Below are 57,671 nucleotides of genomic sequence, written 5' to 3' on the forward strand. Positions count from 1 at the left end.
GAAGTCGTGGTTTATGCAAAACTGCCTCGTGGTTTTCTGATACCGACGCCTGTTGGCGACTACAACCCTGATTGGGCTATTTCTTTCAAAGAAGGAAGTGTTAAACACATTTACTTTATTGCTGAGACTAAAGGAACGATGTCTTCGCTTGAATTGCGTGGCATAGAAGATCGCAAGATTGAATGTGCTAGGAAATTCTTTGAAAAAATTAATGCAGAGATAACGAGTGAAAATGTCAAATATGATGTTGTAACGAGTTACTCGAAATTGATGGAAGTCGTAAGCGGCTAGTTGTTTTCGTTTTTATATCGGGCTGTCAGTTCATCTGGCTGACAGCTCACTTTTAGTTTCATAACAATAATTGGAAGATTCAGCCAGCAGATTGAGTCTAAATGTCGCTCACTCATGCGGTTAAATTTTAAGTATGGCTGTTTACGTGACGGAGAAATAGCATGAATCCTGAAAAATACAATAGAAGCATAAGCTTGCTTTGCCCGACTTGTGGTTGTTCGGACTTTTCCTACGAAGACGGTCGCGATGAAACAATACAAGTAATGACTTGTGCATCTTGTGGCCGAGAGTTCAATAAAGATGAGCTTATTCAAGAGAATAGCGAAAATATTGATGAGCACCTTTCTGAAATCAAGGAAGAAGTTTTAAAAGACGCTCAAGACGAACTACGTAAATCTTTGAAAAAGGCTTTTTCTGGTAGTAAGAATATAAGGATTAGGTAATGCCAGTAACTATTGATGCAGGTGATGTGATAGCTGGATTAGCTTTCCTTTTATCTGGCTACGCAACATGGCAAACGGTCAGCTTTAATAAGAGGCAGAAGTCACTTGTCGAAAGCCAAGAAAAGCTAAACACCATTCTCTTGGAAAAAGAAAATGAAGATGCTCTGAAAGGAAAGCAAGCTGACCTTGGTGCATCAATTATAAAACTTGGCAGCAGTAAGTATCGGCTTAAGGTTTGGAATAAAGGTGCTGCTACTGCAAGAAACGTCAGAATTGAGTTCCCCGAAGGTAACGATTTAGTTATTGAATCAGAAGTGACTGACAAATTTCCGATGGAAAGCCTCGAAAAGTATCAAGCCGTTGAGCTAATAGCCGCTGTTCATATGCAAACGAAACGAAAGCATGTTGTTCGGCTAGTTTGGGAGGATGATGCCCAGTCTTACAATGAAAAGCTGTCTTACCCCACACTGTAATGTAACTGTCGGTTTTCTCACTAGAACGAAAACAACTACAGATAAATGCATATTTCTTTCGGCTATCTAACATCTTCAGTTGCTAAAGAACCTTCACACTATCGTGTCGGAGGTTCACTATGTTCAAAAACCTATTTTTTCAAACCAAAGCACTACCAGAGCTGTCATCGCAACTGGATACAGACATTCCACGCTATCCGCCATTTCTGAAGGGGTTGCCAGCTGCGTCACCTGAAGATTTGCAGTCCACACAAGACGAGCTAATAGCCAAACTGCATCAGGTACTTGGCTTCAACCAGCGTGATTTTCAAAGGCTAATTCAACCCTGCATTGATCATCTGGCGTCCTATGTTCACTTGTTGCCAGCTTCTGAGCATCATCATCACAGTGGTGCTGGTGGTTTATTACGTCATTCGTTGGAAGTTGCTTTCTGGGCGGCACAAGCAGCTGAAGGGATCATCTTTGTTGCCAGTGGCACACCGGTTGAGAAAAAAGAGCTAGAGCCAAGGTGGCGTGTTGCGGCGGCATTAGGCGGTTTGTTCCATGATATTGGTAAGCCTGTTTCAGACTTGTCCATTACAGACGAAGATGGACGCTATCAGTGGAACCCTTTTTTAGAAACATTATCTCAGTGGACCAGTAACAACAGCATTGAACGTTATTTTATTCGCTGGCGCGACGGACGGTGCAAGCGGCACGAGCAATTCTCAATTCTGGTGTTAAACCGGGTGATGACACCTGAGTTGCTCGCCTGGTTAACCCAGCCGGGCCCTGAGATTTTGCAAGCAATGCTAGAAGCAATTGGCAATACCGATCCCGAGCATGTCCTTTCTAAATTGGTCATTGAAGCTGACCAAACCAGTGTACAGCGAGACCTGAAAGCTCAACGAATTTCCGTTGACGACAATGCCCTTGGTGTCCCAGTCGAACGCTATCTACTTGATTCAATGAGGCGATTACTTGCAAGTTCGCAATGGCTGGTTAATCAGCGAGATGCCAGAGTCTGGGTACGAAAATCGAATCAATCAACCAATCTTTACCTGGTCTGGAAAAGTGCAGCTAAGGACATCATTGAGCTGTTGGCCAAAGACAAGATACCTGGCATACCAAGAGATCCCGATACTTTAGCGGACATCCTCATTGAGCGAGGATTGGCCACTAAATCCGCCTCGAATGAGCGATATGAAAGCCTTGCCCCTGAAGTGCTGATCAAAGACGACAAGCCCATCTGGTTACCCATGCTGCATATATCTGAGGCCGATTTATTGTTCAGCTCGAATGTACCAAGTAGTGTGAGACTGTTTAGCAAATCTGAGTGGGAAGCAACACAGCAAACACAAGCAGAGCCACAGAGTCGCTCCAGTGAGCATTTAGACTTGCCTGAAGCGTCATCATCAATTGAACACAGCAATTCGTCTGAGTCGCCATCGACAAAATCGTCCGAACAAGATGATGAACTCAGTCGTGCAAGCGACGTTAATAGCCCCCAGGCAACTGAAAATGATCCGGGTGATGGATGTGAAAAGCCTAACGATTCAAACAACGCCGCTATCTCAAATAACGTAAACCAGCACGATGCAGACGCATTTAATCTCCCTGGACCTTTGGCGTGGCTCCCAGAGGCCAGCAGTGCGTTGGTTATGGTTGGTGAACAGATACTGATCCGCTATCCCGATGGAGTAAGACCCTGGTGTGCCCCCCGAAAACTGCTTGCTGAACTCAGTCGATTAGATTGGCTTGAACTAGATCCGGCAAACCCGACGCGTAAAGCCAGAACTGTGACTACAAATGATGGAGTTCAGGAGCAAGGGTTACTGCTGAAAGTATCGATTTCTAAAGAGCTTACTGCACTGATTGACCTTCCCAAACAAGACGCAGAACCGGCGGCAGCAATTCAGAACAAAGAGGCTTCACAGCGTCCGAGTCGAACTGAGACAACCAGTGCCCAAGCAAAAGAGCTCGCCACAAGAGCTGAGCGTAAGCAAACGCCGATTGCGCCCAATGCGAACTCAAGTACAGACCCCAAATACGCACAGCGGCAACAGATGGTTAATTTTGTGAAAGATTTGCCCATCTTACTGACCGATGGCGATTACCCAGACGTGGATCATAGTGCCGATGGTATTCGCGTCACGATTCAAACCTTACGCCAAGTCGCCAAGGAGCATGGCATTCCAGCCGGACAGCTGCTTCGGGGGATCTCGGCCAGTGACCAATGCCAGTTTGATGAGGGGGAAACGGTTCTGTTTACCGCTCACGCTAAACGTTAATCCATTTGAAATGAATCGGATTGCAAACGGTTATTTGCGGAGCATGAATGAAAGAAAACGCATATGAGATGCCTTGGCGCACGAACTATGAAGCCATGGCAGCAGCAGGCTGGCTGGTTGGGGCCACTGGGGCAATAGCCGCAGAAATGCTGACTGAGCTACCACCTGAGCCATTTTGGTGGATGACAGGGATTTCCTCGGGCATGGCGTTGTATCGCCTGCCTGAGGCTTACCGTCTTCATAAGTTACAGAAGGGATTAAAAGGCAAACCTTTGGCTTTTATGGCGCTGTCGCATTTGCAAAAAGTGATGGCAAAACATCCTGATGAATTGTGGTTAGGGTATGGCTTTGAGTGGGACCAACGTCATGCTCAACGCGCTTATGAAATCTTAAAGCGGGATAAGCAAACCTTGCTTAACCAAGGTCACGGCAAACAAATGGGTTCAACCTGGATTCATGGTGTTGAGCCCAAAGAAGAAGATGTGTACCAGCCAGTTGGTCACACAGAAGGCCATACCTTAATTGTCGGCACAACCGGTGCCGGAAAAACCCGATGCTTTGATGCGATGATCACTCAGGCCATTTTGCGTAATGAAGCCGTGATTATTATTGATCCTAAGGGAGACAAGGAACTTAAGGATAATGCGCAGCGAGCCTGTATTGCCGCCGGTAGTCCTGAGCGCTTTGTGTATTTTCATCCGGGTTTTCCAGAGCATTCAGTACGTCTTAATCCCCTGAGAAACTTTAACCGAGGCACTGAAATTGCCAGCCGTATTGCGGCACTAATCCCATCCGAAACCGGTGCTGATCCATTTAAAGCCTTTGGCCAAATGGCACTGAATAACATAGTGCAAGGTTTGTTGCTTACGTCACAACGTCCTGATCTGAAAGCACTGAGACGATTCTTGGAAGGTGGCCCAGAAGGCTTGGTAGTAAAAGCCGTCACAGCCTGGGGGGCGCAGGTGTATCCGAACTTTAGTGTGGAGATTAAACGCTTTACTGAAAAGGCCAATACCTTGGCAAAACAAGCCATGGCGATGCTGCTTTTTTACTACGAACGCATTCAGCCCATTGCCGCCAATACCGATTTGGAAGGCCTTTTGAGCATGTTTGAACATGACAGAACCCACTATTCCAAGATGGTGGCCTCACTGATGCCGGTGCTGAATATGCTCACATCAAGTGAGCTAGGCCCATTGCTATCACCGATTGCAAATGATGTGGCTGACAGCCGGTTAATTACGGATTCTGGCCGTATTATCAACAATGCCCAAGTGGCCTATATCGGCTTGGATTCATTAACCGACGCCATGGTTGGCAGCGCCATTGGTTCGTTGCTTTTATCCGATCTCACCGCCGTGGCCGGTGACCGCTATAACTATGGTGTTGAAAATCGTCCCGTAAATATCTTCATCGATGAGGCGGCTGAAGTCGTCAACGATCCCTTCATTCAACTGCTCAACAAAGGCCGTGGCGCAAAAATGCGTTGTGTGATTGCTACTCAGACCTTTGCTGACTTTGCCGCTCGTACAGGCAGCGAAGCTAAGGCACGCCAGGTGTTAGGTAACATCAACAACCTGATAGCCCTTCGGGTGATGGATGCCGAAACGCAGCAGTACATTACTGACAATCTGCCTAAGACTCGGTTGCAGTACATCATGCAAACTCAAGGTATGTCGTCCAACTCGGACAGCCCCGCGTTGTTTACCGGCAATCATGGCGAACGCTTGATGGAGGAAGAAGGCGATATGTTTCCACCGCAGTTATTAGGCCAGCTCCCCAACCTGGAGTACATCGCCAAGCTTTCAGGTGGCCGCGTGATCAAAGGCCGCATTCCTATTTTAACCAGCTCTACACAGGCAGCATAAGGAGTCTGTATGCATCATTCAGTCTGTCTGAAAATGACAATACTTACCAGTAAAGAAATGCTCGCTCAGTGGCAGCAACATAACCCCCAGTTCAAGGAAACCTTAAGACTGCTTGAAACCGACTGGCCTCATGCTTTGGCCTCGGTGTATTGCTTGGCGGACTACTTAACGGATGCGTTCACGTTAGATGGCCATTCCATCTTTGATTTGTGTCTGTGCAATGGCTTGGGTAGTTATGAAGAAGTCAGTTGTGATGATGACAGTGTACGCCTTTGGCATTTCATTGAGGCACTGACCTGGACTGCCGCCAGTGCTTTAACGGGGATTCGGCTGCGTGATCCTGACCATTTCGAGTGGGCTGCCGTAGATGGTGTGTATTTCTACTCCTGGATTCGTAATCGTCCAAATCGGATGGCGTATTTGGCTGAAGGACGCATCGATGTGCGTTATGTCAGTGGTCATACGACGACAAAGCGGCTTCAACAAGTGATTAAAGCCCGGATTATGACGCCAACCGTTGCAGCCATGCTGGCGCGAGTAGAAGAGGATGTTTGGCATGAGCAAGCATAAGTCGGTTTGGCTGCTGTGTCTGGCACTGATGCTGGAGATTATTGCCATTGGCGTGTTAGTGCCCGGTGATTGGACTGGCCGGGTCATTAGTAAAGAGAAGCAGATGATCCAAAATCAGTTGGGCGCTCAAACAAGCTATTGGATTGGTCAAACTAGCCATGGCTGGTATCAATCATGGGTTGTGGATACGCAGATGGAGCAATCGGTGCGTGATTTTCTAATCCCCACTGAAGAACAGCGACTGCGCTCTAAAGGGATGGAGAGCATGGGAGGCTTTTGGTTTGTCTGGGTAGAAGACCGTATTCAGGCATTTTTTGATGTGTTGTACCAAGTGTTCACGCGATTTGCTTTGCTGATGGTCTGGTTGCCCTTTGCGCTTATTCTCATGTTACCGGCGTTGTGGGACGGCTTGATGACCTGGAAGATTAAGAAGACAACCTTTGATTTTTCGAGCCCTATCATTCACCGCTACAGCATGATTATCCTGGGCTCAGGCGTCATTTTGCTGTTTATGGGATTGTTTGCCCCGCTGGCTATTCCACCGGTGGTACTACCGTCGATGATCATCGGTTTGGCATTGATGGCGGGGTTGGCGTTAAGTCACTTGCAGAAGAAGATTTGAGGCCTCGGTTAATGGCCACCAAGACAGGATGATATGAATATCTGGCTTATTCCTATCATCATTTGATTCGATTGTGGGTTTGATTCGAATCATGCTATGATTTGAATAGACTGTTATTTAAATCAAAAAGGCGACAAGATGTGGATCTGGCAACAAGCTGATTGGCCAAACTTTATCTGGGATGAAAAAGTCATTGAACCCAAGTTACGCGACATTCGCTTTCACCAAGGAATGTTGTTGGGCAAGATGTCGAGCCAACCTAAAGACCAAAAGCAAAGTATGTTAGACACGCTATTGGCGAACATTATTCATTCGAGTGCCATTGAAGGTGAGAAGCTCAATGCTTTTTCTGTTCGTTCGTCCTTGGCTAATAAGCTCGGTCTTTCTGAAGAAAAACCATTTCCAACCACTGAACGCACTGATGGCTTAGCAGAAATAATGTTAGATGCGGTGGAGAATTTAGTCTCGCCTCTCTCACTTGAAAGAATATTACAGTGGCATAAACGACTATTTCCTGAGGGTTATACCATGTTTAATTCTGTGATAGGAGGGCAGTTACGTGGGGATGAGCCTATGCAGGTTGTATCGGGCAGAATAGATAAACCCACGGTGCATTTTGAAGCGCCAAGCCGAGATGTGCTTGAGTCTGAACTGGACGTGTTTATCCGCTGGTTTAATGACTCTCGTAAGGACCCCGCTCTAGACCCATTGCTTAGAGCTGCGATAACACATCTTTGGTTTGTGACGCTCCATCCTTTGGATGACGGCAATGGCAGGATCACCCGCTTACTTACTGATTTGGCACTGGCGCAAGCTGAGCGTCAATCAGTCCGTTTCTATGCAATGTCAGTGGCGATTTTAGCCAACCGTAAAAGCTACTACGAAATATTAGAGCAATCCCAGAAAGGTGAACTTGATATTACCGCTTGGCTTATGTGGTTTTTAAACACCTTAGGTGAAACATTTACCAATGTGCTTGAAGAAATCGACCAAACGGTTTTTAAAACAAACTTCTGGCGAAATGTCGATCAAACGCAACTGTCCTCAGAGCAAGTAAAAGTGCTCAATCGAATGCTTGATGGAGATTTTGACCAAGGCATTAATACGTCGCAATACCATAAAGTGGCGAAAGTGAGTAAGCCAACCGCTTCTCGTCATTTAGCGGCTTTGGTCGAGCTTGGTTGCTTGGTAAAAAGTGAAGCCGGGGGGCGGAGCACTCGGTATAAACTGGCGCACGTGAGTTAAAAATACGAACATTGAGAGAATACGCCAATATAACTAGCGACAGTTTTCAGCTAGTTTAAGGTTTGCGTGTTCGAGCGATTTTGCGTGTAAGTTTCCGTTCGATGAGAGCAAATTCGCGACTTAGTTTATGATATTCACGAGCAACACTAGGATTTTTAAGTGCTTTTTCTTTCAATGTTTTTAGAGGCATCAATTTTACCCCTACGCTAGTTCATAAGGCTGGACGTGTAACGAGGCCTTTTGATTTTTGAGTACTGACAAGTCATAAGCGCTTTGCAGGCGCAACCAGTGGTCAGCAGTGGGCTTAGCAAAAGCCAGTTCCAAGCGTACGGCCATTTCCGGAGTGATTGCACCTCGTCCGTTCAATGCCTTGGATAGGGTTTTACGGCTTACATTTAAGTGCTCTGCAACATCGGTAATCGTCAACTCCAGCGGCTCGATGACCAACTCTTTTAATATCTCACCAGGGTGAGCAGGGTTATGTATAGTCATAGTGATAATCCTCGCAGTTAACAATTTCCGCATCACGTCTGTTAAATCTGAATGTAACGTGCCAATTATCGTGCACTAATTGTAACCCTTAAGGTTGCGATATCAATCTGATTGTAAGTACAGAATCACTAAGCCACCTCAAAACCTTCAAGAATTCGGCATCTAGCTGACCACTGAACCTGCCAATCCCAAGGCATTCTTCACTTCTCAATTCAAACAACGAGGAGTGACTATGGAACCTGTGACTATTCCGTCCTATATCGATGAACCGCCGCACTTCCTGCTTTGGAGTGCCGATGAAATGGCTCCCATTCTGTTGGGGCTAGTGATCGGCATTTTTACCGGTAATGCCTTGGTTTTATGCCTGTTGGGGTTGGTGACAACCAAGCTCTATCGGCGTTTTCGTGATGGTCGCCCAGATGGTTTTATTCTTCACGCCATCTACTGGGCTGGGCTGTTGCCAACCAAAGCCAAGACGATCCCTAACCCATTTATCAGGAGCTATCTGCCGTGAAGTTCGACGTGTTTTTAAAATCATGGCAAGGCACGCAATTAGAGAACCGATGGCAGCGGTTCCTGATTGCGGTGCTGGTGCTATCTAATTTGCTGCTTGCGATAGCGGCATTTTCTCGCAATACCGTGGTAGCCATTCAACCACCAAACTTGTCTGAAACGGCTGAAGTGTCACGAAACCAAGCCACTCAACCTTACCTTGAATCCTGGGGGCTCTACCTGGCTGAGCTTATGGGCAACGTGACGCCGGGTAATGTGTCCTTTATCCGGGTTGCCATTGAGCCGCTACTTTATCCAGCGGTGTACCAGCAAGTGGTCGATGCACTGGAAATTCAGGCAAGGCAAATCCGCGAAGACCGAGTCACGCTCAAATTCCAACCCAGACAAGTGGAGTATGAGTATGAAACCGGCCATGTCTTTGTGACCGGTTATTCCTTGGTTTCTGGGCCATCTGGAGATGAACAGCGCCAAACTCGCACCTATGAGTTTGATATCGATATTGAGCAATACCGTCCAAAGCTCAGTTGGATGGATACGTATGAGGGGCAAGCTAGAACGAAGCGCGTTCGTGAAAAGTTGACCCAAGAGCAAAACCGGAGGGTGAATGATGCGAACCAAAATTAGTCGATGGATGACACCAAGCTTAATCGCAATGAGCTTGAGTGGCGTCCTGTTATCTCAAGCGTCGTATGCAGACGTGGAATTGCCGATTGTGCCAGCCAGTGTAATGAAGCAGTCTGCTACTGCAAATCCACCGACTCAAACCAATACGGCTTCAACGGATGTGCCAACAACGCTGCTGATGACGCCGGGGATTAATGAACTGATCCCTGTAGCACTTGGCCATCTGAATCGAATTGTGACGCCGTTTGAATCGCCGCAGGTGAGAACAACCAGTGATGCTCAGACGCAAATCAAGGGGAATGTTGTATATGTGGCCATGGACAAAGAATCACCGGTTTCACTTTACATCACTCCGCCTGGTCAGGAAGCGCCCGCATTATCTGTCACCTTAGTACCTCGTCGTATTCCACCGCGTGAAATCACCTTAGCTATTGATGGTCAGCAGTGGCCTATTAAGGGCGTCGTGAACCGAAAAGCCGCCACTTGGGAAACGGCTCAGCCATACGTCGATAGCTTACGTGATTTACTCAGACGCCTTGCACTAAATGAGTTACCACAAGGCTATGACATCCGTTTAGCTGGCCAAACTGACACAAGCCCGAAATGTTTTCAGCCGGGCTTAAAGTTTGGTTTTAAACAGGGGCAAATTGTGACGGGGCATTACTTCACCGTCTATGTAGGGCTGGTTGAAAGCTTTGCCGATGAGCCGATAGAAGCCAGTGAAATAGCCTGTCATGCACCAGATATAGTGGCAAGCGCCTACTGGCCTCGCAATATCTTGTTGCCGGGTGAAAAGACTGAGTTGTATGTGGTTGTTCGCAATCATCGTGAAGAAGCGGTGGAAAGTCAGCGACCTTCGCTTCTTGTGGGAGGTGAATAACGATGAAAGCACAATGGGAACAAATGAGCCCGAACATGAAGCGGGGCCTATCGGTTGCCGGTATTGCTGGTGGTCTCATCTTTATGGTGATGGTGTTTTCACCTACTCCTGAGGATGGCTCAAGCAGTCGGAACCGACAGGAAACGATCCGGCACATTCTTACGGATACCAATACTCGTGATGTTGGGGTCGATAGTTTGGCTGCGAACGTAAAACTACTCAGTGAGCGCAATGAACAGTTACGTCGTGAAGTTGAGCGCTTGCGTCGTGACGTCGATTCAGGACGGCTAAGCCCAGGTTCGCCTTCTATTCCAAGTGAGGTCAATGCGGAGTTGGCCCGCCTTAGAGCGGAACTTGATGATGTTCGCGCTGGAGGTGATGCAGCAGTTGAAGGCACAAATAGTCGTTTTGAAGTGCCTTTATCTGCCATGGAATTACCTAAAGACGAAAAGCCGCTGCCATCTAACCCAGACGATTATTTTGCCAATGCGCCGCTGCCTGATCCGCTCTATCAGCAGCCAGCCAATGGCCAAGGCACACGAGCACGAGATGTTCCATTGCCGCCAATCACGATTCGTATGATTGAGCCTGAAGTGGTTGCTGAACCAGACGTTGTTGTGCAAGAAGCGCCGCCTTTGTATCTACCGGCGGGCAGCATCATCTCAGGTACTTTGATCACAGGTTTGGATGCCCCTACTCACGAGTCCGCAAGACGCGAACCTTTTCCTGCATTGCTGAGGATTCAAAAGGAAGCCATTTTACCCAACCGATTTAGAGCGGATATCAAAGAGTGTTTCTTGATCGCCGCAGGTTACGGTGATTTGAGCTCAGAGCGTGCCTATTTGCGAGGCGAGACCATTTCATGTGTAAGAGAAGATGGTGGCGTCATTGAAACGCGACTGGATTCTTATGCCGTGGGTGAAGACGGCAAAGCCGGTATTCGTGGCCGATTGGTGTCGAAACAAGGCCAACTGGTGGCCAAATCAATGATGGCCGGATTCCTACAGGGCTTGGCAGGCGCATTTGATGTAAATCCTGTTCCGACGATTCAGACGGGTAATGCTGGTGATACTCAGCTGTACCAGCAAGTCATGAACCAAGAAGCATTACAAGGTGCTGCGATTAAAGGCACCGGTAAAGCATTGGATCGCGTGGCCAAGTTCTATTTGGACATGGCTGAAAATATGTTCCCAGTCATAGAGGTAGACGCTGCAAGGAAAATTGAAGTCATAGTCACTCGTGGGGCCTCGTTGTCGTTGGCCACTTCGCAAGGGGGAGGTGCAAGAAGATGAAAAAATCCTGCATGTTGCTAACCGATCGAAGTCCATTTCAGACAATAAGATGTGTATCCAGAGGAGAGTTAACCATGACGACATCAATGCAGAACAACCCAAAGCTCCAGTCAAAACAGTGGTCTAAAGCTGGATTACTTTTATTGGCAGTCGGCTCAACCTTATTGTCTGGCTGTAGTTCATTGGGTCTTGGGAGTAGTGAATATGGATGCCCAGGTATGCCTGACGGTGTGCGCTGTTTATCCGCTCGTGAAGTCTATGAGCTGACCACTAATGGCGCTGCACCCAAGACGATTGATGCTGTGGCGACTCGAATTGGTTCTCCCTCTGGGTATTCACAATCTGATTTAGAGACAGGACTGCTGAGCCATCCTGCATTACCTGAGACGCAGCAATCTGCACCTCTTCGCATTCCTTCAAGGGTGATGCGGATTTGGATTGCGCCTTGGGAGGATGACCGTGGAGATCTGAATTTATCCAGCTACGTGTTTACCGAAATTGAACCGCGCCGGTGGGATATTGGGGTGTCAGCACCTCGAACGGTTTCGCCAGTGCTACGTCCACTTCAGACTCAAAGCGATTCAGCCTCAGCGGGAGCTGATGGTAAGCGCGATAACTTGAGTATCTACGGAGAAACTAACGAATGACAAATGCAGTTCGCACCATTCAAACTCAGCGCCTAATGACTATTGGTGCGCTTGGTTTAATGGCGTTAATGATTTCGGAGCCCTCATTTGCGGGCACCGGTGGTGATGCTTTCACCGATGTGTGGGATACCCTAAAAGACTGGACCCAAGGTACTTTGGGACGGATCGTAGCGGGAGCCATGGTACTGGTGGGTATTGTGGGCGGTATCGCTCGCCAAAGCTTGATGGCTTTTGCCTTGGGCATTGGTGGCGGTATGGGTCTCTACAATACGCCAACAGTCGTTGAAAGTGTCATGTCTGCAACTTTACCTGTTGTTGCCAGCACTCAAGAAGTCATTGGCACAGCAGTTCCAGCGATCAGCGCCGTTTTACTGGGCACCTGATAATATTGACGGCTTCTCTTGTGAAAGGGGAGCCGTCATCTCAGTCTATCGACAATGATTTTTCGATATCGCAGATCCTTGCCATGAGTACTAAAGGATCAAACGTCGATTCTTTGAAGCCAAATTTCTTGTAGAACGTTTGCGCACTACCATCAATAGCATGGACTAAGATTCCTGCTCCACCGACAGCGTTCATTGCTTGTACTGAGCGAATGATACAATCTTTTAAAAGACCTGCCGCAATGCCTTGACCTTGATAGGCGTTATCTACTCCAAGCCTGGCTAGAATCACCATGGGAATGGGATCTGGACTATTTCTTCTTAATGAACTGAAAGCTTGCTCTCTGGAAACTGATCCCATGGCAATGGCATAGTACCCGACCACTTGATGGGCGTCAGTGTCATTGACCACATACACCCTCGCGGTTCCCCGCTTTTGACTCTTTAACGCCTGTTTTCTTAACCAAGTATCGAGCTCTTCAATGCCACATTGAAAGGCATTAAGCTGGTGCTCATCAGTGAGGAGGGTTGGTGCACTTATTCCCAAGGCGCTTTCCTCTTAAACAGATCTTTCATACCTTCAAGAGTCTGTGGCTCTGCACGAAGTTCGTTATCAAACGCTTCAAAAGCCTTTGCTTCTAGAACAAAATCCCGCTGTTCTGCCAGTATACTATGCGCTTCATTGAGCGCTGCTTGCTGAATGAATACGGTTCTATCAACTTTTTTTAAACTTGCTGCGGCATCGATGATGTCTCTTACCGATGGCAGTACTCGCATGTTGATTGGGGCTGTCTTTGTAGCCATGACACCATCCTCTGTATATCTATTTAATACACAGTTTAAATGACTTTTCCGTGTAGTCAATGGATATACGAATTGTTGGGCATGAAACTTTGAAAGTAGGTCAGTTTGATTTCGAGGGTGTGTAACTCTTTTTGGTTTAAAACATTGCAAAAATTAACACCTAGGGTTTGACTGCTCCCCTCCCTAAAGGAAGGGGATTCTTGTTTCAAGGCGTTATGCCCGAAGTTCATTAGAACAATCGGGACTTACTTACGCTCCACAAGCTAACACCGCTTGCCCAGCGGCTTTGATATTAATAGCGGCATTGGTATCACGGTCTAAGCCCGCTTCACACGCTGGACAAGTCCAATGCCTTATATGTAACGGTAGAGAATCAACTACGTGACCACAGCAATTACAACGCTTACTAGACGGATACCACTTGTCAATCTGGACAAGTGTTCTGCCGCGCCATTCTGCTTTGTACTCAAGCTGCCTAACCATTTCGCCCCAATTGGCGTCACCAATGGCCTTAGCAAGTCGCGGATTCTTGACCATGTTTTTAACGCTCAAACTCTCACAGCTAATCACTTGGTTTTCGTTTATCAACGTAGTGGTGAGTTTGTGGGTAAAGTCGCGGCGGCAGTCGGCAATCTTCGCCTGAATGCGAGCAACTTTGATTCTGGCTTTGTGGAAGTTGGCAGTTCCTTTCTTCTTCTTGGAAAGGCGGCGTTGCGCCTGAGCCAATTTCTTCTCGTACTTTGCAGTATGGCGGGGATTGCCAGATTTAAACCCGTCAGCGGTAATCACAAGGTCGGTCAAACCCAAATCAATACCCGTTGTCTTTTTGGTAACAGGCAGTGGTTTAGGCTCGAAGCGGCACAGCATAGACACGAAGTAGCGGCCTGCACTGTCTTTCGAGATAGTGACGGTAGTTGGTTCGCTAGGAAGTTCACGCGACCAGCGAATATCAAGCGGCTGTTTGGACTTGGCAATGTAGATATTGCCATCTTTGAACTTAAACGCCGACTTCGTGAATTCTGCGCTTTGCTTGCTGCGCTTCTTCTTAAAGGCTGGATACTTCGCCCTTCCTTCAAAGAAGTTCTTAAACGCAGTTTGTTGATGGCGCAAAGATTGTTGGAGCGGTACACACGACACGCTGTTAAGCCATTCAAACTCAGTTTGCTTCTTGAGTTCGGTCAGCTTAGAGCTTGCCGTGTTGTAGTTAACCTTTTTGCTTTCGTTGTAGAAAGCGTCGGTACGCCATTTAAGGATCGCGTTGTAAACGAAACGCACACAGCCGAAAGTCTGCGCAAGCAATTGAGCCTGTTCAGTCGTTGGGTAAAAGCGTTGTTTAATAGCGATTTCTTTCATGGATCACAAGAATACAGTTGTTTTTGTGAAAGTAAATATTAACATTAACCAATCGGGTAGTTTTTGCTTCTTCGGAGCAACCGCTATCCCTCCTCGCCCTAGAAGGACGGGGTTTCTCGCGGGATTTAGATGAAAGCTATACCTTTACAAATAGTGCGTAACAACAAGTGGCACCCTAGCAAGGCATCCAATTCTTCAATCTATCTAACCGAGTCCACATAGGACAACTGCATAGACTGGAGCCTCGATTTACATTAACGAGGACTCCTCATGCGAAAACTATCTCCAATTATTCTGGCGCTTGCACTGTCTCCATTGGTTCAAGCTGAACCTGTGTCTGAAGTGTCGCCCGTTGGCAAAATTGACGGCATGGTTTCTTTACCTGTCACGGGTATGAAAGCGGTCGAAAGCAATGGCCGTATTGTTTTCATGTCAGACAGTGGCCGGTTCGTCATTGATGGCACGCTCTATGATGCCTGGTCGAAAAAGCCGCTTACCAGCCTTGAAGAAATTCGTGAAGCGGGGAACACGCTGGACTTAAGTCGTCTTGGCTTAAAAATGGATGATTTGAACCCACTGACGCTGGGCGAAGGCAAAAAGAAAGTGGTGGTCTTTGTTGACCCACGATGCCCGCACTGCCATGAGCTTTTGAAACAAGCTTTACCGCTAACCAAAGAATACACCTTCCAAATACTCCCTGTGCCAGTGCTTGGTCCTGATTCAGAGCGTCAGGTTCGCCAGCTTGGCTGTGCGCGTGACAAGAAAGCGGCCACCGATGCATTGCTGAATGGCCGGATTGGTAACCTAGAGCAGGATGATGCCTGCAACTTAGAACCAATGCAGCGTGCCTTGGTGACGGCTCAAATCCTAGGCATTCAAGGTGTGCCTTTCGTTGTCGCCAATGATGGTCGCATCAGCCGAGGCCGTCCTTATGACCTTTCTGCTTGGTTGGAGGGGATTTAGATGAAAGCCTCTCTGTATTCAGGGCAACGCGCTTCAGAGCTCTTGCCAGTATTGGCCTATTCAGACGATGAGCAACTGTTTTTCATGGAAGACCAGAGTGTTGGCTTTGGTTTTCTATGTGACCCATTGCCGGGTGGTGATGAGTCTGTTGCAGACAGGGTTAATGTTCTACTCAACAACGACTGGCCAACAGACACTTTGCTGCAATTTGGCCTGTACGCCTCGCCCGATATTCAAACCGACCTTCAGCGCATGATGGGCTTACGGCATCGTCAATCCGATCCATTGCTCAGGGCGTCGATTCGCAAACGTGCGGATTTCCTCGATGGGGGCACGGTTCAACCGATAGAAGAATCGACCCAGACTCAGGTACGCAACTTTCAACTGATCGTCACCTGCAAATTGCCTTTGGAAAGTCCTATACCGACGGAGCGTGAGTTGAGTCGAGCATCCGCGCTTCGGGCTTCTTTCTCGCAAGCGCTGGCAACGGTTGGTTTTCGCGTCACGGAGATGACTGACCGAAACTGGCTCGCGGCATTAAGTGCGCAGCTTAACTGGGGAAAAGATGCTTCCTGGCGTAATCCATCACCAATCCGCAGTGAGGCAGATAAACCACTTCGAGAGCAAGTGTTGGATTATGACCGAGCTATCAAGGTGGATAGCCAAGGTCTGATGCTGGGCGATTACCGAGTTAAAACCTTATCGTTTAAGCGCTTGCCTGAGCGGATCTGGTTTGGTCATGCCGCAAGTTTTGCGGGCGATATGATGACGGGTAGTCGCGGTTTACGCGGAAGCTTTTTGCTGAATGTCACCATTCACTTTCCCTCAGCCGAGGCGATGCGATCTCGTCTAGAGACGAAGCGTCAATGGGCGGTCAATCAGGCCTATGGCCCGATGCTCAAGTTTGTGCCGGTGCTTGCAGCCAAGAAAAAGGGATTTGATGTTCTTTTTGAAGCCTTGCAAGAAGGTGATCGTCCTATTCGGGCAAATATGACCTTAACGCTGTTCTCACCAACGGAAGAGGCGTCCATCAGCTCTGTTTCAAATGCTCGAACCTATTTCAAAGAGCTCGGATTTGAGCTGATGGAAGACAAGTACTTCTGTTTGCCCATTTTCCTGAATGCCTTGCCATTTGGTGCTGACCGCCAAGCGATGAACGACTTGTTTCGATTCAAGACCATGGCGACACGGCATGTCATCCCTCTGTTGCCTTTGTTTGCGGATTGGAAAGGTACTGGCACGCCGGTGATTAATTTTGTTTCCCGTAATGGCCAGATCATGAGTGTATCCCTTTATGACTCGGGCAGTAATTACAACTGTTGCATCGCGGCGCAATCGGGGTCGGGCAAGTCTTTCCTAGTGAACGAAATCATCTCCTCCTACTTATCTGAAGGCGGGCAATGCTGGGTGATTGATGTTGGCCGCTCTTATGAAAAGCTGTGTGAAGTTTATGACGGAGAGTTCTTACAGTTCGGGCGGGACAGTGGTATTTGCTTAAATCCGTTTGAAATCGTTGAGGACTATGACGAAGAAGCGGATGTACTGGTTGGGTTATTGGCCGCAATGGCCGCACCAACGCAGTCATTAACCGATTTTCAGATGGCCAACCTAAAGCGTCAGACCCGTGAACTGTGGGAGAAAAAAGGTCGTGCCATGTTGGTTGATGATGTGGCAGCGGCTTTAAAAAATCATGAAGACCGACGTGTGCAAGACGTGGGTGAGCAGCTCTATCCGTTTACGACACAGGGCGAATATGGCCGTTTCTTTAATGGTCACAACAATATTCGCTTCAAAAACCGTTTCACTGTTTTGGAGTTAGAAGAGCTCAAGGGGCGCAAGCACCTACAACAAGTGGTGTTGCTTCAGCTTATCTACCAAATCCAACAAGAGATGTACTTAGGTGAGCGGGATCGTCGCAAGATTGTGTTCATTGACGAAGCTTGGGATCTGCTGACTCAAGGTGATGTCGGTAAGTTCATCGAAACGGGTTACCGTCGATTTCGAAAATATGGCGGCAGTGCTGTAACGGTAACGCAGTCGGTCAACGATTTGTATGACAGCCCAACAGGTAAAGCCATCGCTGAAAACTCGGCCAATATGTACCTGCTTGGCCAAAAAGCTGAAACCATCAACGCGCTCAAAAAAGAAGGCCGCTTGCCACTAGGTGAAGGCGGCTATGAATACCTGAAAACGGTTCATACCGTCACGGGTGTCTATTCCGAAATTTTCTTTATTACCGAGATGGGCACCGGGATTGGCCGCCTCATCGTCGATCCGTTTCACAAGCTGTTGTACTCGTCCCGTGCAGAAGATGTAAACGCGATTAAACAGTTAACGCGCAAAGGCCTTTCTGTTGCTGATGCCATCTCTCAGTTGTTGAAGGAGCGAGGCTTTGATGAATAAGACCACGCTTTGGCCATTTATGGCCTCTATTACTTTGTCTATTGCTGGTAGCGGTTTAATGACCAGCTGGCTCTTAATGAAAACACTCGAACCCATCCACAGCCAGTTGGCGTTAAGTACGCCCATTGCAGTCGTGGATTTTGGGGAGGCGGTGTTGTCACTGGGCCCCAATGCCAGCGAACAAGACATCGAGTCCAGGTTGCTTCAGACCAATCAGCAAATTGAAAAGTTAAAAAAAGCCGGTTTTATCGTGCTGGATGCCCAAGCGGTGGTGGGTGCTGATGATTCCGTATTTGTGCCAGTAGGCTCAAAGGAGGTGTCTCATGCAGATACTCCGTAAAAGAATGCCTTGGCGGCCATACCTCATCCGGTTGACTGTTCTTGCGTTAATCATGGCCTTGGTAGGCACCTACGCCATGATGCGCTACCGAATAGGTATTGATACCCAGCAAGAGCGCTGCCTGCCTGATACCACGGTGTATCTGATTGACCTATGGAATAAAGAGCCCGTTAAGGATGGTTTGTATGCCTTCCACTCAAAAGGACTCGCTCCGTTATATAACGACGGTACTCGGATGCTGAAACGCCTAACAGGGATGCCAGGGGATGAAGTCAATGTGACGCCTGATCATGTGCTGGTGAACGGTGCTGAAGTCTCTACCGGCATGGCATTAGCCCAGCGTCTTGGTGTGGCCGAATCACAATTTAGCCGCTCATTGACGCTGCAAGAAAACGAATATTGGTTTTCCGGCGAGGCTGCAACGAGTTTCGACTCCCGCTATTGGAATGCCGTTAAGCGCGAGCAGATTGTCGGTCGCGCTTGGCCGCTTTGGTAGGAGGTAGATGATGCAAAGACTATGTCTCTTATTTTTGTTGGTTGCTCCATTGTCTTGGGTTCAAGTGTCCTGGGCACAAGAGCCTTTTCTGTTGTCTGACGAAGACAAAAAGATCGTCGAAATGAGCCGCAGCATTTTACAAAGTGCTGTGCATGGCTCATCTGAATTTATTGAGCCTTTTGCACCGGTTGAACAACCTGTGTCGCTCAAACACAGCGATGAATGGTTGATATTTGCGTCGTCCTCACTGGGGGATTCCTCACTGAAGCAGCTATTTAAAGAGGCCAGTGCTACCGGCGCTATTGTGTTGTTTCGGGGAATTCCTGAAGGAAAGACCTTGGGGGCGGCTATCCGTGATTGGCATACGCTGATGACGGGGCTTGGTCCTGTTCCTCATGTTCGAATCGATCCGAAAGCCTTTGTGCACTGGCGGGTGACTAGCGTGCCTGCCATTTTCCGAATAGAAGATGACAAGGTGACTGCAAGTGCACTAGGGGTTTACAGCAAGGACTGGTTGCAGCGTCAAATTGAAAAAGGCAATACCGGTTCATTGGGTCAACGTGGTCCTATTCATTCCATTTTAGAACCGGATTTGATGCAAGTGGCGATGCAGCGTTTACAGTCGCTTGACCTGGGCGCATTAAAGAAAAAAGCCATTGAGCGTTTCTGGTCTCGCCAAACATTTACTGAATTACCCAAAGCCACGCAGTATCGGATAAGAATGGTTGATCCAACCATCGTCATACAGCGGCCACTATTGGATGCCAATGGCCGAACATTGATCCCAGCAGGAACGCGTATTAACCCGCTAAAAGCCTTGCCGTTTACTCAGCAGCTTGTGGTGTTTAATGCGTCGAACGCTGAAGAAGTGGACGCAGTAGCGCATTGGCTTGAGACGCAAGATAGGACACTGCGCCGCATTACGCTTATCACCACGCAGCTCGACCGTACTCAAGGTTGGAATAGCCTCAATGCGATAGAAAAGACATTGGACAGTCCGGTTTATCTTCTCAATGCCTCGCTAAAGCAGCGCTTTGATTTGCAAGTCACCCCATCGTTTGTTCAAGCAAAGGGGCTCGCGTTTGAAATAGAAGAAATTCCAGCAAAGGAGCTTGTTCATGAAAAAGCTCAATAATACGTATCGTCTGATGCGGACTCTCGTTGTCATGCTTGTCCTGGGCGCATCTATTCCTGCAAAAGCCGAATTGACTTGCCCAGACGCGGGGTTATTGTCCGGCAAGTTGCTGACGGATGTTTGCTGGTCATGCATTTTTCCTATCCGGGTTGCCGGTCTTCCTCTTGGCTCTGGCAATGTCCCAAGCGGCGCATCAAACAAGTCATTTTGCTTATGTGAAGACAACTTAGGCGTGCCAAGGCCAGGTATTGTTACCAGCATGTGGGAGCCAGCGCGTCTGATTGAACTGGTCAGAACGCCGGGTTGCTCGCCTTCCCTGGGAGGGATTCGTTTACCGTTAGGTGATAGGCGATTGCAAGGTGGTCATGGCGAGGGTGAATACGATACCGGTGATCTCGCTTTCTACCATTATCATTATTACGCCTTTCCGCTTTTGGTCATGCTCGATTTGTTCATGGATGGCAATTGCAATGCCGATGGTTACATGGACTTTGACTTGATGTATTTGTCGGAATTTGACCCAACATGGCTGAACGATGAACTGGCCTTTTTTACTCAGCCTGAAGCGGCTGCCGTTGCCAATCCATTGGCTATATCTGCTTGTACCGCTGACGCTGCCTCATCGACACTTGGTAAACCCATCGACCAGTTGTTTTGGTGTGCTGGCAGTTGGGGCCATCTCTACCCGTTATCTGGTCACACCTTAGCTTTTGGCTCATTAGCAGAAAACACCAGCCATTTAGCGGCGCGAGCAATCGCAGCTCAACACAGGCGTGGTCTTGCAAGGCGAACAATGGGGAACAGTGCGCTATGCCGACCTGTTATCGAACCCATGCTGCCGAAATCCCAATACAAGATGAGTATGTTCTTCCCTGTACCAGAAACTGAAAGTGCGCATGTCATCGGTGAAAGCACCATGAAATGGGGAGAGTGGCGAACGATCCCCGGTGCCGGAGAAGATGCGCTCTACATTTTGTGGCGCTGGCAAGACTGCTGTAACTCGGGAGGTTAACCATGAAACCAAAACCTTTTACCCGAGTTTTAGCGGGTGTTTTATCAATCACTATGGCGTGCTTGCCCTTACATGGTGTGGCCGCTGATGTGCAGCGCCAATCCGGCTTAAGCGGACAACAAGAAGGTAAGCAATTGCTGCAAAACTGGACGATGCCCGCACTCAATGGCAATACATTGTCGGTGCCGAATGGCAGTGGTAATGAGACGATTAACTTGCAAGAGCTTTTCCCTGGTATGGATCAGGGCTCATTGGATGTCTTAACGGGCGTTTATGGCTCTGATGCCAGTATGAATCAATTGGGGACGCAGCGCCAAGAGAGCATGGCATCCGAAAGTGGCGCTACGGGTGAAGCATTTCGCTCGCTACAGCAAATCAAAGACAGGTCTCGGCCAGATATGGTCAATGATCCGCTTTGGGCATTAACTGACGCGGTTCAAACTGACCCCAATCTATTAACCCAAAGCTTCCCCGGCTGTGAGTCTCAAGGTGAAGGCAGCCCAAATTACCAGCAATGTGACAGGCTCAATACAGCGGTTAACAGCTGCACGATTACTCACGATTACACGGCAGGCATTATTGAGCATGTTTCAGGGCCGATGAACCTTCGCTCTTGTGGTGAGGGTTGTCTTGAGGTTTGGATAGGGCGAATTGGTGACAACTACTGGAGTGGCCGTTGTAAAGTATTTGAACAGGCCATCACACTCAAAGTCGTGAATCCCGATGCGATTACCTCTGCCGTTCTTGAGTACGCCAAATGGGATGACTACATGCAAGTGTGGCTTGGCGATCAGAAAGTCTGGTCTGGGCCGAACAATAACTTTCCACCAGAAACGGCAGGTCGCTGCGAGCTCAGTACCAGTTGGGAGCGCAATCCAAATACCGATCTCACTGCCAAGCTAAAAGCGGTAGAACCAGGTTTAGAAGTGCCGGTAAAAATTCGCGTATCGGTTACGGGTAGTGGTGAGGGGTATGCTCGCATCAAGGTGCGCTTTGATCCAACCAAGGTGGTGATGAATGATGGTTGGTCACCGCAATCCTGTATCGAACAAGCAGCGGATATACCGGCGAAGTTTTCAGATTATAGTATTCAATGCACGGATCAGCCTTCTTCAACCAACGGATGTACGGTGGTCAATGGTGTTTCAGTTTGTGAATCCTATTTTGCCCCAAGCCCTGTGGCTGGCATATCGCCTTTGTGTCGGCGTGTACAAGTGAGTGTGGATGACGAAAGCTATAAGGGAATTGAAAATCAGGCCTGCCAAGTGCTTGAAGCGAACCCTTCCTGTGGCTTCATGTCGTCAGAATGTGCCGAGACCAATGATAGAGGTGAATGCATTCGTTTTACCGATACTTATGACTGTGGATTACAAACCAGCGATCCAAAGTGCGTAGTATCCAATCTTATGCCGAGTAGTTTTGAGGCCTGTGAGCCTACTCAGACGATTACGCCATTTACTGAAACCAAGCATGTACCGGATTACCAGGTGTGCGAGAAGATCAGCACGCTTACTCAGTGTCAGTTAGAGCGACGTGTATCCGCTGAAACCCATCAACAAAGCTGGTCCATTGAGCGTGGTTGCTTTAGCTCCGAAACGCTCAGCTTTGTTCCACAGCACAACAGTACTATGCAAACTGGAAACGCGACGCTGAGGATTTTTGATAATCAAAATACTGAGATAAAAATCACCGAGTCGCCATCCAAGGCAAATGGTTGGAAAACGACACTCTCACTGACGGGCAATAAGGAAACGGTGACTGAGACGAAACCGTCCATTAAGTACCCTGAAATGACCTGTCCAAAAGGAACCTTGGTTGGCTCATTGTGCAAGGTCGTTAATGGGTCGATTATTTCGTGGCATGAACCGCAGGAAGTCACGCGTTCCAGATGTGAGTCCGGCTGGAACAAAGTCGATTTCGATACTTGCAGCCGAGAAGTTCAGAAGTGTTTGGCTCCTGCGAAACTGAGCGCTTCATTGGCCTTCTCTGGAAAGTACTTAGAGCAGGAGGTTGTTCATCAATCAAGTGATCCGGTCATAGACCAATGCTTGATGCAAACGGATCAGTTTACTGCGGTGCAGTGGCAGTGTTTGGATACGGGCACAAAACGAATCGACGGGTTAACGGTTGGTAGTGGCGAGTTGGCCAATCTTGGAAGTCTTTATCCGGCGGTTGTTTCGTCTCCTGCTCATTTAACCAGTCGTGGCAGCTCTGATGGACTGGGGTTCTCATGCTGGAGGGCAAGAGCGACCTACAATGCTTCGACTGCTCACCCAGAGTTCAACATGGGCAGCTCAGATAGCTGGGTAGATGCCAATGGTAATATACAAACCATCGTCAATAACGGACAAAACACGACCACCAATACGTGTGCCGCGCTAGAGCAAAACCCGGCCTGCCAGTACGTCAGAACCGAATGCACTGAAGGCGGGGCTGGTCATGAAGGCTTCTGCTATATCCAAAGTTTGGTGTATGACTGCGGACAAAGCGTTGAAGTGCAAAACGCACGAATGGAAACTCAATTCAACTGTGAGGGGCCAGTTCGCTGCATGGGCACTGATTGTTTAGAGCCAGAGCCAATCAAGCAGGCTAACTTTGCAGAAGCCGCTGCGATGCTTAATGCGGCGCAGTTTATGACCAATGATATGTCATGTACGGGAGCTGATGGCCAAGACAACGTCGAGTGTACGGTCTTTAAAGGTAATGCTGGCCAGTGCAAAAAAGCCGTCGGAGGTATAGTGGATTGCTGTGAAAAGCCAAGTGGCATTTCGCTATCGGACTACATCACGATGATAGTGGCGGTTAACAAGCTTGATACGGCAGTCATGGCCATGAATCCGTCGTCGGCAATCTATGGTTCCTGGAATACGCTCAGGGAGCCAATCACGAGCACTTGGAGTGCGGTCAAAGAGCCTTTTGTGTCTGCATGGGACTCTCTCATGGGGGCTGGGCCATCAACGGCTGCTGGCGCGGGAGCGGAGCAAGCTGCGACTGGCTTCATGCAGGTGTTGACCAACAAAACGGCTGAATGGGTAGGAACTACCTTTGGTTCGGGGGCGCAATCGGCACTGTTTAGTAACGTTGGTGGCGCGGTTGGAGCCGATGGTGTTGTTTCGGGTGGTAACTTCGCGCTGGGTGGCGCTGCGGGCGCGGTTCTGAGTACGGTTATGACGGCCTACATGATTTATTCAGTCACCATGATCCTCATTCAGCTTATCTGGAAATGTGAGCAGAGTGAGTTTGAGATGAACGCCAAGCGAGTATTGAAGAGTTGCCACTATGTAGGTTCTTACTGCAAGTCTAAGTTCTTAGGTGCCTGTGTTGAGAAACGGCAATCATATTGCTGCTTTACTTCGCCGCTTTCACGGATCATTCAGGAACAAGTACGTCCGCAATTGGGCCTTGGCTGGGGCAGTGCCAAGTCACCAAACTGTGAAGGTTTGACCGCTAGTCAGTTAAACCAGGTGGATTGGAGCCAAGTCAATCTGGATGAATGGATAGGTATCTTATCGATCACGGGCAACCTACCCGAAGTACCGTCACTGGATCTGGAACGGCTCACAGGCTCAGGAAGTACGCTAAACGTGGATGGAAGCCGTCAAAGTGCCGCAGACCGAGCTATTGAAAGGCTAAACGGAATGGATGCTCAGAAACTGCGTCAGGAGGCGACGGAAGAAATTTCGGGGAATAATTGAGCACGTCCTTCTAAAATAGCTGCGCCAATAATGTTCCATTTTGGTTACTTTAATGAGCGTAATTTGCCTTAAGGTAACCAATTTGGCACTTTGTGTCTTTTATACTATCTGTTCAGCGTGTACGCAACCTACTCTGAGTTTTTACTATTTTCAGACTTAGGAGGCTGCTGCAAAAAGGAAAAGCTGATAGTCTGGCATATATCAAATTTATGATAAAAGGAAAATTAATAGTGCCTAATTTCGATCAAAATTTTGAAGCTACTCGCTTGGCTATGCTTTCAAAACAACACCCTGACATTGTGAAGGTGTCGGGTGAGGTAGTGTTTCGTGCGGAAGATGACGAAGACCGCCTAAGCGGAACATCTTGGACTCTTGAAGATGACATTTTTGATCAGGTCACCGAGTCAGGCTTCAAACTACACTTGCTTGAACTTCTGGATAATTTCATAGAATACCGAGGTCAATGTAACGTGCTTCCGAAAAAGGAAGGGATTGTACGTTTCGGTGGTGGCACTTTAAATATTGAATGGCTACCTAATGGAACTACTCATCTATCCAAATGATGTTTTATAAGAACCAGCCTGAGTTTTCCTATGGATGATAAATATGTTTCAGAAATAGACTGTCTTGATAAGTTAATGGTTGCATGGTCAGAGGCATTCCCGAAGGATTGGTATTTCAACTACGATGGAGTGATTTCAACTGAGGACTGGGATAGTTGTGGTAAAAAAGTTTTGTTTGTTTTAAAGGAAACAAATGAAGCAAAGCAAAATATTGTCAACGCTATTAATAGAGCTATTGAGGTGAAGGCAAGTGGATGGTGGCGAGGAAAGGTTCTTCGTCGGGTGGGGCGTTGGGCTTACGGACTTCAAAAATATGATGGGGCTGTGCCGTCACTGAGAGATGCTAAATTAAATGAAAAAAATGCAGTTAAGAATATTGCATACATAAATATAAGGAAAACATCTGGAAGTGCGCGAACCGACCAAAAATCATTTGACGCCCATGCCAAAGAATTTGCCCCTTTTGTTCGAAGGCAAATTGAGTTGATTAACCCTGACATTGTTGTGCTTTGCGGCACATATAATCAAGTTAAACGTTACGTATTCCCTGAGCTTAAAAAAGTTAGCGAACGAGTGCATGTTAATGACGGGGTTGTCTTCATCAATGCCTTCCATCCTGCCGCAAGAAAAAAGTCGGCAATGCTTTATCATCAGGTACTTGATAACTACCACGCTTACAAAAATCATATATACCGAATCAACTTGAAGATGCTGGCTTGAGAACCTGAAAATTATCATTAATTCGAGATGTCAAGGAGCCTGCGATCTCTGGAAGAGTCACTGCAAAAAATTGGTCTATTGCCGCCTTGAAGTCCCGTTTTCTTTTGAAGTAAACGTTGTTCCTCGACTTCTCATTCATTAGTTTCCATAGCCGCTCGATTGGGTTGAGGTTTGGACTGTAAGGTGGAAGATAATGCAGTTCAATATTCAGGACAAACGCCGCATCTTTGACTAAGTCCGTCATTCCGCAGCCAATTTCAGAATTAAAACAATGTGATCCAGTGATCGTTTACAAATGTTAGTGCGACAGACCTCTTGACCGCGATCCCCAGTTTTGATCTATTACTGTTATTTAACGGTCACTTTATTATGTCTGCTGCTCAACCTGTCATTAAACGCCTAGATCACTTAGGGCTGATCGCTGCTTTCTGCCATGAAATCGGCTTACCTGGTATTATTGATCGCGTCATTCCCAAGTACTCGGATCATAACGTTTCACATGGCGATGCGGTCTTGGCGATGATTCTCAATGGTCTTGGCTTTCACAGCAGAACGCTGCATATGTTTTCTGACTTCTTCGAGACGAAGCCTGTTGCCAAGTTGCTTGCTAAAGATATTGAAGCTCACCATTTAACGGACGATGTACTCGGACGCACGTTAGATGCTTTATATGAAGCAGATGTCTCCGCACTTTATCAAGCGATTGCAGAGCATGTCGTTGATAAGCTAGGACTTAAAACGTAATCGTTCACCAAGGTAACTTGACTCGATATTAACGGGGGGAACAGCCTATAGATCAAAGATGTTGGGGTACGGTCTCTTCGCCACAACAGCCGTGATGATCTCACTCAACACTGACATTGCCGACAAGCCACGTTTTTTGCAGGTTTCGATGAGGGTATGTATCCTACTGCGGAATTTATCGCCTGCATCCGAGGTCGTTCCGAAGCTGATTTTCCTTTGGATTACAAAACCTCTAATACATCGCTCAGCTTCATTATTGGTTAAGGGGATTGACACTTTCTTGAGGAAAACCCACAAGCTCTCTCTATGTTTGAGCAGTAACTTGCATCGCCCCCGATATCGCTTGACCATGACATCAGTCCCTTTGCTCAACCAATGATCGAACGATTTCTGCAACCTACGCATTCTTCGTAAGTATAGCGCATAATTTAACTCATCTTGTTCATAACGATGCCGAGTATGGAAAATGGCGTTCGTCAGCAAACAAAGATGTCTGCCAATATAAGCGGTGTGGCCACCGCCACTATAATCCGCCATTTGCTGAAGGTTACGCTTCACATGTGCCCAACATAACTGATGACGGTCTGCGGCTATCCAGTTATAGCTAGGGCACTGGTCGCTGACCACAATGCCTGCATAGTCTTCATCAATGACCTTTTTCGCTGATGAGGTCGAGCGCGAATAAAGTATTTGCTCATAGACAAGGTCATCACTTGCCACTAACCAACACCAGCGAAGGCTTTGTTCATCATTTCTGTGATGAGAGGTCTCGTCAGCATGAATCAAAGGTGATCTGAACCAGGTCACCGTTGCTACTGGAAAGGTTAGCGATCGTATCGCGCAGAGAAATAATCGGACGATAAAAAAGTTGATCAAGAAAATGCGATAACCACGCAAACTATCGTGGCAACAACCGTCGCAAGGATCGCATTGTTTCTGGTCCATCGAACTGAGCAAAGGCAATCGAACGGTCTAAGCCAATTGCCTAGTACCATTTTTGTCCCCAACATTAATAACATGTGAGAACAAGATTTTGGGTTACCCGTTAAGAGTGTAGTCAAACACAGAGCTCTGTTTACCAACAGCATTCAGCACGGCTTCTTAAGCCTAGGATAATCCGTAACTTTGTCGCCACTTTTAGTAACAGACGACGATGAAGGCAGCAATGTCGTGTTGTCACTCATGATCACAGCCACCGCACTCGAGATAGTCGTTTTGACCATGTCGTTCAAAAACGATAAGGTCAAATCCGCGGATACGGTACCGCCCTGCATTTTTTCGATACAGGAAGCGCGCTGCGCTCTCCAGATTGAGCGCGTTAGCCAGAGACTTGGTCTGGTTAATCAGTTCATCGGCAGAGCCTGTCATCGGCTGGTTTTTATACTGTTGGGCAATTTTGCTCACACCGCCGGCTTTCTCATCGATGTAGGAGCTGATCATTTCCGCTTGCTCCAATACAAAACTGTTACTTTGAGCCATAATACTCTTAGTCAAAGAGGTTTTTGCTCGTAGTAAGAGGCGAAATTGGCCAATGCAACGGAGGTTGCAACCAGTAAGATAACGGACAATAATAAGGTCCTTTTAATGCCATGTTTTTCATTATTTTTTCCATCTCAGATGGTGATTTATGGCAGTACTAACTGGGTATTTTTTTATATTAGGAGAGTTTTATATCCAATGGAAATGACCTAAATCATTTTCTTGGAAAAAGAGAAGCACTCACATTATCTGAGTGCTTAGCTTCTCACGACATCTAGTGAATTTTTATAACCAACAATGGAGAGAAAATGAGTAGCGATAACGGTGGTGTTCCCCACCCTAGTGGCAAAGCAAACCCAATCGATACGGATTATACCGTTGGTCAGGACAACGTCGTTCTTTCCGTCGGTCCGTTTGGCCTGGACATTCATAACCGGGTTTTCGCCGTCTCAGGCTTAGCGATTGTCATCTTTGTATTTGCAACCCTAATCTTTCGCGAACAAGTCGAACCCCTGTTTCTTCACTTAAGATCTTGGCTCACCTCAAGTCTTGATTGGTTCTTCTTGTTATCAGGTAACATTTTTGTTGTCGTCTGTCTCGGACTGGCCATATCACCGTTAGGCCGGGTCAGAATCGGCGGTACCGATGCCACTCCGGATTATTCCTATTCAGGATGGCTGGCGATGTTATTTGCGGCCGGCATGGGGATTGGCCTGGTCTTCTTTGGCGTTTCTGAACCCATGACCCATTTCACTACCGCGCTGGGCGGCACCACACTGGAAAATGGTGTGCGTACCGACTGGGCACCACTGGGTGGTGCGATGGGTGATACCGAAGCCGCACGTTCGCTCGGTATGGCAGCGACGATTTACCATTGGGCACTTCACCCTTGGGCAATATACGCATTGCTGGCTCTGGGACTGGCTATTTTCTCGTTCAACAAAGGGTTACCACTGACTATGCGTTCAGTGTTCTATCCGCTGTTTGGCGAACGAGTCTGGGGCTTGACTGGTCATATCATCGATATTCTGGCAATTGTGGCGACGGTCTTCGGTCTGGCGACATCTCTGGGCTACGGCGCGTCTCAGGCTGCGACCGGGTTAAACTTCCTGTTTGATATCCCATTGACTGACACCACGCAAATTATTCTGATCATTGTGATCACTGCATTTGCACTGCTGTCTGTACTGGCTGGCCTTGATGGCGGCGTAAAACGCCTGTCAGAAATGAACATGCTGCTGGCTGCACTGCTGCTGTTTTTCGTGGTAGTCATCGGTCCGACAGCCGCGATTCTGCTCGGATTTTTCGATAATATCGGTGCTTATCTGACCAACTTCCCTGCACTGTCGATGCCATTTGGCCGTGAAGATGTGAACTATTCTCAAGGCTGGACATCGTTCTACTGGGCGTGGTGGATTTCATGGTCACCATTCGTCGGTATGTTCATTGCTCGTGTATCACGTGGCCGAACCGTACGCGAGTTTATCGTCTGTGTGCTGATTGTTCCGTCAACCGTGTGTGTGTTCTGGATGACGGCGTTCGGTGGTACCGCGATCAGTCAATACGTCAACGATGGTTATAAAGCCGTGATGGACGCAGACCTGCCATTGAAACTGTTCGAAATGCTTGAAGTTATGCCTCTGCATGAAATTACATCATTCATCGGTATCGTACTGGTCGTTGTGTTCTTTATCACATCATCGGATTCAGGTTCGCTGGTTATCGATACCATTGCTGCCGGCGGTAAAGTGGATGCACCGACACCACAGCGCGTGTTCTGGTGTACCTTCGAAGGCTTAGTAGCGATAGCATTGCTGCTGGGTGGTGGTTTGGCTGCGGCGCAGGCGATGGCGGTAACAACCGGCTTCCCGTTCACTATCGTCTTGTTGATAGCGACAATATCGCTGATTAAAGGCCTGATGAGTGAACCGCGGGTTAAGAAAGCCAAATAACGGTTTACTTTAAAAGACAATGGGCAGGCTCCGTGTCCGAGTTTGTGTAACGGAGCCACTCATTGACAAAGTGACTATTCAGTCTCTCGTCATCAATATGTAAACACATTTCAGGACGAGACACTGATACGAAAAAGCCTCGCAGTGATAACTGCGAGGCTTTTTTATGTAGCATTAAACGCTAATGGCTGAGCATCAGGCCTTGTTCTGACCCAGCAATTCCTGCGCTTGAGGCTGAGTCATCGTAATGTGCAGATCACGTTGCGGGAACGGAATGGTCATACCCGCTTCCTCAATCTTACCTTTCACCTGACGCTGAATGCTCCAGTAGGTTTCCCAGTATTTATCCGTGGTACACCAGGCGCGTAGTTGCAGATTCACTGAGCTGTCCGCCAGCATCTGAACCATCACCTGCGGTTTCGGATCCAGCATGACTGCTTCATGGCTGAGCGCTAAATCCTGAAGCACTTTCAGGCCGGTTTCAATTGAATCCTCGTAAGAGATACCTACCACGATTTCCATACGACGACGGCCGTTACGGCTGAAGTTACGAATGGTTGCGTTCCAGACGGTGCGATTCGGGCTGGAAATATACAGGCCGTCACCGGTTTCAAATACTGAGGTGAACAAACCAATATCTTTTACCGTACCGCTGTAACCGGCAAACTCAACGAATTCACCTTTTTTTATCGGTTTCAGGAACAAAATCATAATCCCCGCAGCAATATTGCTCAGGGTATCTTTTAATGCCAGGCCAATCGCCAAACCGGCCGCACCGACTAAGGCAACCAAACTGGTGGTATTGACACCAAACAGGTCGAGAATAATGACCAGAGCGAGAATGTAGACAATATAACCACCGACTTTAGACATCAGAGACGCGACAATCTCATCACCATTGCTCACTTTCATAATGGCTTTCTGAATACCGGCACGCATCAGTTTTGATGCGATAGAAGCAATCACTAAAATAAGCAGGGTTAAAATTGAGTTCTGGATGATATCCAGAATCAACGCCTGATGTGTCTCGTAAAAGCTGACGAGTAACTCCATTTTTATCTCCGTAACGGGTTATTGATGTTGTAAAACGGTACCCGGATATCTCAACCAGGCACCAGCATTAAGCAGCGCTAACCAACACTGCCTTGAATCAAGTAAATGTTATAACTTAAATAACACAGAACGAACACTCCCCCTTCCAGGCGGGAAATAGTTTTTGCTTTACCAATTTTTACCGCAGTGAAGAGCAGCAAGGCCGTACAGAACAGGACCGATGACCAGTCACGCCAGAAAATTTCCGCTCCAACATCGGAAATCGGCTCAATGGCACCGGCAATACCGACCACGGCCAGCGAATTAAACATGTTTGAGCCTACCACGTTACCGACAGCCAAGTCATGCTCACCTTTACGCGCTGCCGCAAGCGATGCCGCCAGTTCCGGCAATGAAGTCCCCAGAGCGACAATCGTCAGACCAATCGTCAGTTCACTGACACCCAGTTCCTGAGCAATATTGACCGCTCCCCACACTAAAATGCGAGAGCTCGCGACCAGCAACACCAAACCGGTAACGAGCCAGAAAATAGCGCGGGATAAGGTCATAGATTGCGGCATCACCTGTTGTTCTACTTCAGGCGGTAGCTGGCTTTTCCGTGGCATTCGTTCACTGGATGAGCAACAACAGAAGTTTATTACGCGTGTTCCAATGACCATTAAATCAGCCAAAGAGGCCTTAATGAACCTTGAGCCAGAGCAGCTGAGCCATATCGGCAATGGCTACTCGGGTTGTTGGGTTGACGCTGATTATGGCTCGGTATCTCAGAAGTGGCTGTTGATTCATAGTGAACAAGCAACCAAGCGAGAACAGGTAACGTTTTATAAGAACTTAGACAAAAATATCACCAAAGAGCTGAAAGCGCTGGGACAACTAAAGAAAAAGCAGTTTGCTTGCGCAGTGGATGCCGAGCAAGCAATGAGCGACTTCGCCAACCAGTGTCATTTGCTTGGCTTCGCGCAATCAACCATCGTTAAAGAGCCAATTTATTCAGGTCGTGGTCGGCCGAAGAAAGATGAAAAGCCGACGGGATACCGCTATTTGATAGATGCTACGCCTTATACCGATCTAGAAAAGGTGAAACTGGCCAAGCTTAAAGTAGGTATGTTTATTCTCGCCACCAACGATACTGACAACACCGACCTAACAATGGTTGCATTGCTTGAACATTACAAGTCTCAGCAAAAGGTCGAGCGCGGCTTTCGCTTTTTGAAAAGCCCTGAGTTCTTAACATCATCAATTTTCCTGAAGAAACCTCAGCGAATCGAGGCACTACTGATGATCATGACGCTGAGCCTACTCGTCTACGCAAGCTTAGAGCACAAAATCCGAGAGAGTCTCACTAAGACCGAGGAATTCTTTCCTAGCATGGTAAAGAACAAGACGACAACTAAACCGACGGCACGTTGGGTATTCTTAAAATTCGAAGGTATCGACACACTCGAATTTGGCGGCCAAAGCTTCATAACGGGTGTTCAAGAGCATCAGACTCGGCTGCTTAAGCTTCTTGGTGTTCTGTATGAAGCAGTTTATTCCTAAATTGGCTGCGGAATCTCGGGAGCGCCACGAGGTGCTCAACACTGCTCTGGGCAAGAGACGCAGCCAAGCGATTAAATGGCATAATAAGCCCAGAACGTTAACCTAAACAATGGGTTAAGTCCAGTAGGGTGCAAAGTCCCTACCTAGGAAATTGCTAGTTCACCTAGAAGTCTGACTGGCATACATGATGGCAACAGCATGATATGAAGCCCAGTGACAAAGACGAGAAATCGTTGAGACGCAATGTAGGCCGTAGCATTAAGCGAACTTGGTTAAGCATCGTCACGCAAGTGGAAATGGGGAGTCGCTCCGAGTATACGAACCCTGCCACATACAGTGAAGCAACTAGCGAAGGCAACTGTGTGGTTTCCCGGTGTAATACAAGATGGCATGCATTGAAGGATGTTGAGTAAACGTGGGAGAGCCTATTGCTGTGAGAGTCGCGCACCAGCGCAGAGATATAAGAGGGGACCTCGAAATTCTCAGTGTATACACAATAGGCAGTCGGATGAGCCCATAGTACCAAAGATGATGAGGACAACATAACCTCATCTAGGGAAGGGGCCCAAACATAAATGACGTTTTTAAAGAAATTTCAGCAGGAGATTGCCGAATGGCTAGCACTTCAAATAAAGTTCGAGAATTTCAGCGAAAACTTTACCTGCGCTCAAAGCAGGAGCCAGACCAAGCATTTTATAGTCTGTATGACAAAATTTGTCGTTTCGACATCCTGTGGGATGCCTTCTATTTGTGTAAAGCAAACAAAGGGGCGGCGGGAGTCGATGGTGTCAGATTTGAGGACTTAAATAGCATTGAAACGTCTGGTAAATTGATCAAAACATTAAGAGCGGAGCTGGTAGAAGGCAGGTACAGACCTCTGCCGGTCAAGAGAGTGCAAATACCAAAAGACAATGGTAAGACTCGAAATTTGGGCATACCAAGTATCAGAGATCGCATTGTACAAATGGCATGCACGCTTGTGCTAAGTCCAGTCTTCGAGCCTCACTTCCACTGTAATAGCTACGGTTACAGACCTAAGCGCAGTGCACAAGACGCAGTGATATGCATTAATGGCTATCTGAAACAAGGGTATCAGCAAGTCTATGATGCTGACCTATCAAAGTTTTTCGACACTATACCACATTCACGATTACTGGATAAGGTAAGGTCTAAAGTGACGGATAGGGCAGTACTAAGACTGATTAAGCTATTCCTCAAAGCGCCGATAAGTGAGCCAACAGCAAAAGGAAAGAGCCGAATAGTGGGAAACCCTATCGGCACGCCTCAAGGCGGGGTGATTTCGCCACTATTGGCAAACATTTACCTAAATGACTTTTGTCGGAAGATTGCGACAAAGACACCATGCAAGATAATTTCTTATGCAGATGACTTTGTTATCCTGTCGAAAACGCCATTCAATTCAGCCCAACAGGACTGGATAAAGAATGAGCTGGAGCAGGAAGGACTAAAGCTCAATGAAGATAAAACTCACATCGTAGATATGACCCAAGTAGGAAATGAATTTGACTTCTTAGGGTTCACTTTCAAGTACATAGTGGGTTTCATCCAGCACACCAACTACGTAAAGATCTATCCATCGAAGAAGAGCCAAAAGAAGTATAAGGATAAGTTGCGAAGCATAGTGAAGCATAGAACGTCTCTGACCCTAGATCAGCTCGTTGAGCGGGTTAATAGAGTAGTAAGAGGCTGGAAGAATTACTTTGGCAAAGTAGGTTATCCTCGACAGGTCTTCTTCAAGATGGATTGGTTTTTGGTGGCACGCTTTTATCGATGGTCAAGAAGCCGAAGTCAACGTCGGAGCCTGTATCTTGCGCAAGATACATGGGATAAGTTACACAAGGCAGGTCTTGTGTATCTACAACCGACGAAGATGAAAACTGCGAAGGTGAGCAGGTGAACATTTATGTGAAAGCCGTGTGAGGGAAAACCTCATGCACGGAATTGAAGAGGGGTTGCTGGATAAGGGTTGTGCCGAAGCCAGTGACCTACTCTACCTAAGTCACTGCGGTGATATCCCGCACCATCCAAGATGATATGAAGCTTATGAGCTAAGGGATAACTCTTTCTTAACTCACAGAAAAAGCGAACAATCGATTCACTGTTAATGCTCTCATAGTTGTGAACAATGGTTGCTCCAATATCCGACAAGTTCAGTGCGCCAATAATGTTCAATCGGCTACGATTACCCGTTGTTTCAATCACTTTATCCTGACCAGTTCGTATCCAGCCATGAGATATTTTTGTTGATAGTGTTGGGTGAACTGCGTCGATAAAGACTATCGATTCATCCTTGCCACAGCTTGCCTTTAACGCTTCATAAGCCTCTATAAATGCTTGCTGTTGTGCTTCATCAAACTTGTGTGGTACGCCTTTCGGTTGCTTGTAGCTAAAACCATTGTGGTGAAGCCATTTATTCATACCAGAAACCGTGTAATCCAGTCCAAATGTCTCTTTAACGTAAGTGACAATTTGATGCGTATGAGAATAGGTTTTCTCAGTCAAATGCTCGATTAGGTGCATGGTTTGAGTAGCAGAAAGCTTGCTTTGGCTTCCGCCATTTTCAGGCTTAAGTTTTTCAGAAAGAACGTAGTCGCTGAGATGACGAGCAACGGTCGATTCATGAATACGAAGAGCTTGTGAAATCATAGTCTGACTCCAGCCTTCAGAAGCCAGCAAAACAGCCTTAATACGGTCGCAAACTCGACTATCACGTTCAATGTCGTGCATTTGTTCGAGTTGCAGTTTCTGTTGAGGAGTCAGTGTAATTTTCATGGTTCGTAGCATGATCCTGATTCTATCGAAAATCAAGCATCTTCAATGATCACGGGTATATAACCAATGCTTGAATAGTTATATGCAGCGCAAGCCTTGCGTCGTATCTTGAAAAAGCCCCTTCAAGAGGTAACACCTATCACTTAAGGTGTTTAGAGCGAACAGGGTAGCGAGTTTTATTGATACGAACGGTCCTTGCTTTGGGCCGTTTTCTTTTTTGGGGCAGTATGTAGCGTTTAACTCTCTCCCGCATGGCCCTTAGCTTTCTCGGGATGGAGCCGGGGGAGGCTATCGCACACCACATCAGCTCATCCTGAATATCTCTCAATGCCATCATAAAACTTATACGCAATGGCGATACCTGCGCCTCTCTCGCAATACGACTGATTTCCAGGCGAACCAAATTGTAAGCTATCAATATTCCCCAGATTTCTTGTATTACCCCCTCCACAGACTGACTTCGTAGCAGCACTTCATCTTCGAGCATATTGTGCTTTATCTCTCCGTAGCTGTTCTCTATTTCCCATCGTTCAAAATACACATCCAGTAATGACTGCGTACCATATTCCAGACTCGTTAAGGAGGTGAGAACACCTATGACGTGATTAGGTTGTTCTGGCTTAGGGTACAGGACAAGGCGGGCTTGCCATTTCTCCGGCAAGCTTGGGTCTTGTTTCCGAGCATGGGCTGACACTTTCATTTCCACTAAAAGGTCTCGCCCTTCCTTATCCAGTTGCTCAACCACTTCATATTGCGTGTTGGATTTTATCGGCGTCATCCAGTGACTCGTCGTATGTTGCCGTTGCCAATTAATCATCAACTCGGCACTGAGGTAACAGCGGTCAAAAATCGTCAGGGAGTGAGCGGGGGCTGAAGCGGCCAGCTGTTTGGCATAAGAGACCTCTCCTGTCGAGCTGGGCCCAAAGACAACATCATGTAATAAACGACTTCGCAGCGATGTGAGGGCACATAATCGAACAATCGGGTATTCAGTATGGTGGTTTTCATTGTACTTGATGTATTGGAAGTGCTCTGCAAGACAGGCGGTATCATGGGTGCTGAACTGAGTGCCGTCGACAGAAAGTAAACTCAGTCCAAACCATTTGTCATCGCTATCTTCCTGCTGGGTCCAATGGGCTGCTGTCAGTTTAAAAAGCGCTTCCAAAGGTTGGGCGGTGAGGCGCTTTCTCGCTTGAGGAATAGCACTTGGTGCAACAGAGTCCCCTAAGTGGTTGGAAAGCTTGAGGCCTAGTTTATCTAAAACTTCCGTGATGGGTTTATCCCGATACAAGCCAATACCGACAATTAGCCAAACGACAAGTTCGGCGGGTAACTTACGCCGTCTCATGCTGGCTTTATTGGTAGAATCAAGGGCTTGCTCTATCCATTCGAGCGGGAGTTCTTTTTGGAAGAGAGCCAGTGATTCTGGTGCAGCAAACGTATCGACATCAATCAGCCAGTGAGCCAACATAAAAAATACCCTCAGCAATTAGTGTACTGAGGGTATTGTTAACCATCCGTAGGATCGTTCAACTGATCAATGCCTTAACTGATCGGTGTTACCTTCAAGAGGGGCTGTGTGATGGGAGCCTGGTTGGCTAGTTGGTGGGGTTATCTGTTTCCTCTTCAGTGATATCGTCATCGGTTGACGGCACCGCTTGTTCAACTTCTGCTTCTTTACCCTTAGCTTGGGCTGATTTTCGTGCTCGAATTTCGATATCAATAATGCGTCGAGCCAGTTTGATAATGCGCTGTTGCCATGCGTAGTTGCCATCAACGCGTTGCTTGTTGCTAAGCACGCTCGATAACCAGAGTGTGTCCATTGAGATCATTAACGCATCGAGTTTGCGAACTAAGCCGACAAACTGGCCAACCTGAGGCGAGCTTATTTTTGCGTTGAAGGTAATCGGGTCGGTGTAGTCAGGTACTTCATCGATGCCGTTGGACTCCATCAATTTGTCCAAACGAGCTTGTTCGTTGTCTACCGCCTTAGCGCAATCCTCGATCAACTGGCTAATGATATCTTCCACTTCATCAATTTCGTTCTCATCGCCAATGATGCGCAGGATGACATCGATTCCGTAAAGCGCACTGACCGTCCGTCTAAAAACACGGTCAACGACACGTTGCGCCTGTAAGCTATTAATTGTGAATGATTGTTCAAAGATGGGTTTTGAGTAATTAGGTTTTGCTTGGGCCATAAGATTTTGCTCCTGATATGACAATAATCAGTCCCTAGCCTAATCCTCTGTGCGGTGATGGCCTTTCAGCTAGGTGGAAGAATTGAGCATCTTTCTGACTATCCTGTCTGGATAAGACGGTTACACTGACTATCAAATATTGCTGATCTGCTTCAGTGATATATGCGCCTGAGAGCATGAGCTCAAAGGAAGCCCGCCGTTGAGTTTTCTCAGTGGTACTAAGAGGTAGCTAGCCTCTTTAAACAAATAGCCTGCATGTTTTTACATGTTTAACCATGCGTGCCTTGCGGTTCGTCTTTTCACCACCCAACTGGGGGAGTTCTCCCCAGTTGGGGGTGACTCCTTCACAACCAAATTAAGGAGTCACCAATGGAATATATCTTCGGATTTATTATCCAAATCGCAGGCATTATGTTGCTTGCAAAACTGAGCTGGTCGCTTTTGCGATTGCTTGCTCGTCAATGCGTGCGCTCGTTTCGATTTGTACTTACTCAAATCAAGCGATTGCTCACACCAACACCAAAACGTCGTCCAATGGCAGTGCCTAAAGCTCCTGGTATGCCCCGTTTGACATCTGCGTTTTACAAAGAGCCACATCAGTACGACATGGCTTTACTCGAAATACCAACCTATCTGCGTCGTCAGTCTTCTTTGCCCAGCAGGGTAGAAGCGAATGTGTGCACAGAGTTCAACTAAGACGAGGAGAGCATCATGAAAAACCAAGTAACACTCATAGGCTACGTTGGCGCTGAGCCAGAGACGCGAGCCTATCCATCAGGTGATTTGGTGACCAGCATTTCGCTGGCCACTTCTGAGAAATGGCGCGACCGTCAATCCAATGAGCTCAAAGAGCATACGGAATGGCATCGGGTCGTTTTTCGAGATCGTGGTGGATTTAAGTTAGGGCTAAGGGCAAAAGATTTAATCCAAAAAGGAGCGAAGCTTTTTGTTCAAGGGCCTCAGCGCACGCGCTCATGGGAGAAAGATGGCATTAAGCATCGATTGACCGAAGTGGACGCGGACGAGTTTCTGCTTCTGGATAGTGTGAACAAAGCATCTGAGCCATCAGCGGCGGATGATGCAAGCTCCCAAGCTAATTGGGCACAAACTTATCCTGAACCAGATTTTTAACCGAGCAAGAACGCTTTAACCCAGCCGGGAGTACTTTCCCGTCAGGGGCAGACTCCCACTTTGATTGTCGGAGTCCATAATGGAAAAACCAAAGCTAATCCAACGCTTTGCTGAGCGCTTTAGTGTCGATCCAAACAAACTGTTCGATACCCTAAAAGCAACAGCATTCAAGCAACGTGACGGTAGTGCACCGACCAATGAGCAGATGATGGCGCTCTTGGTGGTTGCAGATCAGTACGGCTTGAACCCTTTCACCAAAGAGATTTTTGCGTTCCCTGATAAACAAGCTGGAATTATTCCAGTGGTAGGTGTCGATGGATGGTCTCGCATCATCAATCAACACGACCAGTTTGATGGCATGGAGTTCAAGACTTCAGAAACCAAAGTCTCACTGGATGGCGCGAAAGAATGCCCGGAATGGATGGAATGCATTATCTATCGGCGCGACCGTTCGCACCCAGTCAAAATCACTGAGTACCTGGATGAAGTCTATCGACCGACTTTTGAAGGTAACGGCAAAAATGGCCCTTACCGTGTGGATGGTCCATGGCAGACGCACACTAAGCGAATGCTAAGGCATAAATCCATGATCCAGTGTTCCCGCATTGCGTTTGGCTTTGTGGGAATTTTCGATCAAGACGAAGCGGAGCGAATTATCGAAGGCCAAGCAACACACGTTGTTGAGCCATTGGTGATTCCACCCGAGCAAGTTGATGATCGTACCCGAGGGCTTGTTTACAAGCTTATCGAGCGGGCGGAAGCTTCAAACGCTTGGAATAGTGCATTGGAATATGCCAATGAACATTTTCAAGGTGTTGAACTGACGTTTGCGAAACAAGAAATATTTAATGCACAGCAACAAGCAGCCAAAGCGCTCACACAGCCTTTAGCTTCTTAGCGCCACGCATTCATTTTACTAACCCTGGCGGGATTATTCTCCCGTCAGGGGGAAGGTCTCGTCTTTTTTTGGAGATCTTCCATGACTAAATCAGCCTCACTTTTTCGCTTGGTATTGGTTGTTGCCCTTGTCTTAGGTTCGATTCAAGCCGGTAAAGCGGCAATTGATTCGGTTCAAGCAAGTGTTGTTCAGCACCAAACAGCGTTAGCACAAGCTGCAAAGTAACCACTTAACCCTGAAGGGGAGTTCTCTCCTTAGGGGGAGTCTCCCCTCAAAGGAGGCAATATGAAGGTTATCGACCTATCACAACGTACTCCTGCATGGCACCAGTGGCGCATTGCAGGGGTTACGGCATCTGAAGCCCCAATTATTATGGGGCGTTCACCCTACAAAACACCTTGGCGATTATGGGCAGAAAAAACCGGATTCGTATTACCGGAAGACCTGTCGAATAATCCTAATGTACTTCGCGGTATACGGTTGGAGCCTCAAGCAAGGCGAGCATTTGAGAATGCGCATAATGACTTTCTTCTGCCGTTATGTGCAGAAGCCGATCATAACGCAATCTTTCGAGCCAGCTTTGATGGCATCAACGATGCGGGCGAACCCGTTGAACTGAAATGTCCTTGCCAGTCAGTTTTTGAGGATGTGCAAGCTCACCGAGAACAAAGCGAGGCGTACCAGTTGTATTGGGTACAAGTACAGCATCAAATACTGGTCGCCAATAGCACGCGAGGTTGGTTGGTTTTCTATTTTGAGGATCAACTGATTGAGTTTGAAATACAACGAGACGCGGCGTTCTTAACTGAGTTGCAAGAAACAGCGCTTCAGTTTTGGGAGTTAGTACAGACCAAAAAAGAACCGTCAAAATGCCCTGAACAAGATTGTTTTGTTCCCAAGGGTGAAGCCCAATACCGTTGGACATCACTGTCTCGACAGTATTGCTCAGCACATGCCGAAGTGGTCCGACTGGAAAATCACATCAAATCTTTGAAAGAAGAAATGCGAGAAGCTCAGTCGAAATTGGTCGCTATGATGGGTAACTACGCTCATGCCGACTATGCTGGGGTCAAACTCAGCCGCTACATGATGGCAGGTACGGTGGACTATAAGCAATTGGCTACCGATAAATTAGGCGAGCTGGATGAACAGGTTTTAGCCGCTTACCGAAAAGCGCCACAAGAGCGGTTGCGTATCAGCACCAATATGCCAGAGCAGCCCGTTGAAACACCAATCAAAATCAGTCTTGAGCAAGAGAACTTGGTTCTGCCAGGTGACTCGCCGAGCTCATTTTATTTTTAACGTTCACTTGGAGCCGATTTCGGCTCCTTTCTCATGCGCTTACATCGAGTGCATCAGAAAGCAGTTTCACTCGTAGCCAATGCTGGGTACGAATGATAGAGCGAGCTGAACTCTTACATACACAGCCATACCACAATCAACACACCACCCGACGGGGACTTCATTCCCTGTTGGGGCATGGGGCCTCGTCAAAACTGATGAGGTTTACCATGACTGAACAATCCCCATTTTTGGTTCAAGTGAATCAAGCGTTTAATGTCCCGGCTCCTGATGCTTTCGTTCTGGAAGGATTTAGTGCCGACACTACCGATCCAAACATTCCCGTTCGCAAGGACGAGTATGTTTTTAGAAAAGAAGACTTACGTGACGTATTGGCGTTTTTGTCTAACCCAGACGGTGACGGTTTGTATATTACAGGCCCCACTGGATGCGGTAAGACCTCGCTAATTTGCCAAGTTGCTTCTCGATTGAATTGGCCTGTTCAGCAAATTACTGCGCACGGTCGATTGGAGTTGTCCGATCTTATCGGTCACCACACGCTGGTTAATGGCAACATGACCTTTGTGTATGGACCGCTGGCACTGGCTGTAAAGCATGGCCATTTGCTGATCATTAATGAAATGGATCTTGCTGAGCCTGCTGAACTGGCTGGGCTCAATGACATTTTGGAAGGTGCCCCTTTGGTCATCGCACAAAATGGCGGAGAGATCATCATGCCACATACTAAGTTTCGTTTTATCGCTACCGGCAACAGTGCGGGCAGCGGTGACCAAACGGGCTTGTATCAAGGTGTGCTTCAACAGAATTTGGCTTTTCTTGATCGCTTTAGAATCATCGAAGCGACCTATGCAGAGCCTTCTGTAGAGGAAGCCATTCTGGAGAACGTTGCGCCGGGCTTGCCAGAAGTCTTTCGCCAAAAAATGGTGAAGGTGGCTGGTGACATTCGTCGTCTTTTTATTGGGGGCGCGGATGGCGGTGCGGAGCTTAGTATCACCATGTCCACTCGGACCTTGGTGCGCTGGGCAAAGTTAACACTTGCTTTTAAAGGTGCTCCTAACGCAGTGGAGTATGCACTGGTTCGGTCTTTGACGGCTCGTGCTGAGTTGGAGCAACGAGAAGCTATTCACCGTATTGCCGCTGATGTCTTCGGTGACCATTGGGAGGATTGATGATGGAAAAGTGCTTTGCTCTTTACCGTTACAGTCATTCTGATGGGACAGCCAAAGAATGGGCCATTTATGTTGGATCAGATAACCAGGAGATTGAAGTTCGGTTTGGAAAAGCCGGTCAATTGTCGCAGCAGCGATTGATTGACTCGACTGATCCTAACGCTGAAGCAGACCGACGAATCAATGAGAAAATCAACAAGGGTTACCGATTGGTTGGACATGTCGGTATTGATCATCAAGGGCGGCCATTTGAACTCTCAAATGCGCTAGATAGCGTCGCGTGCGCCAATAACGTCAGTTGGGAGTTTCGTACTCGCAAGGACGTCAATGGCCAAATTTCGCTGGCGCAAAAAGCGTTATTCGATATGGCAAAGCTGCTTGAAGCCTATGGCTTGGCTGTTATTGATGATAACCAGGTCAGGATTGGAGAATGGTCATTAGGGTTTTGCAAAAGCGGATTACCTAGTACCAATCAAATCAGCATGGTGTCAGGTGAAGGCGCTGGCATTGTTAACACGGATGATGGCCCGTGGCCATTGTTGCTGTTACTGGCCTTTAAGCGTCAATTACCACCTCTGTGTTCGCTCACAGTAGCGAGTCCTGAAGGGATAGAAGTATCAGACCAACTGAAGTTGGAAAAAGATGTATTGCGGTTGCTAGGCAGTGATTTAGAGCGGGTTCGCCCGATAGCTGAAGCACTGGACTTAATGCCTGCGAAAATCGATCTCAATCAATCGTCGCCTGATTCGCAAAATTACTATTTCTGATAGTGGTATTGCCATTAGCGCGTCAACTACTACCACCCAAACGGGGGCCATTGCTCCTGTTGGGAGTGGTGCGTCCCCATCTCGCATGAGGATGCACTATGAGTATTCAAACCCTCGACAAACTTTTGATTTGTCACATCGACTGTTCCATCTGGAGCGGTAGAAAAAAACTAAGGCCTGAAGATTTCAGATTAGCCAATGGCAGCCAACTTCCACCGAAGGATGTTGCCAGCTTAGGGAGTAAAAAAATTTGCGACCCTGAGGCATTGGCGAACTTTGAAAGGCTTAAGAAAGAAGCGCAACGCTTGTGTGAGCAAGCCGGTGTGCGGTTTTTAGGTGGCTATGCCGTCCCTGAAGACCGAATTGATCAGATTGTTCCAGAGCTTGACCGGATCGGTCAGGAGTTTGCGCAGTGCAAGCAGTTGTTCTTGGACAACTATGATCAGGTGACGTTTGACTGGGTTGCAAAACACCCGGAATTTGCAGATGCAATCCGGCGTGCGCTGTCACCCATTGAAGATGTGGAACAACGGCTTCAGTTCGATTATGCCATCTATCGAATGCAACCGGCTGAACAAGCTGGTGGCCTAGATGACAAGGTCAATGGTATGGGACACACCCTCTTTAGGGAGGTGGCTCGTGATGCCAATGAGCTGTTTGAGCGTTCCGTTGCAGGCAAGAATCAAATCAGCCAGCGAGCCCTTAATCCTCTCAAGCGATTAAGAGACAAGTTGGATGGTTTGTCATTCCTAGATCACCGAGTTCAGCCGATGGTTGAAGCGATGGACAATTTATTTGTTCGTCTGCCGAAGACCGGCCCTGTGACAGGCAATCTCTATCACGAACTGATGGCGACCATTTTAATTTTGTCTGATCCAGACAAGATGAGAATGCACGGTGAAGGTCAATTGGATATCAGACAACTGATGCCCAAACCTGAACCTAAACCCGCACAGCCAGTATCTGCTCAGGCAGATAACTTACGTGCAATACCACAACCAACCGTCAGACCAAACCTTGGTTCGACTGTACCAAACTCATTTTATTTCTAACGTCCTTGAGGGCATGTTGCCCTGAAGGGCGCATGTCCTCTGAACTATGTAAGAGGAAATTATGCAATCAACCATCCATACCCCCAGCCAACTGAACCAGTTTGAAGCACATTTTCGTGGTGTGACTGATGCGGTTGAAAGTGAATCGATACCAGAAGTGGCGTGTTGTCGAACGTTAGTACAACGGTCGTACTCAACACATAGTGTCGTGATCCCCAAGAACCCTGTTTTGATCGCAGATGCGGACGCACAAGGAGCTTGGGTAACGGCCATGGTATTTGTTCCAAACATGGCATTGCAGCAAACCGCTTTTGAGCGGGCCTGGCTGCAATATCAACACGAGGTGTCTACTCAGTTACAAGACCAGTACGGTCTGACATTGGATGACATCCTGAGTTTAGACCAGCTTAAAACGTCATTTGAGCAGCACGAGAGTCCAGCTCAATTGGTGGCTTGGTTAGGTCAAAAATACGATCTGGATAAGCTAAAAGCACAGGTTTAAACACTCACATTCCCAGCGGGGAAACGCTCCCGCTGAGGGAGTATTCCCCCTAATGATTAGGAGACTCCCATGAATCATCCATTAAAAAACGCACTGCCAATCGTTGCCGCCGCTTATGGCGAAAAGTTTGGTGTGAAGGTGCTTATTCAAGGACAAGATGCGTTTACCGATGGTGAGCGGATTGTGATCCCAACAGCAAACCCAGACGACCCACACTATCAACAGATAGCTTGGGGTTATCTGGCTCATGAAGCGGCGCATATTCGGCATACCAATTTTGACATGGTGCAGAAGGCGTCGTCCAAACCGATCCGTAAGGCACTTCTCAATATCATTGAGGACGTTCGCATTGAAAACGAATTGGCGAAGGATTATCCCGGAACCCGGCGCAGTATTTCGCAAGTGATTGAGTACATGGTGGACACTCAGCAAATGAGTATACCTGAACAGCTTGAGCCTGCATCTAACTTGCAAGCCTGGTTGTTGTTTCGCTTGAGATGCCATTTTCTGGGCCAGAAAGCGCTGACGCCTTTGTATCAAGCGATTGATGAAAGAGTGAGACAACTCTTTCCTGCCGCAGCGATGAGCCGGTTAAGCGCCATGCTGACAGCAGTGCCTAGCCTGGCGTCTACAGGTGAAGTGCTAAAACTTGTCGATGCCATCGTTGCCATGTTGGAGGAAGAATCTCGTCCACCACAGGATGAGTCGGATGCTGATAGCGGTAATGACATTGGACAAGATGCGAGTAATGGCAGCAATAACAGTAGTGACAGTCAAACCCCGGAAGCAGACTTGTCTGCAATGGTGGATGCTGCTGAAACGGGAGATTCTGATAACTCTGATCAAGCTGACAATTTGCGACAAGCCTTAGAGGCCAGTGCCGCTCAGTTTGAACCCGATACCTTTGCCCAAGTGGCAGAAGTGTTGTCGGAACAAGCTGAAGGACATCAGGGTGTCACTCCACTCAGTTTGCCCCAAGCAGAGCACGCTATGTTGGGTGATGAGGCCATCTTGACCTTATCGGCGTCTGAGTCCGCTCAAATTCGAGCCCGACTTAGGGGCATGGTTCAGTCCAGTCAGGACAATCGGAATCATGCCAAACGGCACGGTCTTCGAGTTGCAACCCATCGTCTTGCCGCTTCACAAGCAGGTGAGTCGAGATTGTTTATTCAAAGGCAACCTCGCATTGCGCCTAATGCTGCTGTGCACTTGCTGGTCGATATATCGGGTTCAATGGGTAAACCCATTGGCGAAGGTAATCGAAAGTACTTTCATGTTGCCAATGAAGCCGCTTTGGCTTTGGCCATGGCACTGGAAGGCATACCGGGTGTTGTACCTGCGGTCAGTTATTTTCCTGGTATTCATCAGGAAGTTTCTATCGCGTTATTGCCCAAGCAATCGGTTCGACATCGGGCCGCCTGTTTTGACCAAAAACCACGAGGTTGTACGCCTATGGCACAAGCAATGTGGTTTGCGGCAAACAGTTTGTTAGCGCAAAAACAGAAGCGAAAGCTAATGATAGTGCTAACGGATGGTGACCCAGATGATTGGGCTGCCACGCATGACATTGTTGACCGGTGCAGACGCAGTGGCTTTGAGCTGCTGGGGATCGGGATTCAAACACGCAGTGTTGAGAAATTCTTTCCTCAAAGCATTGTGATTAATGACGTCAAAGATCTAAAGCGTGAGTTATTCGAAGTAACACAACAACTGTTAATTCAGTAACCACATCAATTATACCACCCTGCGGGGACGATTCCGTCCCCTTCAGGGCATGGGTTCGTCTCCGCTTTTTTTTGTGGAGACTCCTATGAAAAACAAAAAGTTCTTAGCTGGCGAAGAAGCCGGTACTTACATCGTTCCTGAGCAAGTGACTGAAGCGGATATTTTAGATATGGCGCTCAAGCTTGCCCGTGGTCGATTGAGTAAAGGTCGCAAAATTGAACAGCCATCATCGGCGTTCTCATACCTGCAAACACTGATGCACGAGTATGAGCACGAAGTCTTTGGCGTGCTGTTTCTTGATACAAAGCATCGCGTTATTCGATTTGAAGAGCTGTTCAAAGGCACTTTAGATGCGGCGAGCGTGTATCCAAGGGAAGTAACAAAGCGTGCGCTAGAGCTTAATGCGGCAGCAGTGATACTGGTTCATAACCATCCATCGGGTGATCCTGAGCCCAGTGAAGCTGATAAACGCATAACTCATCGACTCCGTGACGCCTTGTCACTTGTTGATATTCGAACGCTTGACCATGTCGTGGTCGCATCCGAGGGCTGCGTTTCGCTTGCTGAACGCGGTTATCTTTAATGAATGGGCGCATTGCCCATTCTCCTACATCACAAAAGCAGTCCCATCGACACACGTCATCACAGCTCGAATTTCTATTTGAGTTTGATGATGCCCCAGTCACTTGGTCTGACACGGAAATCTGGCAGTTACGCGAAGGCATTCTATTGGATGCGATCCGAGTATTGCTGGATGGTCGTGTCAGTACTCGGTTGCGCAAGGATGTGTTGTCGTGGATTCAAAATGACGAAATAGCGCCATTTTGCTTTCGTGTTTGCGCGATGGCTGCGGTTGTCGATCCTGATGTGCTTCGTGATTCCATCATGTGTCTATTAGGACGACATGGTATCCAGCTTGACTAACGTTCCTGCATTAACCAAACGGCTCAATGCAGGACCCAAGCTGACTTTTACCACCAGTGGTAGGAGTCGGCTTTTTACTTAAGGAGGTTATATGGCGTTACCTTTACAAATTGAAACAGTAAGGCCATATCTTAATGGCCAATGGCTTCAAGTCTTGGCGGCATTGGTGCCAGAACTTGATGCCGCTATTGCTCGAAAAGGCCGTCATGTGGCTTGCCCTGTTCATGGCGGTCGTGATGGCTTTAGGCTATTCAAAGATGCTGAATATACCGGAGGTGGCGTTTGTAACACCTGCGGGATTTTTCATGATGGTTTTGAACTGTTGTCTTGGATTAATGGATGGAACTTTGCTCAGTCTGTTGAAGCAATCGGCCAGGTTCTTGGTATTCAACCCGGACAAATACAAGCACCTATTCGGCCAATACCGAGTAACGCAGTTGATTGGAGGGCTAGAAAGCAGGACGAGGACAAAGCGATTATCCATCGCTTGAATCAAACTTGGGGAGAAACGTTATCTCTTGCAGATACTCGTGCGCAACCGGTTTGGAACTACTTGCATCGTCGTGGCATTGTGACGCGGCTTCGTCCTGAATGGGATTCGGTGCTGAGGTTTCATCCAAGCTTGCCTTACCATGATGAAGATGGTCTGTTTATCGATAGCTACCCAGCGCTGCTAGGTAAAATCGTTACTCAGCAAGGGCGTTCGGCCACGTTTCATCGGATCTACCTAAGTGAAGATGGATTCAAAGCGCCGGTTGAAAAGCCTAAAAAGATGATGCCGATACCAAGTGACAGAACAATCACAGGTGGTGCCATTCCGATAGGTGAGCCTGGTGAAGTACTAGGTGTTTCTGAAGGTATAGAAACGGCCCTAGCGGTAACCAGAGCAACGGGGCAAACATGTTGGTCGGTTGTGAATGCAACGCTACTGGCTAGGTTTGAACCACCAAGTAATGTGAAAATGCTGTACATCTGGGCAGACCACGATCTCTCTGAGACCGGCCTGAATGCAGCGAATGAACTCAAGAAAAAAGCCTGGCAAAAAGGCATTCTGTCACAAGTCTTGATCCCTCCGATACCAACGTCACTCGGCTTGAAAAGTTGGGATTGGAATGATGTGCTGAATGTTTACGGTGCCATGGGCTTTCCGAAAGTTCATATCTGATCCAAGGGGCTTCGGCCCCTTTTTTTGCGCCTTGCATATTTGAAAAAACATGGAGAATGAAAAATAGATAACCAATAGGAGAACAAACATGATGGTATTAACCCTGTTAACAAAGCAGATTGATGGTGAGTTTACGGTTTACTGGAAGACCGGCCTTCGAAGAGGTGGTGAGCTAAAGGTCGATTTAGGTGAGCAATACGAAACGCTACCTGAGCAGCAAAAGCCAATTGCAGCTGAGCTCTATGCGATTCATCACCTACTGTCAGTGAAAGAGGTGATGGGGAGTAACCGAAGCGGCAATGGGCTTCAAATCCGAGTCAGTAAAGGAGCCATCAAAAAGTTACAGAAACAACGCTCAACTCAGCATTCACTTTACAGCCTGACTAGATTCTTGCTCACTCGTTACCAGGAAGCACAGATATCGGTAGAAAAACGGGAAGAATGGCTCTCTCATTCCTTCGAAGAATACTGCGTCGATACTGCTACCGTGAGAGAAATCGATGAGGTAATAAATGTTCCGAACATTGGACCTGTCGTGGTGACTCGTCATGCACTGGAACGGTTTGTGGAACGGCTTTCAGACGGTGCTCCTAAGCATCCTTGGAAGGCTTTGTGCTCAAAGCTGCTATGCCCAAGGCTAACTAAAACCCAGTTACCAGAAAGCGTCACTTTCCAAAAAGCAAAAAAATATGCACAGGAGGCCGAGTTCTGGCAATACATGGGGAGCAAGATGTACTTTGTTATGGTTCCAAGTGGCTCAATTAAAACTTTGGTTACGGTTTTTGCAGTTAAGTGAGCTAATGTAGTATTCGCACTTCATGAATATCACTTATGTGCCAAAAGCTGGCCTTCAGCGTAACTCGTTTCTGCCCCATTATCATTTACGGCTAAAATATTCGCGGCCACGAACTACTGAAATTTGCCCAAATACAGCTCATGTAACGATAATAATATTTATGCAAAAACAGTGAGTTTCTATGTTTGCAAAGTCGCTTCGGGACAAAACCGCCTCCACTCTTTCTCACCAATTTAATCAACCGGTGGGGTTAGAACCTGCAGTCGTGCTTCATTACAAGCCGCTTCGAGCTTATGAGGTAAGGCATCATCAGAGATCAAATAGTGGAAATTTAGCAAGTTACCGATTTTGTATGTGGCGGTTTGATTGATAGTTTTCTTTTCTACTATCAGATACTTTTTCATGCTCCTTTCCATAACCAGATTCGCAATGTTTGCTACCAACATATCCGAAGCTGTCACGCCAAACCTATCGTGAACACCTGCGGACGAAATAAACACTTTCTGAAATATCATAGGTGTTAGCACATCATTAGAGGTGGAGACGAAGATATCATGTACAGCGTTATAATCGCCGCCTTGCAAGATAGACTTACAGTTAGGTTTATTCTTTAATGCCAAAAAGACATTCATAGAAGCAGTAACACCTGTAAATTTCACATGATCGGGTATTGAACCAATAATGTCAGCGTTAAGTACTCCGTTGTCGAAATACACTACATCATTCATCTCTATAAAGTCAGAAACGATAGCCGAGATATAGTTGTTCACTTTGACTGGAGGGAAAACTGTTGTATTGCGCGCTTTCTGAAGTGGAATCGCCTGAGAAGATACTTTCGAAGACATCTGTTCAAGATCTTCCGTAACTTCATCATGAACGATTGGATCACCACGACGGATATATCCGCCGTAGTATTCAAGAGGAAAAGAATGAGCAGCATTGGAGCTTAAATCACGACGAACTGTCATTTCTGACACTTCTAAAAGGCGGGCGATTTCTTTCAAATGAATTTTGTCGCTGTGTTTTAGGCATGCTTCAATTCGTCGAAGTCTTTCTAACTGCTTTGTAACCATGTTTCTCCATTTTCGGCCTTTTACAGCCGAAGGCTTCTTACTCTTAGTAACCATTCGTCGTTGGAGCTTCACCCGTGACAATGCTCACACTCGCACTAGCGCCAACTCGAGACGCCCCAGCGTCAATCATTGCTTGTGCTGTTTCTTTGGTGCGAACGCCGCCAGATGCCTTTACTCCCATTTGTTTGCCAACAGTATCACGCATTAACTTAATATGCTCAACAGTTGCACCACCTGTTGAGAAACCTGTTGATGTTTTCACAAAATCAGCACCAGCACGCTTGCTAATGTTACACAGTTCAACAATTTGTTTGTTGGTGAGTAGGCAGGTTTCGAAGATGACTTTGAGCAATTTCGGCCCACATGCCTCTTTTATAGCGGCAATCTCTCTTTCAATAGCATCCCATTCACCGTCTAAGACATCGCTGATGTTCACTACCATGTCAATTTCATCAGCGCCTAACGAGATTGCATTTTGAGTTTCAAACACTTTAACAGCAGTGGTGTTTGCCCCTAAAGGAAAACCGATAACTGTGCAGATCTTAACATTTGATGTCTTTAGGCGTTCGGCGCAATGCTCAACAAAATCAGGATTGATACAAACAGAGAAGAACTGGTGTTCGTGGGCTTCATCACAGAGTGTGTTGATTTGGTTAGTTGTGGCGTTAGCCAATAATAGTGTGTGGTCAATATAGTGATTCATGTTGTTACCCTATGCGTTAATCTTGGATTAGAGTGTATGTTACTTTAATAACATTTTAAAGTTGCAATGTTATCACATTAACCTATAAGTGTGATTTAGTGCTGGTTTTTTCATTGCTTAATAGGCGTTAACATCATTTAAGTGATCCTAATCTCAGTAAATACTCATAAAGATCGATTAATGTTAGTTTTATAACATTAGTAAGGGAAGTTAAAAATGAAAACAATTGCAGTTATCGGCTCAAATATGGTCGATCTCATTTCATACACAGACCGTATGCCAAAAGAAGGTGAAACATTAGAAGCTCCATTATTCAAAATGGGATGTGGTGGTAAAGGTGCTAACCAAGCCGTAGCCGCCGCGAAAATGGGAGCAGATGTTGTAATGGTAAGTAAAGTGGGTGACGACATGTTTGCCGACAATACAATTCGAAACTTTCAATCTTACGGCATCAACACTCAATATGTGAGCAAAGTACCTCAGACTTCAAGCGGTGTGGCGCCAATATTTGTTAGTTCCACATCTCAGAACTCTATTTTGATCATTAAAGGAGCGAATGAGTTTTTAAAACCAGCTGACATTGATAAAGCGGAAAGTACCTTGGTGGAGTGCAGTTTGATTGTACTTCAGCTAGAAGTACCACTAGAAACTGTCTATGCTGCCATCGAATTTGGTAATAAGCATAGTATTCCAGTATTGCTAAATCCTGCGCCTGCAGTACCTGAGCTTGATATTGAATATGCTTGTCGTTGTGACTTCTTTGTGCCTAACGAAACTGAACTAGAAATTCTAGTGAACAAGCCTGTTGAAACGGTTGAACAGATTAAAGAAGCCGCCACCATTCTTCTAAATAAAGGTTTGAACAACATCATCGTTACCATGGGTTCGAAAGGTGCACTTTGGTTAAGCAAAGATGGTAAAGACGTATTCATTGAGCCAACCAAAGTAAACGCAGTGGATACCAGTGGTGCGGGTGATGCATTCATTGGCTGCTTCTCTCACTACTTCATGCAAACTGGTGATGTACAGACGTCCTTAGAAAAAGCTTCACTGTTTGCTGCATTCAGTGTGACGGAAAAAGGAACACAGTTCTCTTATCCGAGCATTGAACAATTCGAAGAGTTTGAAACAAAGCACTCTAAATAATACTAACGGTCTGAACTAACAATTAAAACTGGCTCATTATTTCTAATGAGCTACAGATAACCTGTTCTTTAAGGAACCCTACAATGATAAAAAATAATACCATCCAAGGCTCTGATGGCTATTTGGATAGAACACCAGTATTTCAATTTATACTATTATCTTGCCTTTTTCCTTTATGGGGGTGTGCGGCTGCATTAAACGATATTCTAATTACTCAATTTAAATCTGTTTTTGAATTATCTAACTTTGCAAGTGCCTTAGTACAAAGTGCTTTTTATGGCGGTTATTTTTTAATTGCGATCCCTGCTTCTTTAGTCATTAAAAAGTCGTCGTATAAAGTGGCTATTATGATTGGTTTGTCGCTTTATATCTTTGGCTGCGCTGCATTTTTCCCTGCTTCTCAAATGGCAACTTATACTATGTTCCTAGCAGCGATTTTCTCTATTGCAGTGGGTTTGTCTTTTCTGGAGACAGCGGCGAACACATATTCTTCAATGTTGGGGCCAAAATCGCATGCAACACTGCGCTTGAACATCAGCCAAACTTTCTATCCAATAGGCGCTATTGCGGGTATCTTGCTTGGTAAGTACCTTATTTTCCAAGACGGTGCGAGCTTAGAATCACAAATGGCGGCGATGTCTCCAGATCAGATTCATGCGTTCCGTCTAGAGATGCTAGAACATACGCTGAAGCCTTATAAGTACATCATTTTCATTCTTATCGGTGTGTTAGCGTTGTTTATGTTCACTCAATACCCGAAATGTAAAGTGGCTCAACAAAGTGGTAAAAAAGCCCCTTCTATTGGTAAAACGCTTAAGTATTTATCGACTAATAATCGCTTCAAAAAAGGCATCATTGCACAGTTCTTATATGTAGGTATGCAGGTCGCGGTGTGGTCGTTCACGATACGTTTAGCACTAGAAATGGCTGATATCAACGAACGCGCAGCATCAAACTATATGGTGTACTCATTCGTGTGTTTCTTTATAGGTAAATTTATTGCCAACATCCTGATGACAAAATTCTCTGCTGAGAAAGTACTCATTGCTTATTCTGTGATTGGTATGGCGTTTCTTGCTTATGTATCTCTAGTTCACGATTTTAGCGCGGTATACGTAGCTGTTGGTGTGAGTGTTTTGTTCGGTCCTTGTTGGGCAACTATCTACGCTGGTACATTAGATACGGTAGATAACGAATACACGGAAACAGCGGGAGCTGTCATTGTTATGGCGATCGTAGGCGCAGCAGTGGTACCTGCTATTCAAGGTTTGGTGGCTGACGCTATTGGCATGCAGCTTTCGTTTTTGGTCAACTTTATTTGCTTTGGATACGTTGGTTATTATTTCTTAGGTGAAATGAAAAATAAGAACCAAAGCGAAAAACAGACTCAATTAGCAGAACAAACAAATTAATGTAGCAAAAAGCCACTTTATAAGTGGCTTTTCTTTTCCGGAGAAGATTTATGTATATCATTCCACTAAACAAAGCACAGTTTAATCAGCAAGAAACAATTTTAATTCAATCTGAGGATTTTAAAGTATCAGCGTTCCAATATAACTCTGGGGTCGAAGGGTTAAAAATCGAAAATGCGAAAGGTTATTTAACAATTCTGCCTTACATGGGGCAAATGATTTGGGATGCGAAATTTCTAGGTGAAGACATTTGTATGGAGAACATGTTTTCGGAGCCGAAACCAAACAATGAGATTGTAGCCACATACGGATGTTTCGCTTTCCATTCTGGCATGATTAGAAATGGCTGTCCAAGTCCTGAAGATGATCACCCGCTGCACGGTGAAATGCCGTGTGCTAATATGGATAAAGCATGGTTAGAAGTCGATGAATATCAAATTACTCTAAAGGGTGAATATGAGTATGTAATGGGTTTTGGAGACCACTACTTAGCGACTCCGTCAGTTTCTATTGAGAAGGGGGCGTCTATGTTTGAGATTAAAATGAAAGTGCAAAACTTAGCTTCGGTCCCAATGCCACTACAGTATATGTGTCACATGAATACGGCATACTTCCCAGAGGCGAAGATGACGCAAAACATTCCGGATAGTGCGGTTAAGTTGCGTAAATCGATTCCCGGCCATGTTAAGCCAACACAACAATGGCTCGATTTTAACGACACACTCAAAGCGCAATCAGCACCCATTCAACAGCTTTCTTCACCAGACATGTATGATCCTGAAATCGTCTATTTTATGGATGACTTGTCCCAGCATACTGACAATGCTGAGTTTGAAATGACAATACCTAATGGCAAGACGTTAATTACTCGATTTGATACGACAGAATTCAACTATGCGACGCGTTGGATCTTGTACAACGGAGACCAAAAAGTCGGAGCCTATGTCCTGCCTGCAACTTGTCGACCAGAAGGTTACTTAGCCGCTGAGAAAAACGGTACGTTGATTCAATTGCAACCAAAGGAAGTGAGAGAGTTTACAGTGAAAACAGGCATTGTTGAAAAATAAAACTTTGCGGTGTGATGTAAAAAAACAGCCATTTGTTTGGCTGTTTTTTTAGTTTGAAAGCAATTTTGTAGACAAAAAAGTAAGAATCTATGAATCTACTTATTTGCATATAAACGATGTAGTTCACTTAGACCGCATTCTGACAACGCTGAACAAATGCCACAACCTCAGCATCGAAACCGCTCTGGTCATCGAAGAACTGATTCCAGTGGACAAAAGAGATGCATGAAGACAAAGAGCTACTTGATAAGCTAAATCTTTCAGTGTATGAGATGGTGTTCTACCGGGCCTTGGTTGAAAACGAGGCCTCAGTACATGAACTTGGCGATCATGCTTTGCGAAACCTCGCTATAGAGTTAACAGTTCAGCTTCGTAATTCAGCAACGCTTGACTGGCAGAAGCGTGAAAGTGTCCGTGCTCGTATGCGTAACTTAGTTTGTAGACTGTTACGCGGCTGGACGTATCCGCCAGATGCCGCAGAGGAGGCTATCAAACTTGTACTTGAGCAAGCAGAGGTTCTCGCTGACGCGTGTTACAAATAATGACAAAAGTAAGCTATCAACCTTGCCTTTTGAATATCTATGCATAACTTGTTTGATAGCCGTCCAGATGATTACATCTTTTGGTCAAAAAAAAGTAATCTAATCAGAACGAATTAGAGTTTTATAACCAAGCAATAAATGTCCAAAAACGAGTTCATCTGACCGACCACTTATCGCTCAAAGCGGTCCAATAATAAATTTGGCTCGTTAAATTTAGCTGTTGTTACTGTTACTGGTCACAACAGCTAGTCAGAAACACACATAATTCCTTCATCTATCTGGCCAATGGCACTGACGGGGATCTTTAGCATGTTAGCTCTGTGAAATTTTCTGGAGCTGACAATGAGAACCCCCTTGTTACCTTGGTTCATCCTATGGGTGACCATCCCAATCATTATTTTCTTTCTATTCACCTTGCCCGCCCATGCCAGTGATGGGCCATTCTATCAGCGTGGTCAGGAAGGCTGGTTTTGGTATCAGGTCATTCCTGAACCTGAGCAGCCTGATGAGCTGATAGAGCCGGAAGCTGGTGTCGTGGAGTCCAGTCTGAGCGAACTAAAGCCCTTCAGTGCCGCATGGTTCCGGGAGCATATGCAATCGTTTATGGACAAGGCAATTGATGAGCCAACGAGTGAGAATGTCAGAGCCTATCTTTATCTTCAGCGCGTCATGATGGATAAGGGCTCACTATTTGCTGATGTTAGTCAGCAGGTGGTCATGGGCGATCCTGTTTTGGATGAAATCAGTCGCAGACCCTTGGCGACCTACGCTGCCAATCGGATGGACCGAGAAGCTGGCGCTCAACGGGATGTTGCTTTAGGTGAAGTAGCAAAGCGAGCAGGCTTGTTCTTTTTCTATCGTTCGGATTGCCCTTACTGCCACGCTCAAGCGCCTATAATCGAATCAATGGCTTTAAACTACGGTTTCGAGGTATTTGCTATTGCTGTCGATGGCTTGCCTTTACCGGGTGGAGAGTTTCCCAATTTCAAAGTCGATTCAGGACAAGCTCAATCATTGTCCGTTACGACTGTCCCTGCCATGTTCTTAGTTGATCCATCTAATGTCATCACTCCCATTGGCCAAGGTGCAATGAGCCTTGATGAGCTCAATAATCGAATTATTCTCGCAGCCCATCAAGCCGGTTGGATTGACGATCAAACTTACTATGCCACCAGACCTGTTCAACCCGGCGTGTCACTTGCGATGTCAGCCCAAGAGCTTAACGAAAAGATATTACAGGACCCTGAGTTCCTTGTTCGCTATCTGCGTGCACAAGGAGGGTTATAACGATGAAAAAAGTATTCCAAGTATCGCTAATCGCTTGTGCGATTGGTTTTTCATCTATGAGCCAAGCAAGCTTGCAACAGGAGATGAATCAGTTGTTTGGTTCAATGACCAACACCACTGCGCCTGGCGTATTCGAGAGTCAGCGGCGTGGCGTTATATCTGGTGGAAGTGTTGTTGTTCGTAACAGGATCATGAACGAAAACCTCGTCTCTATGGTGCCTCCGTCATTCCAAGCTGGTTGTGGCGGCATTGATATGTTCGCTGGAAGTTTGTCTTTTGTTAACGCGGATCAGTTTGTTCAATTACTTCGCTCTGTTGCTGCAAACGCCAAGGGGTACGCATTCCAATTGGCGCTCAGTGCTATGTGTGAGAAATGCTCTCAGCACATGGAGACACTGCAAAAGAAAATCCAGCAGTTGAACGAGTATTTTGGCAATTCCTGTCAAATGGCTCAGGGAGTCGTGAACGATACCCTGGCTGCTTTTGGTAAAAAGGGGCAAACAGAAGCCAGCATGTTGAGCTCACTTAAAGGGGCTGGAGACGTTTTTACCAGTTGGAGTGAATCCAACGGTAAGAACCCTTACGAGAATGCTTCAAGTGTCGCGGCATCTGATGTGAACAAAACGATTAAAGGTAATTTGGTCTGGCGAGCACTGAAACGTCATTCGGCATCAAGCTGGTTTGCATCGGGGGATGACCGTTTTCTTGAAGCGGTTATGTCAGTGACGGGTTCGATCATTGTTGGTGATTTGGCTAATGCGGCTGATGGTCAAGGTAAAGCCCCAAAACTGACCAGACTGAATGGCAATAAAGTGACTATTGAGCATCTAATTCATGGCGGTAACGTCGCTATGTACCGATGTGACACAGTGACACAAGACGGCTGTCTGAATCCGACAATCACTAACGTGACCCTAACCGGGTTATCAACCCAGGTAGAAAATTTACTTCTTGGTACAGGTTCTAGTAACGGCATTATTTTTAAGTTTGCTCGAAATACTGGGGCAGCTAGCACCACCGAAAAGGCTTTTATGACCTCGGCTCCTGCAAGCATTGGCGGCATGATTCGAACACTTTCTGCATTAAATGAAGGGGCTGCTAGGTCGTTTGCTTCAAGAGCGGCACCATTTATTGCTGTTGAGATGGCCCGAG

Annotated in this window: 55 protein-coding genes and 6 pseudogenes (2 of these 61 running past the window's edge); 47 read left to right on the forward strand and 14 right to left on the reverse strand. The window is 46.8% G+C overall.

The window, feature by feature from the left end; genetic code table 11:
- From R8O11_RS06675 to R8O11_RS06710, 8 genes are all read left to right on the forward strand, one after another.
- On the forward strand, positions 1-291 hold the 3' end of the coding sequence (locus R8O11_RS06675) for a type III restriction-modification system endonuclease (RefSeq protein ID WP_318194009.1). Its footprint begins 2,787 nt before the window's first position; the window shows 291 of its 3,078 coding nt (coding positions 2,788-3,078); its start codon lies off the left edge, out of view; it ends in the stop codon at positions 289-291.
- A 161-nt stretch (positions 292-452) separates the two neighbouring features.
- Entirely contained in the window at positions 453-734 is a 282-nt protein-coding gene (locus tag R8O11_RS06680) for an ECs_2282 family putative zinc-binding protein (protein WP_095498769.1), read from the forward strand.
- Positions 734-1,207 (forward strand): hypothetical protein, encoded by a 474-nt coding sequence (locus tag R8O11_RS06685; RefSeq protein ID WP_001145412.1) that lies wholly within the window; start codon positions 734-736, stop codon positions 1,205-1,207. The genes R8O11_RS06680 and R8O11_RS06685 overlap by 1 nt, the downstream gene beginning before the upstream one ends.
- Before the next feature lie 119 nt (positions 1,208-1,326).
- A complete protein-coding gene (gene mobH / locus R8O11_RS06690) occupies positions 1,327-3,477 on the forward strand; it encodes a MobH family relaxase (protein WP_318194010.1) in 2,151 nt (716 codons plus the stop codon).
- A 47-nt stretch (positions 3,478-3,524) separates the two neighbouring features.
- Complete coding sequence (gene traD / locus R8O11_RS06695; RefSeq protein WP_318194011.1) at positions 3,525-5,345, forward strand: conjugative transfer system coupling protein TraD; 1,821 nt, start codon at positions 3,525-3,527, stop codon at positions 5,343-5,345.
- Positions 5,346-5,354: 9 nt separating this feature from the next.
- Complete coding sequence (locus R8O11_RS06700) at positions 5,355-5,915, forward strand: conjugative transfer protein (protein WP_318194012.1); 561 nt, start codon at positions 5,355-5,357, stop codon at positions 5,913-5,915.
- Positions 5,902-6,537: a DUF4400 domain-containing protein gene (locus R8O11_RS06705; RefSeq protein WP_318194013.1), complete on the forward strand. Its 636-nt coding sequence runs from the start codon at positions 5,902-5,904 to the stop codon at positions 6,535-6,537. Before R8O11_RS06700 ends, R8O11_RS06705 begins: the two co-directional genes overlap by 14 nt.
- 138 nt (positions 6,538-6,675) lie before the next feature.
- A complete protein-coding gene (locus tag R8O11_RS06710) occupies positions 6,676-7,782 on the forward strand; it encodes a Fic family protein (protein WP_318194014.1) in 1,107 nt (368 codons plus the stop codon).
- 201 nt (positions 7,783-7,983) lie between these two features.
- Here the strand turns inward: R8O11_RS06710 and R8O11_RS06715 are convergent, their stop codons facing one another.
- Complete coding sequence (locus R8O11_RS06715) at positions 7,984-8,274, reverse strand: HigA family addiction module antitoxin (protein WP_318194015.1); 291 nt, start codon at positions 8,272-8,274, stop codon at positions 7,984-7,986.
- A gap of 232 nt (positions 8,275-8,506) precedes the next feature.
- On the opposite strand from R8O11_RS06715, the gene traL reads away from it, so the two are divergent.
- The 6 genes from traL to traA all read left to right on the forward strand — a co-directional run bounded on the left by traL (position 8,507) and on the right by traA (position 12,613).
- Positions 8,507-8,788 (forward strand): type IV conjugative transfer system protein TraL, encoded by a 282-nt coding sequence (gene traL / locus R8O11_RS06720; protein WP_145573979.1) that lies wholly within the window; start codon positions 8,507-8,509, stop codon positions 8,786-8,788.
- Positions 8,785-9,411: a TraE/TraK family type IV conjugative transfer system protein gene (locus tag R8O11_RS06725; protein WP_318194016.1), complete on the forward strand. Its 627-nt coding sequence runs from the start codon at positions 8,785-8,787 to the stop codon at positions 9,409-9,411. Before traL ends, R8O11_RS06725 begins: the two co-directional genes overlap by 4 nt.
- Positions 9,395-10,291 (forward strand): type-F conjugative transfer system secretin TraK, encoded by an 897-nt coding sequence (locus R8O11_RS06730; protein WP_318194033.1) that lies wholly within the window; start codon positions 9,395-9,397, stop codon positions 10,289-10,291. The genes R8O11_RS06725 and R8O11_RS06730 overlap by 17 nt, the downstream gene beginning before the upstream one ends.
- A gap of 2 nt (positions 10,292-10,293) precedes the next feature.
- Positions 10,294-11,583: a TraB/VirB10 family protein gene (locus tag R8O11_RS06735; RefSeq protein WP_318194017.1), complete on the forward strand. Its 1,290-nt coding sequence runs from the start codon at positions 10,294-10,296 to the stop codon at positions 11,581-11,583.
- 74 nt (positions 11,584-11,657) lie between these two features.
- A complete protein-coding gene (traV, locus tag R8O11_RS06740) occupies positions 11,658-12,230 on the forward strand; it encodes a type IV conjugative transfer system lipoprotein TraV (protein ID WP_318194018.1) in 573 nt (190 codons plus the stop codon).
- On the forward strand, positions 12,227-12,613 hold the full coding sequence (gene traA, locus R8O11_RS06745; protein ID WP_023584042.1) for a TraA family conjugative transfer protein: 387 nt from the start codon (positions 12,227-12,229) through the stop codon (positions 12,611-12,613). The genes traV and traA overlap by 4 nt, the downstream gene beginning before the upstream one ends.
- Before the next feature lie 40 nt (positions 12,614-12,653).
- Here traA and R8O11_RS06750 read toward each other — a convergent pair whose 3' ends face one another.
- The 3 genes from R8O11_RS06750 to R8O11_RS06760 form a co-directional block, all read right to left on the reverse strand.
- Positions 12,654-13,160, reverse strand: coding sequence for a GNAT family N-acetyltransferase (locus R8O11_RS06750; RefSeq protein WP_023584043.1), 507 nt, complete (start codon positions 13,158-13,160; stop codon positions 12,654-12,656).
- Positions 13,151-13,417, reverse strand: a complete 267-nt coding sequence (locus tag R8O11_RS06755; RefSeq protein WP_000212004.1) for a DUF1778 domain-containing protein — start codon at positions 13,415-13,417, stop codon at positions 13,151-13,153. Before R8O11_RS06755 ends, R8O11_RS06750 begins: the two co-directional genes overlap by 10 nt.
- A 249-nt stretch (positions 13,418-13,666) precedes the next feature.
- Complete coding sequence (locus R8O11_RS06760; RefSeq protein ID WP_318194019.1) at positions 13,667-14,770, reverse strand: RNA-guided endonuclease TnpB family protein; 1,104 nt, start codon at positions 14,768-14,770, stop codon at positions 13,667-13,669.
- Between the two features lie 270 nt (positions 14,771-15,040).
- On the opposite strand from R8O11_RS06760, the gene R8O11_RS06765 reads away from it, so the two are divergent.
- The 9 genes from R8O11_RS06765 (at position 15,041) to R8O11_RS06805 (ending at position 26,097) form a co-directional block, all read left to right on the forward strand.
- The gene (locus R8O11_RS06765; protein WP_005396831.1) at positions 15,041-15,733 is read left to right on the forward strand and encodes a DsbC family protein; all 693 of its coding nucleotides are present in this window, start codon (positions 15,041-15,043) and stop codon (positions 15,731-15,733) included.
- Entirely contained in the window at positions 15,734-18,136 is a 2,403-nt protein-coding gene (traC, locus tag R8O11_RS06770) for a type IV secretion system protein TraC (protein ID WP_318194020.1), read from the forward strand. It begins immediately after the preceding gene.
- The gene (locus R8O11_RS06775; RefSeq protein ID WP_071701358.1) at positions 18,129-18,476 is read left to right on the forward strand and encodes a plasmid-related protein; all 348 of its coding nucleotides are present in this window, start codon (positions 18,129-18,131) and stop codon (positions 18,474-18,476) included. The genes traC and R8O11_RS06775 overlap by 8 nt, the downstream gene beginning before the upstream one ends.
- Complete coding sequence (locus R8O11_RS06780) at positions 18,460-18,972, forward strand: S26 family signal peptidase (RefSeq protein ID WP_175542028.1); 513 nt, start codon at positions 18,460-18,462, stop codon at positions 18,970-18,972. Before R8O11_RS06775 ends, R8O11_RS06780 begins: the two co-directional genes overlap by 17 nt.
- A gap of 10 nt (positions 18,973-18,982) precedes the next feature.
- Entirely contained in the window at positions 18,983-20,107 is a 1,125-nt protein-coding gene (locus tag R8O11_RS06785) for a TrbC family F-type conjugative pilus assembly protein (protein WP_272166220.1), read from the forward strand.
- Positions 20,091-21,119 carry a TraU family protein gene (locus R8O11_RS06790; RefSeq protein ID WP_256956466.1) on the forward strand — a complete coding sequence of 343 codons (1,029 nt, stop codon included), beginning with the start codon at positions 20,091-20,093 and terminating at the stop codon, positions 21,117-21,119. Before R8O11_RS06785 ends, R8O11_RS06790 begins: the two co-directional genes overlap by 17 nt.
- A gap of 2 nt (positions 21,120-21,121) precedes the next feature.
- The gene (gene traN / locus R8O11_RS06795) at positions 21,122-24,814 is read left to right on the forward strand and encodes a conjugal transfer protein TraN (RefSeq protein WP_272166212.1); all 3,693 of its coding nucleotides are present in this window, start codon (positions 21,122-21,124) and stop codon (positions 24,812-24,814) included.
- A gap of 230 nt (positions 24,815-25,044) precedes the next feature.
- On the forward strand, positions 25,045-25,377 hold the full coding sequence (locus R8O11_RS06800; RefSeq protein ID WP_065274332.1) for a hypothetical protein: 333 nt from the start codon (positions 25,045-25,047) through the stop codon (positions 25,375-25,377).
- 30 nt (positions 25,378-25,407) lie between these two features.
- Positions 25,408-26,097, forward strand: coding sequence for a hypothetical protein (locus R8O11_RS06805; RefSeq protein ID WP_005396850.1), 690 nt, complete (start codon positions 25,408-25,410; stop codon positions 26,095-26,097).
- On the opposite strand, the pseudogene R8O11_RS06810 reads toward R8O11_RS06805, so the two are convergent.
- A pseudogene (locus tag R8O11_RS06810) lies at positions 26,075-26,335 on the reverse strand (transposase); the annotation flags it as partial. The gene R8O11_RS06805 and the pseudogene R8O11_RS06810 overlap by 23 nt on opposite strands.
- A gap of 131 nt (positions 26,336-26,466) precedes the next feature.
- Here R8O11_RS06810 and R8O11_RS06815 point away from each other — a divergent pair.
- Positions 26,467-26,838, forward strand: a pseudogene (locus R8O11_RS06815) (DUF4277 domain-containing protein); the annotation flags it as partial.
- Positions 26,839-26,886: 48 nt separating this feature from the next.
- Here R8O11_RS06815 and tnpC read toward each other — a convergent pair.
- Both tnpC and R8O11_RS06825 read right to left on the reverse strand, forming a co-directional pair.
- Positions 26,887-27,633 (reverse strand): annotated as a pseudogene (gene tnpC, locus R8O11_RS06820) (IS66 family transposase); the annotation flags it as partial.
- A gap of 384 nt (positions 27,634-28,017) precedes the next feature.
- Positions 28,018-28,320 (reverse strand): hypothetical protein, encoded by a 303-nt coding sequence (locus R8O11_RS06825; protein ID WP_213870761.1) that lies wholly within the window; start codon positions 28,318-28,320, stop codon positions 28,018-28,020.
- A 308-nt stretch (positions 28,321-28,628) separates the two neighbouring features.
- On the opposite strand from R8O11_RS06825, the gene R8O11_RS06830 reads away from it, so the two are divergent.
- A complete protein-coding gene (locus R8O11_RS06830) occupies positions 28,629-30,272 on the forward strand; it encodes a BCCT family transporter (protein WP_005396859.1) in 1,644 nt (547 codons plus the stop codon).
- A 195-nt stretch (positions 30,273-30,467) separates the two neighbouring features.
- On the opposite strand, the gene R8O11_RS06835 is transcribed toward R8O11_RS06830, so the two are convergent.
- Both R8O11_RS06835 and R8O11_RS06840 read right to left on the reverse strand, forming a co-directional pair.
- Positions 30,468-31,325, reverse strand: a complete 858-nt coding sequence (locus R8O11_RS06835) for a mechanosensitive ion channel family protein (protein WP_004729635.1) — start codon at positions 31,323-31,325, stop codon at positions 30,468-30,470.
- A gap of 77 nt (positions 31,326-31,402) precedes the next feature.
- Positions 31,403-31,930, reverse strand: coding sequence for a sodium:calcium antiporter (locus R8O11_RS06840; protein ID WP_022591086.1), 528 nt, complete (start codon positions 31,928-31,930; stop codon positions 31,403-31,405).
- On the opposite strand from R8O11_RS06840, the pseudogene R8O11_RS06845 reads away from it, so the two are divergent.
- A pseudogene (locus R8O11_RS06845) lies at positions 31,929-32,864 on the forward strand (IS1634 family transposase); the annotation flags it as partial. The gene R8O11_RS06840 and the pseudogene R8O11_RS06845 sit on opposite strands and share 2 nt — an antisense overlap.
- 613 nt (positions 32,865-33,477) lie before the next feature.
- Positions 33,478-34,782: a group II intron reverse transcriptase/maturase gene (gene ltrA / locus R8O11_RS06850; protein WP_225468105.1), complete on the forward strand. Its 1,305-nt coding sequence runs from the start codon at positions 33,478-33,480 to the stop codon at positions 34,780-34,782.
- Positions 34,783-34,880: 98 nt separating this feature from the next.
- On the opposite strand, the pseudogene R8O11_RS06855 reads toward ltrA, so the two are convergent.
- The 3 genes and pseudogenes from R8O11_RS06855 to R8O11_RS06865 all read right to left on the reverse strand — a co-directional run.
- Positions 34,881-35,669 (reverse strand): annotated as a pseudogene (locus tag R8O11_RS06855) (IS630 family transposase); the annotation flags it as partial.
- Positions 35,670-35,796: 127 nt separating this feature from the next.
- The gene (locus R8O11_RS06860; RefSeq protein WP_065274336.1) at positions 35,797-37,128 is read right to left on the reverse strand and encodes an IS4 family transposase; all 1,332 of its coding nucleotides are present in this window, start codon (positions 37,126-37,128) and stop codon (positions 35,797-35,799) included.
- A 127-nt stretch (positions 37,129-37,255) separates the two neighbouring features.
- Positions 37,256-37,858: a hypothetical protein gene (locus R8O11_RS06865; RefSeq protein ID WP_005398030.1), complete on the reverse strand. Its 603-nt coding sequence runs from the start codon at positions 37,856-37,858 to the stop codon at positions 37,256-37,258.
- A 369-nt stretch (positions 37,859-38,227) separates the two neighbouring features.
- Between R8O11_RS06865 and R8O11_RS06870 the strand changes: the two genes are divergently transcribed.
- The 14 genes from R8O11_RS06870 (at position 38,228) to R8O11_RS06935 (ending at position 49,289) form a co-directional block, all read left to right on the forward strand.
- A complete protein-coding gene (locus R8O11_RS06870) occupies positions 38,228-38,554 on the forward strand; it encodes a hypothetical protein (RefSeq protein WP_005398029.1) in 327 nt (108 codons plus the stop codon).
- A gap of 15 nt (positions 38,555-38,569) precedes the next feature.
- Entirely contained in the window at positions 38,570-38,989 is a 420-nt protein-coding gene (locus R8O11_RS06875) for a single-stranded DNA-binding protein (protein WP_005398028.1), read from the forward strand.
- Positions 38,990-39,068: 79 nt separating this feature from the next.
- Positions 39,069-39,887 carry a phage recombination protein Bet gene (bet, locus tag R8O11_RS06880; RefSeq protein WP_318194021.1) on the forward strand — a complete coding sequence of 273 codons (819 nt, stop codon included), beginning with the start codon at positions 39,069-39,071 and terminating at the stop codon, positions 39,885-39,887.
- An 81-nt stretch (positions 39,888-39,968) separates the two neighbouring features.
- On the forward strand, positions 39,969-40,112 hold the full coding sequence (locus tag R8O11_RS06885; RefSeq protein WP_015066581.1) for a hypothetical protein: 144 nt from the start codon (positions 39,969-39,971) through the stop codon (positions 40,110-40,112).
- A 60-nt stretch (positions 40,113-40,172) separates the two neighbouring features.
- Complete coding sequence (locus R8O11_RS06890) at positions 40,173-41,189, forward strand: lambda-exonuclease family protein (protein ID WP_318194022.1); 1,017 nt, start codon at positions 40,173-40,175, stop codon at positions 41,187-41,189.
- A 209-nt stretch (positions 41,190-41,398) separates the two neighbouring features.
- Positions 41,399-42,358, forward strand: a complete 960-nt coding sequence (locus tag R8O11_RS06895; RefSeq protein WP_005398022.1) for an AAA family ATPase — start codon at positions 41,399-41,401, stop codon at positions 42,356-42,358.
- Complete coding sequence (locus R8O11_RS06900; RefSeq protein ID WP_318194023.1) at positions 42,358-43,125, forward strand: hypothetical protein; 768 nt, start codon at positions 42,358-42,360, stop codon at positions 43,123-43,125. Before R8O11_RS06895 ends, R8O11_RS06900 begins: the two co-directional genes overlap by 1 nt.
- A gap of 98 nt (positions 43,126-43,223) precedes the next feature.
- Positions 43,224-44,177, forward strand: coding sequence for a DUF3150 domain-containing protein (locus R8O11_RS06905; protein ID WP_318194024.1), 954 nt, complete (start codon positions 43,224-43,226; stop codon positions 44,175-44,177).
- A 61-nt stretch (positions 44,178-44,238) separates the two neighbouring features.
- A complete protein-coding gene (locus R8O11_RS06910; protein WP_054104229.1) occupies positions 44,239-44,679 on the forward strand; it encodes a hypothetical protein in 441 nt (146 codons plus the stop codon).
- A 69-nt stretch (positions 44,680-44,748) separates the two neighbouring features.
- Positions 44,749-46,404, forward strand: a complete 1,656-nt coding sequence (locus R8O11_RS06915) for a VWA domain-containing protein (protein ID WP_318194025.1) — start codon at positions 44,749-44,751, stop codon at positions 46,402-46,404.
- 85 nt (positions 46,405-46,489) lie between these two features.
- Positions 46,490-46,987, forward strand: a complete 498-nt coding sequence (gene radC / locus R8O11_RS06920) for a RadC family protein (RefSeq protein WP_000791199.1) — start codon at positions 46,490-46,492, stop codon at positions 46,985-46,987.
- Positions 46,987-47,328 carry a plasmid-related protein gene (locus tag R8O11_RS06925; protein ID WP_222772678.1) on the forward strand — a complete coding sequence of 114 codons (342 nt, stop codon included), beginning with the start codon at positions 46,987-46,989 and terminating at the stop codon, positions 47,326-47,328. Before radC ends, R8O11_RS06925 begins: the two co-directional genes overlap by 1 nt.
- Positions 47,329-47,419: 91 nt before the next feature.
- Complete coding sequence (locus R8O11_RS06930; RefSeq protein ID WP_318194026.1) at positions 47,420-48,493, forward strand: primase-helicase zinc-binding domain-containing protein; 1,074 nt, start codon at positions 47,420-47,422, stop codon at positions 48,491-48,493.
- Positions 48,494-48,581: 88 nt separating this feature from the next.
- Entirely contained in the window at positions 48,582-49,289 is a 708-nt protein-coding gene (locus R8O11_RS06935) for a hypothetical protein (protein ID WP_258500897.1), read from the forward strand.
- 233 nt (positions 49,290-49,522) lie between these two features.
- On the opposite strand, the gene R8O11_RS06940 is transcribed toward R8O11_RS06935, so the two are convergent.
- Complete coding sequence (locus R8O11_RS06940) at positions 49,523-50,362, reverse strand: DeoR family transcriptional regulator (RefSeq protein ID WP_250155025.1); 840 nt, start codon at positions 50,360-50,362, stop codon at positions 49,523-49,525.
- A gap of 43 nt (positions 50,363-50,405) precedes the next feature.
- Positions 50,406-51,065: a deoxyribose-phosphate aldolase gene (gene deoC / locus R8O11_RS06945; protein WP_213900133.1), complete on the reverse strand. Its 660-nt coding sequence runs from the start codon at positions 51,063-51,065 to the stop codon at positions 50,406-50,408.
- A gap of 216 nt (positions 51,066-51,281) precedes the next feature.
- Between deoC and rbsK the strand changes: the two genes are divergently transcribed.
- The 6 genes and pseudogenes from rbsK to R8O11_RS06975 form a co-directional block, all read left to right on the forward strand.
- On the forward strand, positions 51,282-52,211 hold the full coding sequence (gene rbsK / locus R8O11_RS06950) for a ribokinase (RefSeq protein ID WP_213900132.1): 930 nt from the start codon (positions 51,282-51,284) through the stop codon (positions 52,209-52,211).
- 83 nt (positions 52,212-52,294) lie between these two features.
- On the forward strand, positions 52,295-53,623 hold the full coding sequence (fucP, locus tag R8O11_RS06955; RefSeq protein ID WP_318194027.1) for an L-fucose:H+ symporter permease: 1,329 nt from the start codon (positions 52,295-52,297) through the stop codon (positions 53,621-53,623).
- A 50-nt stretch (positions 53,624-53,673) separates the two neighbouring features.
- Entirely contained in the window at positions 53,674-54,690 is a 1,017-nt protein-coding gene (locus R8O11_RS06960; RefSeq protein WP_174208768.1) for an aldose 1-epimerase family protein, read from the forward strand.
- Positions 54,691-54,802: 112 nt separating this feature from the next.
- Positions 54,803-55,232: pseudogene (locus tag R8O11_RS06965) on the forward strand (type I restriction enzyme endonuclease domain-containing protein); the annotation flags it as partial.
- A gap of 342 nt (positions 55,233-55,574) precedes the next feature.
- Positions 55,575-56,519: a thioredoxin family protein gene (locus R8O11_RS06970; protein ID WP_318194028.1), complete on the forward strand. Its 945-nt coding sequence runs from the start codon at positions 55,575-55,577 to the stop codon at positions 56,517-56,519.
- 2 nt (positions 56,520-56,521) lie between these two features.
- Positions 56,522-57,671 carry the 5' portion of a conjugal transfer protein TraH gene (locus tag R8O11_RS06975; protein ID WP_000755290.1) on the forward strand. Its footprint extends 239 nt past the window's final position, so 1,150 of the gene's 1,389 nt are visible here — the first part of the coding sequence; it begins with the start codon at positions 56,522-56,524; its stop codon lies beyond the right edge, outside the window.

This window comes from Vibrio sp. 1288, from assembly GCF_033344475.1.

Bases quoted from the DNA above. Each gene is read 5' to 3' on its own strand.
- R8O11_RS06680 (WP_095498769.1), top strand. From the start codon at position 453: ATGAATCCTGAAAAATACAATAGAAGCATAAGCTTGCTTTGCCCGACT.
- R8O11_RS06685 (WP_001145412.1), top strand. From the start codon at position 734: ATGCCAGTAACTATTGATGCAGGTGATGTGATAGCTGGATTAGCTTTC.
- mobH (WP_318194010.1), top strand. From the start codon at position 1,327: ATGTTCAAAAACCTATTTTTTCAAACCAAAGCACTACCAGAGCTGTCA.
- traD (WP_318194011.1), top strand. From the start codon at position 3,525: ATGAAAGAAAACGCATATGAGATGCCTTGGCGCACGAACTATGAAGCC.
- R8O11_RS06700 (WP_318194012.1), top strand. From the start codon at position 5,355: ATGCATCATTCAGTCTGTCTGAAAATGACAATACTTACCAGTAAAGAA.
- R8O11_RS06705 (WP_318194013.1), top strand. From the start codon at position 5,902: ATGAGCAAGCATAAGTCGGTTTGGCTGCTGTGTCTGGCACTGATGCTG.
- R8O11_RS06710 (WP_318194014.1), top strand. From the start codon at position 6,676: ATGTGGATCTGGCAACAAGCTGATTGGCCAAACTTTATCTGGGATGAA.
- R8O11_RS06715 (WP_318194015.1), bottom strand. From the start codon at position 8,274: ATGACTATACATAACCCTGCTCACCCTGGTGAGATATTAAAAGAGTTG.
- traL (WP_145573979.1), top strand. From the start codon at position 8,507: ATGGAACCTGTGACTATTCCGTCCTATATCGATGAACCGCCGCACTTC.
- R8O11_RS06730 (WP_318194033.1), top strand. From the start codon at position 9,395: ATGCGAACCAAAATTAGTCGATGGATGACACCAAGCTTAATCGCAATG.
- R8O11_RS06735 (WP_318194017.1), top strand. From the start codon at position 10,294: ATGAAAGCACAATGGGAACAAATGAGCCCGAACATGAAGCGGGGCCTA.
- traV (WP_318194018.1), top strand. From the start codon at position 11,658: ATGACGACATCAATGCAGAACAACCCAAAGCTCCAGTCAAAACAGTGG.
- traA (WP_023584042.1), top strand. From the start codon at position 12,227: ATGACAAATGCAGTTCGCACCATTCAAACTCAGCGCCTAATGACTATT.
- R8O11_RS06755 (WP_000212004.1), bottom strand. From the start codon at position 13,417: ATGGCTACAAAGACAGCCCCAATCAACATGCGAGTACTGCCATCGGTA.
- R8O11_RS06760 (WP_318194019.1), bottom strand. From the start codon at position 14,770: ATGAAAGAAATCGCTATTAAACAACGCTTTTACCCAACGACTGAACAG.
- R8O11_RS06765 (WP_005396831.1), top strand. From the start codon at position 15,041: ATGCGAAAACTATCTCCAATTATTCTGGCGCTTGCACTGTCTCCATTG.
- traC (WP_318194020.1), top strand. From the start codon at position 15,734: ATGAAAGCCTCTCTGTATTCAGGGCAACGCGCTTCAGAGCTCTTGCCA.
- R8O11_RS06775 (WP_071701358.1), top strand. From the start codon at position 18,129: ATGAATAAGACCACGCTTTGGCCATTTATGGCCTCTATTACTTTGTCT.
- R8O11_RS06780 (WP_175542028.1), top strand. From the start codon at position 18,460: ATGCAGATACTCCGTAAAAGAATGCCTTGGCGGCCATACCTCATCCGG.
- R8O11_RS06785 (WP_272166220.1), top strand. From the start codon at position 18,983: ATGCAAAGACTATGTCTCTTATTTTTGTTGGTTGCTCCATTGTCTTGG.
- R8O11_RS06790 (WP_256956466.1), top strand. From the start codon at position 20,091: ATGAAAAAGCTCAATAATACGTATCGTCTGATGCGGACTCTCGTTGTC.
- traN (WP_272166212.1), top strand. From the start codon at position 21,122: ATGAAACCAAAACCTTTTACCCGAGTTTTAGCGGGTGTTTTATCAATC.
- R8O11_RS06805 (WP_005396850.1), top strand. From the start codon at position 25,408: ATGGATGATAAATATGTTTCAGAAATAGACTGTCTTGATAAGTTAATG.
- R8O11_RS06825 (WP_213870761.1), bottom strand. From the start codon at position 28,320: ATGGCTCAAAGTAACAGTTTTGTATTGGAGCAAGCGGAAATGATCAGC.
- R8O11_RS06830 (WP_005396859.1), top strand. From the start codon at position 28,629: ATGAGTAGCGATAACGGTGGTGTTCCCCACCCTAGTGGCAAAGCAAAC.
- R8O11_RS06835 (WP_004729635.1), bottom strand. From the start codon at position 31,325: ATGGAGTTACTCGTCAGCTTTTACGAGACACATCAGGCGTTGATTCTG.
- R8O11_RS06840 (WP_022591086.1), bottom strand. From the start codon at position 31,930: ATGCCACGGAAAAGCCAGCTACCGCCTGAAGTAGAACAACAGGTGATG.
- ltrA (WP_225468105.1), top strand. From the start codon at position 33,478: ATGGCTAGCACTTCAAATAAAGTTCGAGAATTTCAGCGAAAACTTTAC.
- R8O11_RS06860 (WP_065274336.1), bottom strand. From the start codon at position 37,128: ATGTTGGCTCACTGGCTGATTGATGTCGATACGTTTGCTGCACCAGAA.
- R8O11_RS06865 (WP_005398030.1), bottom strand. From the start codon at position 37,858: ATGGCCCAAGCAAAACCTAATTACTCAAAACCCATCTTTGAACAATCA.
- R8O11_RS06870 (WP_005398029.1), top strand. From the start codon at position 38,228: ATGGAATATATCTTCGGATTTATTATCCAAATCGCAGGCATTATGTTG.
- R8O11_RS06875 (WP_005398028.1), top strand. From the start codon at position 38,570: ATGAAAAACCAAGTAACACTCATAGGCTACGTTGGCGCTGAGCCAGAG.
- bet (WP_318194021.1), top strand. From the start codon at position 39,069: ATGGAAAAACCAAAGCTAATCCAACGCTTTGCTGAGCGCTTTAGTGTC.
- R8O11_RS06885 (WP_015066581.1), top strand. From the start codon at position 39,969: ATGACTAAATCAGCCTCACTTTTTCGCTTGGTATTGGTTGTTGCCCTT.
- R8O11_RS06890 (WP_318194022.1), top strand. From the start codon at position 40,173: ATGAAGGTTATCGACCTATCACAACGTACTCCTGCATGGCACCAGTGG.
- R8O11_RS06895 (WP_005398022.1), top strand. From the start codon at position 41,399: ATGACTGAACAATCCCCATTTTTGGTTCAAGTGAATCAAGCGTTTAAT.
- R8O11_RS06900 (WP_318194023.1), top strand. From the start codon at position 42,358: ATGATGGAAAAGTGCTTTGCTCTTTACCGTTACAGTCATTCTGATGGG.
- R8O11_RS06905 (WP_318194024.1), top strand. From the start codon at position 43,224: ATGAGTATTCAAACCCTCGACAAACTTTTGATTTGTCACATCGACTGT.
- R8O11_RS06910 (WP_054104229.1), top strand. From the start codon at position 44,239: ATGCAATCAACCATCCATACCCCCAGCCAACTGAACCAGTTTGAAGCA.
- R8O11_RS06915 (WP_318194025.1), top strand. From the start codon at position 44,749: ATGAATCATCCATTAAAAAACGCACTGCCAATCGTTGCCGCCGCTTAT.
- radC (WP_000791199.1), top strand. From the start codon at position 46,490: ATGAAAAACAAAAAGTTCTTAGCTGGCGAAGAAGCCGGTACTTACATC.
- R8O11_RS06925 (WP_222772678.1), top strand. From the start codon at position 46,987: ATGAATGGGCGCATTGCCCATTCTCCTACATCACAAAAGCAGTCCCAT.
- R8O11_RS06930 (WP_318194026.1), top strand. From the start codon at position 47,420: ATGGCGTTACCTTTACAAATTGAAACAGTAAGGCCATATCTTAATGGC.
- R8O11_RS06935 (WP_258500897.1), top strand. From the start codon at position 48,582: ATGATGGTATTAACCCTGTTAACAAAGCAGATTGATGGTGAGTTTACG.
- R8O11_RS06940 (WP_250155025.1), bottom strand. From the start codon at position 50,362: ATGGTTACAAAGCAGTTAGAAAGACTTCGACGAATTGAAGCATGCCTA.
- deoC (WP_213900133.1), bottom strand. From the start codon at position 51,065: ATGAATCACTATATTGACCACACACTATTATTGGCTAACGCCACAACT.
- rbsK (WP_213900132.1), top strand. From the start codon at position 51,282: ATGAAAACAATTGCAGTTATCGGCTCAAATATGGTCGATCTCATTTCA.
- fucP (WP_318194027.1), top strand. From the start codon at position 52,295: ATGATAAAAAATAATACCATCCAAGGCTCTGATGGCTATTTGGATAGA.
- R8O11_RS06960 (WP_174208768.1), top strand. From the start codon at position 53,674: ATGTATATCATTCCACTAAACAAAGCACAGTTTAATCAGCAAGAAACA.
- R8O11_RS06970 (WP_318194028.1), top strand. From the start codon at position 55,575: ATGAGAACCCCCTTGTTACCTTGGTTCATCCTATGGGTGACCATCCCA.